This is a genomic window from Microbacterium sp. KSW4-4, assembly GCF_023091185.1.
GTDB lineage: Bacteria > Actinomycetota > Actinomycetes > Actinomycetales > Microbacteriaceae > Microbacterium > Microbacterium paraoxydans.
This window is the reverse complement of the sequence record NZ_JAHWXJ010000002.1, coordinates 1-55,938: the sequence shown is the minus strand read 5'-3', so window position 1 is coordinate 55,938 and position 55,938 is coordinate 1. Positions and strand designations below refer to the sequence as shown.

Genomic DNA, 55,938 nt, shown 5'->3' with positions numbered 1-55,938 from the left:
GCGACGGCGGCCTGGTCGGCGACGCGCTGGTCGAGCAGTTCGTGCGCACGGCACCGGCCCACCTCACCCCGCGCGGCATCGCCCAGCTTCTCGGCAACTGGGAGTCCCGCACGGGGATCACCGGCCTCGCCCGGCTGGACGCGTGGGTGCCTGCCGACCTCGACCTGTGGGTGGTGGAGCGGGAGGAGCTGTCCCCCCTCGCGTACGCGGAGCTGTGGATCAGGGACGGCGGCATCACGCCGCGCGACGCCGCGTTCACCCCGCTGCTGACCGCGTGGCTCGACGACTTCGCGGCGCGGGGCGTGACCGCGATCGGCTTCGGCTACGTGCTGCTCCGCCGGGGGCAGGGGGAGCCGCTGCGGCGGTCGGAGCGGGTCTCGCAGCCCGTGGCGAACGTGGGGGCGGCGCTCGGTCTCGGCCTCGCGGCCCACGATGCGCTCGCCGGGGGACTGCCGGACACCCTCGTCGTGGCCGCCGACGTCACGGAGGCGCGCCACCTGCTTCCCGGCAACGACGACCCGAGCGTGATCGAGCTGCGTCAGGGCGGCGGATTCGCGCGGACGGTCGCAGTGGATCCTGCGCTCGCCGGATTCGTCGGCGCCTGCGACGGCGAGCTCCAGGTGCTGCAGATCGCCCCCGCCCTCGCCGACCTCTTCGAGGTGCCCTTCCCGCAACTGTGGGCGGAGCTCGAGCCGCGGATCCGGGGACTCGTGCTCGACGGCTTCCTCCTCCCGGGGGAATAGTCCCGGCTTCCATGCGTTCGAATACACCATGAAGGCTTTCGGATTCCTCTCGTTCGGTCACTATGCCGACGTGCCCGGCTCGGCGACCCGCACCGCGGGCGACATGCTGAAGCAGACCATCGAGATCGCGGAGGGCGCGGACGAGCTCGGCGTCAACGGCGCCTACGTCCGCGTGCACCACTGGGCCCGCCAGGCGGCGTCCCCGATGCCGCTGCTGACGGCCATGGCCGCGCGCACCGAGCGGATCGAGGTCGGCACCGGCGTGATCGACATGCGCTACGAGAACCCGTTCCAGTTCGCGGAGGAGGCCGCCGCGCTCGACCTCATCGCCGACGGCCGGATCGCGCTCGGCGTGAGCCGTGGGTCACCCGAGACGGCGCTGCGCGGCTACGAGACCTTCGGCTTCCGCGACGAGGAGGACCCGGAGCGCGGCAGCGTGCTCGCGCGGGAGAAGTTCGAGATCTTCCTGCGGGCCATCGACGGCGAGCGCCTCGCCCCCGGCGACCCCCGGATGGTGGGCGCGGGACAGTACCTCGCGATCGAGCCCCAGTCGCCCACGCTGCGCGACCACATCTGGTGGGGCTCGGGTTCGCGTGCCACGGCCGAGGAGACCGGACGCCAGGGGCTCAACATGATGAGCTCGACGCTCGTGACCGAGGCCACGGGGCAGCCGTTCCACGAGCTGCAGCGCGAGCAGATCGAGCTGTTCCGCTCCGCCTACCGCGAGGCCGGTCACACCGGGTCGCCGCGGGTCTCGGTCAGCCGCAGCGTGTTCCCGCTCGTGTCGGACATGGACCGCGCCTACTTCGGGCTGCGCAGCGAGGAGAACGCCGACCAGATCGGCATCATCGACGGGTTCCGCTCCACTTTCGGCAAGACCTACGCCGCGGAGCCCGATGTGCTCATCGAGCAGCTCCGACAGGACGAGGCGGTCATGGCCGCGGACACCCTCATGCTGACGATCCCGAACCAGCTCGGGCCGGAGTACAACCTCCATGTGCTCGAGGCGTTCGCGGAGCACGTGGCGCCGGCCCTCGGGTGGAAGCCCAACACGGAGGGGCCCGTCCAGGGCGACCCCGTGGCCTGATCCGGCACGGCGGTCCGGCGGATAGTGTCGGATCCATGTCCGCAGGAAGTGCCCCGCTCATCATTCGGCCGTGTCGAGGGGAAGAGGAGTACGCGGCACTCGTCGAGATCTGGCGCAGTGCCGTTCGTGCCACGCATGACTTCCTCGACGAGGCCGACTTCGCCCGGATCGAATCGCATCTCGCGTCCGACTACTTCCCCGCGGTGACCCTCACCATCGCCGAGCAGGACGGGATTCCGGTCGGGTTCGCCGGTGTCCACGGCGATGGGCTGGAGATGCTCTTCGTCTCCGATGCCGTCCGCGGCGGCGGCGTGGGCTCCGCGCTGCTCGCCGAGGTGGTCGCCCACCAGGGCGTGGTCAGGGTCGATGTGAACGAGGACAACCCGGGCGCGCGTGGTTTCTACCGCAGCCGCGGCTTCGTGGAGGTGGGTCGGAGTGCGCTCGACGGCGACGGGCGACCCTATCCGACCATCCACATGGCGCTTCCGGGAGACCCCGGCGGCTCTTGACAGCGGCCGCGTGACGCCCGACGCTGGGGACGGCGCGCCCCCCGGCGCCCGTCCCCACCGCTTCGGAGGCACCATGACCCGCGTGCGCGTCGACCTCAACATCACCCTCGACGGCTTTGCCACGACGACCGATCAGACGCCGGAGAACCCCTTCGGCGAGGACTGGGGACGCCTCACCGCGGCCTACACCGCGACCCGCACCTTCCAAGAGCGCGTCTTCCACGACACGAGCGGTGCGGGCACCACCGGGGTCGACGAGAAGTACGCGGCGCAGTACTTCCAGGGCATCGGCGCCGAGATCATGGGTGCCGGGATGTTCGGGCTCCACGCGAACCCGGACGACCCGGAGTGGCGCGGCTGGTGGGGCGAGGAGCCGCCGTTCGAGGTTCCGGTGTTCGTCCTCACGCACACGCCGCGCCCGCCGATCGAGTTCGCGAACGGCACGAGCTTCCGCTTCCTCTCCGCGACCCCGGAGGAGGCGCTGCGGGAAGCCGTGGCCGTGGCCGGAGGACGTGACGTGCGCGTCGGCGGCGGGGCGACCACGGTCCGGGAGTTCCTGCGCGCCGGGCTCGTCGACGACCTGCACGTCGGCATCACCCCCATCCTCACCGGCAGCGGCATCCGGCTGTGGGACGACCTGCGTGGCCTCGAGGCCGGCTATCGCGTGACGTCCGAGGTCGCGGAGTCCGGGGTCACCCACGTCACGTTCTCCCGCGAGGGCTGAGTCACCGGCGCGGGTCGCAGAATCGCACCGGGGTCGCGGGATTTCCCGGAGACTCTGCGACCTCGTGCGGAAGTGCGCTGTCAGAGCGGAGGGCCGAACAGCTCCTCGCCGTGCTCGTGGAGGAGCCGGTACGCGTCGGCGAAGGTCTCCGGTTCCTTCTCGCCCGCCGCGCCGTAGCGGGCGAGGAGGAGCCCGAGCAGCCCCCGGGCGGGAGGCGTGAGCGGCTTGAGGTGATCGGCCTCGTTCGGCTGCGGGGTGCCGTCTTCGGGGTTGGGCGGCGTGTACGCGGGTGTGGTGACGGGCCAGTCGGCCGGGTGCCGCGGCTTGTCGAGGTTCACGACGTTGAGCAGCGTGTTGGCCGACTGATCGCGGTCGTTCAGCGGCTCCAGGCCGTGCAGGCGTGACAGCGTGGCCGTGACCGACCCGTGGTGCATCTCGTCGTGGACGATCGTGCCCCGCCGCGTGTACGCCGACACCGCGATCGCCGGGACGCGACAACCGAGCCGGTCGAACGTGAAGCCCATCTCCCCGGCACCGGTGTCCTTCGTGGGTTTCGTGGCCGCGGGCGGAGGCACGTGGTCGTAACAGCCCCCGTGCTCGTCGAAGGTGATGAGCAACAGGGTGTTCACGGCGTTCGAGCCGCCGGGCGTCGCGCTCGTGCGCACGGCCTCGTAGACGTCGTGGATGAGCCGGTCGCCCGCCCGCACATCGGAGATGGCGCTGTCGAACACGGGTTCGCCGTCGACCACGCTCTCCCGCGGCTTCCCGAACGGCGGATGGAAGTCGTTGTGGTCGTAGACCATCCGGGGCTCGATGAACGCGTAGGCCGGGAGGGTGCCGTTCTTCGCGTCGGCGTAGAAGTCCTCCATCGTGCCGAAATGATCCGTGCGCCAGTACTTCTCGAGCACCGCCGCATGCAGCATCCCCGTGAAGGAGACCAGCTGGAGCTCGTCGATGTAGATCCGCCAGCTCACCTTGCGGTCTTCCAGGCGGTTGAACACCGTCGGTGCGGCCGGGGCGTCGAGCCACTTCCGGTAGCCGCCGCCACCCTGATTCGTCACGAAGCCGTGCGAGGTCGAGGCGTGGAAGAAGGAGCGGTTGCAGAAGGTCTGGGAGGGCACTCCGGCGTACCAGTGGTCGAACACGGCGAACTCGGCGGCGAGGGTGGAGAGCACCGGGAGCATCTCCGGCGAGAACGAGCCCATGATGTGCCGCGCTTCGTCCAGGCTCGGCTCCTTCCCGTCGCGCAGTCGGCGGAAGTTGATGATGTAGTCCTCGAGGAAACCGGACATCGTCGCCTTCTCGCCGTGGGTGGGGGCGTTGAAGGGCGTGGTCATCTCGTCGACGAACAGGTCCGCGTTGGTCTTCGGATCGACGGTGCCGAAGATCTGCGTGTTGACGTGCGGGTACTCCTCACCCGGGTCCGGATCGGGGAGGCTCATGATGCGGTCCGTGTCGCCCCGGTAGACGTGCGCCTCCACCACCGTGCCGTCCGGGGCGGTGTTGCTGTGGGTGCCGAATGCGAGACCTTCGAAGGTCTCGCCCGCCGGCAGCGTCTCGGCCGTGTAGAGGTAGCCGAGGAGGTTGTCGAAGGAGCGGTTCTCGCCCATCACCACGACCATGTGATCGAAGCCGGGCTCCGAGCGGGGCGTGAGTGCGGCGAACGGATCCGGGTCATCGGCGAAGCCGTCCCGGCCGCCGGCCCCGGCGACGGAGGCTCCGATCGCCGCCCCTCCCGCGCCCCCGATAACCGCTCCCGCCAGGGCGGCACCGCCCACGGCGAAGAATCCGCGCCGTGAGGGGTCGCGGGGAGAGGCGTCGGAGGGGGTGTCGTCGTCGACCATGCCGCGATCCTACGGCCGGGCGAGCCCACTCAGCATTCCGGTATCCCAGGAATGTCGCGGAACGGGTCTGGAAGGATCGGGGAGTGCATTCCGCGGTCGTCCCCTCCGAAACCGTCCCGTTCGTGGCTCGCCGCCCCGTGGTGCTCGCCGCCTTCCTCCTCCCGCTGGCACTCGCGATCGTGCTGTTCACGATCGAAACCGGCCCCGTCTTCCTCCTGTGTCTCGCCGCCGTTCTGCCCGCGGCGGCCGTGACGATGTTCGCCGCCCGCTGGACCGCTCCGCGGCGTGCGCGGTCATGGGCGTCGTCCCTGCTCGCCGTGGCCTGGGGCGCCGGTGCCGCCGTGCTCCTCGCGGCCGCGATCGGCGCGTGGTCGTCCGAGCAGGCGATCTATGTCGACGACCAGGGCATCGTGCGTGAGGCGGTCCCCACGATGTGGGTGCTGACGCCCATCGTGGAGGAGATCGGAAAGGGTCTCGGCGTGCTGCTCGTCCTTCTGCTCGCACGACGCCTCGGCCTGCGCGGCGTGCTCTTCGGCGCGATGGTCGGCGCACTGGTCGGCGTGGGCTTCGCAGCCGTGGAGGACGCCTCCGCGATCGCGGCGGAGATCGCGGCGAACGATCCCGGCTCCGGCATCGCGACCTGGATCGTCCGCACCCTGACGTTCCCCACCCATGCCGCGCTCACCATCTGGACCGGGGCGGCGCTCGGTCTCGCTCTCGACGCCCGGCGCGCCTGGTCGCGCCCGCTCCTCGCGCTCGCCGGACTCCTGGTGGCGATCGCGGCCCACGGCGCGATCAACTACGGGAACGTGGCCGGCGCCACCGATCAGGCCTCGTTCTTCATGGCCCTGGGCACGGCCTTCGGCTGGATCGTGGTGTCGACGGTCCTCGCCGTGACCCTCCGCCTCGTGCTGACCCGTCGCCGGGTCTGAGCCGCCCGGACGGGGCACAGCTTCGGAGATCGCGGCCGACACGCGGTCGTGCGAGGCTGTCGCACGGCGTGTCGGGGCTGGTCTCCGAAGCTGTGCGCGGGGTGGTTCAGGCGGCGGGGATCCAGAGGACGGCGCCGTCGCGCCAGCCGAGACCGGCCGCGCCCTCGGGGAGCGGGTCCTCGTGCCGCGGACGGACCACGCGGAGGCGGCGCCCGGCGAGCTCGACGATGTAGACGACGTCGGCGCCGCGGTAGACGTGCGCGATCACCTCGACCGGGACGGGGGCACCCGGACCCACCGCGGGCGACAGATGCAGATCCTCCTGCCGGAGCACGACCTCGCCCGAGCCGTCCGGCCCGGCGCCCGTGAGCGGGACCTGCACGGCGGTGCCGTCGAGGGTCGCGATCGCGCCGGAGCGCGTGGCGGGAAGGAGGTTCGCGGCACCGATGAAGTCGGCGGCGAAGGTGGTGAGCGGGGCGCTGTACAGCTCCGCCGGCGCGCCCTCCTGTTCGATGATCCCGCCGTTCATGAGCACGATGCGGTCGGAGAGGCTCATCGCCTCCTCCTGGTCGTGCGTGACGAACACCGTCGTGAGACCGAGCGTTCGGTGCAGTTCCTTGAGCTCGACCTGCATGTCCTCGCGCAGACGCGCATCGAGGTTCGACAGCGGCTCGTCGAGCAGGAGCACGCGCGGCTCGAACGCGATGGCGCGGGCCAGGGCGACGCGCTGCTGCTGTCCGCCGGAGAGCTGCGCGGGCATGCGATCGGCGAGGTGGCCCATCTGCACACGCTCCAACGCCCGGACGGCGAGCTCCTTCTGCTCGGCCTTCGACTTCTCGCCCGACATCCGCAGCCCGAAGCGCACGTTCTCGGCGACGCTCATGTGCGGGAAGAGCGCGTAGCTCTGGAACATCATGCCGAGGTGACGCTTCTCGGGCGGCAGCTTCGTGACGTCCTGCCCCGCGATCTCGATCGTGCCGCTCGTGGGCGACTCGAGCCCGGCGATGCAGCGGAGGAGCGTCGTCTTCCCGCAGCCCGACGGGCCCAGGAGCGAGACGAACTCGCCGGACCGCATCGAGAGGTCGATGCCCTTGAGCACCTTCGTCCCCTTGAAGTCCTTGGTGAGTGCAGTGATGGTGAGCGTTGTCATCAGACGAACAACCTTCCCAGGCCGATGATGCGTTCGAGGACGATCATGAGGACGACGGTGAGCAGGACCATCAGGGTCGAGACGGCGGCCACGGTGGGCGACGTGCTGAACTCCAGCTGGCCGTAGATGGCGATGGGCAGGGTCTCCAGCTGCGGGGTGCGCAGGAAGAGGGCGATGACCGCATCGTCGAACGAGATGTTGAAGGCGAAGAACGCTCCGGCCGCGATGCCGGGGCGGGCGATGGGCAGCACCACGAGGCGGTAGCGGTTCCAGGTGCCGGCGCCGAGGGTGCGCGCGGCCTCCTCGGTGAAGTGGTCGGCACGGGTCATCACGCCGGTCACGGTGCGCATGACGTAGGGGATCGCGATGACGACATGGATCGCGATGAGCACGCCCACATTCGGGGAGCCGATCGTGAGCGAGGCGATGGAGAGGGCGCCGATCGCGAGGATGATCGTGGGGATCGTCAGCGGGGACATCAGCAGCGCCTGGATCGCCGCGCCTCCCGGAACGCGGAACCGCGTCAGCGCGAGGGCGGCCGCGGTACCGATGGAGGCGGCGAGGATCGCGACCGACACACCCACCACGAGGCTCAGGCGGAACGGCTCCAGGTAGGTGTCGGAGGTGAGGGCCTCCACGTACCAGTCGAGCGTGAAGCCCTGTCCGGGGAACGTGAGGAAGCGGTTCTCTCCCACCGAGGCACCGGCGACGACGAGCAACGGGACGAGCATGTAGAGCGTCACGATGATGCCGAGGAGGATGGCGAGGATACGGCCGAGGATCGGGACGGAACGGACCATGGTCACACCTTCTGCTTCCCGAGCCGGGACGTGGCCGCGAGCACGAGCATCACGCCCGCGAACAGCAGCACGGCCTGCGCCGCCGCGAACGCCCAGTCGAGGTTGGTGGTCGCGTCGACGTAGATCGTCTGCGCGAACACGGGGATCTGCGAGCCGCCGATGAAGCGGGGGGTGATGAAGGAGCTCACCGAGAGCACGAACACCAGGGAGGCGCCGGCGACGATGCCGGGCACCGACAGCGGCAGCACGACGTGCCGTAGCGTGCGCCAGAATCCGGCGCCGAGGGTGCGGGAGGCCTCCTCCAGCTGCGGACGGATGCCGGAGATGACGCCGAGGATGCTGAGCACGGCGAACGGCAGCAGCACCTGCACCATCGCGATCACGACGCCGGTCTCGGTACCGAGGAATCCCTGCGTGCCGCCGACGAGGAACTCTGCGCCGGGGATCTGCATCATCAGGCCGGACGGCCCCATGAGCACCACCCAGCCGAAGGTGCGGACGACGACGCTCGTCATCAGCGGCAGGATCACCACGATGAGGAGGAAGGAGCGCACCTTCGAGCCGGCGCGCGCCATGATGTACGACAGCGGGACGGCGATGACGAGGGTGATCACCGTCTGGATCACCCCCAGGCGGAGCGATCGCAGCGCCGCCTGGAGGTGATACTCGCTCGCGAACAAGCGAGTGAAGTTGTCGAGGGTGAACCCGCCTGCCGGCGATTGCACGCTCATGAGCAGCATGCCGGCCACCGGGGTGACGAAGGCGAGCGCGAGCAGCACGATCGCCGGCAGGAGCAGGAGCCAGGGCTCCTTACGGGTTCGGACGCTCATTTGGTGATCAGCGCATTCCACTCATCGGTCCACGCCTGACGCGACGCGGCGATGTCTCCCGGGGCGTAGACCACGACGTCGTCGAGCTCGTCGCCGGTGAGCACGGCCTCGGCCGCCTCGTCCGACAGCTCGGCCTTCGTGTTGACGGGGGAGTAGCGCATGTTCTCCGCGAAGACGGCCTGCGCTTCGGGGCGCAGCTCGTAGTCGATGAAGAGCGTCGCCAGCTCGGGGTTGTCCCGGCCCTCGACGACGTTCGCCGTGATGAGCGACGCGGTGGCGCCCTCCTCCGGGACGATGAACTCGACGGGGAGACCCGCGTCCTGCAGGGTGCCTGCGTAGTCCATCGCGTACGGGGCCAGCCAGGTGCCGCGCTGGGCGAAGGCGGTCTGCAGGTCCGGCGAGGTGGGGACGACGATCGCGTCGCCCGAGGACGCCAGCGCTCCGAGGTCGGCGATGGCCGCGGACGGGTCCTCGATGCCACCCCCGAGCGCGTCGGCCACCCGGAGCATCGACAGCACCCCGTAGGTGTTCGAGAAGTCCGTCAGGGCGACGTGACCGGCGTAGGCGTCGTCGAAGAGGTCTTCCCAGGACGTCGGCGCCGGGGCGTCGGCCTCGGTGTTGTAGACGAGCCCGATGGGCGCGAGCTGGATGACCGGACCCTCGCCGCGCTCGAGGCCGGCGGTCGCGATGTCGATGAGGTCTCCCGACGCAGACAGGTCGTCGGCGGCGATCGGGGCGATGAGGCCCTGCTCCGCGGCGGTGAACTCCTGTCCGCCGGAGAAGTGCACGACATCGATCTGCGGGCTCGCCTTCTGGGCGGTGACCTGGGCGAGGGCATCGGCGCTGTACAGGGTGATCAGCTCGACCTTCGCTCCGGTCTCCTCCTCGAACGGGTCGACGACGGCCTCGATGAAGGCCTTCTCCCAGTCTCCGCCGAACGACGTGACGACCAGGGTCTCGCCGGCGAACTCCTTGTCACCACCGGACGAGGACTCGCCGTCGCCGGACGCGCAGCCGGCGAGGACGAGGGCACCGGTGGCGACGAGCGCGCCGGCGGTGAGGATTCTGCGGGTGTTCATGCACTGCTCCTTCGGGATGGGTCCAGCACGGGGGGTGGACGCCTAGACCAGGCGTCCGATGGTGAGCTGCTTCGCTCCGTCGATGCGGATCGCGGCGCTCTCCTGAGCGAACTCCGCGAGTCCTTCGGTGATGCCGGCCCAGATGTTGACGGGTGTCCATCCGAGGGGGCCGAGAATACGGGCACCACGATCGTAGAAGACTCCGATCTCGTACCACTCGAACGGCAGTCCGCCCATCTGCATGGGGCGCTGCCAGTACCACTGCAGGTCACCCGGTGCGGGCACGACCTGCTGGTTCTCCGCGGGCACGGCTTCGGGGTCGAAGTTCTGGGCCTCCTCGGGAAGGCCGACCATGACCTCGGGTCCGGCGTACATCGCGTGCATCGCCTGCATGGTGACCGGCTTCTCCAGCGCGCCCCACATCGCCTCGCACGTGCGAGGGGCGAGGTCCTCGAACAGGGTGGCGACGGCGCGGACGCCGTTCTCGTACTCGAGGAAGACCTGCTTGGTCATCGTGTTCCTTTCTGGCCAGCGGACGGTTCCGCTGCGCGTTCACGGGCGGCCGCGACGAACGCCGCGAACAGCGGGCGCTCCTCGGCGGCCTCTTCGGGGGCTGTCATCTTCTCGGGGTGCCACTGCACCGCCCAGAAGGCCCAGTCGTCGCCCGCCTCGACGGCTTCGACGATGCCGTCGGGAGCCCAGGCGACGGGGCGAAGCCCGGGGGCCGGGGTGTCGACGGACTGGTGATGGATGGTGTTGACGGTCCTCGTCGTCGTCCCGTAGAGCGCGGCGAGCCTGCTGTCCTCCGCGAACGCGACGGCGTGCCGGGCGGAGAGCTGCTCGTCTGCTCCTCGCACCGGGTGATGGTCGGCCGTGGCGGGGATGTCGACGATGAGGGAGCCGCCGAACGCGACGGTGCAGACCTGGAGCCCGCGGCAGATCGCCAGCACCGGCAGGCCTCGTTCCCGGGCGCCGAGGGCGAGCGCGATCTCGTAGCCGTCGCGGGCCGAGTCGTACGACTTCCCGTCCTGGGGCTCGGCGCCGTAGTGCGAGGGGTGCAGATCCTCCCCGCCGGAGAGCACCAGTCCGTCGAGCCGATCGAGGACCTCGTCGACACCGGCGGTCGGCGGCAGCAGCACGACGGCGCCGCCGGCGGCCTCGATCGGCGTGGCGTATTCGGTGCCGAGGCTGTGCGCGGGGCGGCCCGTGCCGAGGTCGGTGTCGATGGCGCGGCGCCAGGTGGTGATGCCGATGAGCGGGCGGGTCACGACAGCTCGATCCACGTGGTCTTCAGGTCGGTGAACTTCTCCATCGCGTGCAGACTCTTGTCGCGTCCGAAGCCGGAGCCCTTGACCCCGCCGAAGGGGATGGTCATGTCGCCCTCCTCGAAGCAGTTGACCCAGACGACACCCGCGCGCAGCCGCCGGGAGAGGGTGTGCACGGCGTTGAGGTCGGTGCTCCACAGCGCGGCGGCGAGGCCGTACTCGGTGCCGTTGGCGATGGCGAGGGCGTCGTCGACGTCGTCGTACGCGATGACCGACAGCACGGGGCCGAAGACCTCGCGCTGCGCCACCTCGTGCGCGGGGGTCACGCCGAGCACGACCGGGGCGAAGTAGCTGCCGCCGTCGACGGCGGAGAACCGCTCGGCGCTCCCGGCCGCGAGCTCGGCGCCCTCGGCCGCCGCGCGCTCGACGAACCCGGCGATCCCGGCGAGCTGCTTCTCGCTGACGATCGCCCCCATCGACGTGGACACGTCGAACGGGTCTGCGGGAAGGCTCGTGCGGGCGACCTCGGCGGCGATCTCCAGGGCCCTGTCGTACTGCGCGCGGGGGACGAGCAGCCGGGACGAGGCCGTGCACATCTGCCCCTGGTTGTAGAAGCAGCCGTCGGCCGTGGCCCGGACCGCCCGCTCCAGATCGGCGTCCGGCAGCACGAGGCTCGCCGTCTTGCCGCCGAGCTCCGGCCACACGCGCTTGCCGTTCGACGCGGCGGCGTAGCCGAGGAACCGGCGGCCGACCTCGGGCGAGCCGGTGAACGTGACGACGTCGACGTCAGGGTGCTCGCCGAGTGCGCGGCCGGCGACCTGGCCGGCGCCGGGGGTGACGTTCAGCACGCCGGCCGGGATGCCGGCCTCGTGGGCGAGCTCGGCCAGGCGCAGGGCCGAGAAGGTGGTGTGCTCGGCGGGTTTGAGGACGACGCTGTTGCCGACGGCGAGAGCGGGGGCGAGCTTCCAGGCCGTCATCGTGAGCGGGAAGTTCCACGGCACGACCGCGGCGACGACGCCGGCCGGTTCGCGGGTGACGAGCGCGAGGCTGTTCGGGGCGGTGACGGGGAGCTCGTCGAGCACCTTGTCTGCGGCCTCGCCGTACCACCGGAAGCAGTTCACGACCGCGCGGAGTTCGGTCTGCAGCGCCTCGCGCACGGGCTTGCCCATCTCGAGGGAGATGGTGAGGGCGAGTTCTTCGGCGTTGTCGTGGATCTTCTGCGCGAAGGCGATCAGCAGCTGGCCGCGTTCGCGGGGGGCGATGCGCGACCAGACGCCCGCGTCGAACGCGGCACGGGCGGAGCGGACCGCGCGGTCGATGTCGGCGGCGGAGGCAGCCGCGATCGGGGGCAGAGCCCGGCCGTCCCGGGGGCTGATCGGTGCGAGGGGCTCGGCGGTCCCGTCCTCCCAGGAGCCGTCGATGAACATTCGGGTGTGCAGCGACAGTGCCGCCGCGCGGTCCGCCCAGTCGTCTCCAGTTGCCGTGAACACGATCGTCCTCTCCAGGGGTGAAGGCCCTGGAAGGGATACTCGCTCTATTTCGCCATCACGTCAAGGCAATGCGAACGATCTCGCCATTTCTTTACACGTCCGTAACAGAATCGGCCTACAAGCGGATGGCTCCCGTCGGCATGTCCTGCGCCAGCGCCGCCGGCGCCTCGTCCACGATCAGCGACCCGCGCAGCACCGGAGTGATGACGACGAGCGACTCCACGACCTCCAGCCCGTCGTGGCCAGCGACCGCGGGACCGGTGAGGAACTCGTAGAACTCGTCCGCGTCGCGCACGAGTACGTTCATGAGGAGCTGCGACGTGCCCGTCGTCGCGACGATGAACTTCACCTCGGGGGCGGCGGCGAGGGCGGATCCCACCTTCTCCAGCCGATCCATCGGCACCCGCAGCCACACGAGTGCCTCCAGCCCGAGGCCGAAGAGGCTCGGGACGATCTCCGTGCGAGGGTGCATGAGCCCGCGGCGGTTGAGGGATTCCATCCGTCGACGCGTCGTGGTGACGTTCAGTCCGAGCGCGCGGGCGAGCTGCGCCACGGGCATCCGTCCGTCCTTCAGCAGGAGCCGGATCAGCGCTTCCTCGTCCTCGCTCAAGGCGTCCGCCGGGTCGACCTCGGATCCCGAGGACTCGTCCAGCATGCGCACCTGTTCGTCGGACAGCACCCCCACCCGCCAGTCGTGCCCGGAGCGGAAGAACTTCAGCACCGTGGTGACGTTGATCGACGCGATGCCCTCCACCTCGGGGAAGTCGGTGAAGAGCAGCTCGCGGATCGATGCGTCGTCGTGCGGGAGGAGCATGCCGGCGATGTCGCTGCTGCCCTCGAGGACCGACACGGACGACGCATCGGCACGACGGGCGAGGGTGCGGGCGACGTGCCAGAGCGCATGCGGTTCGGTCGTTATCCGGAACAGGACGGCGCGCGCATGGAGCACGCGCGCGGGGTCGACGTAGGTCGAGACGCGCACGAGCCCGCGGTCCAGGAGACGCTGTCCGCGGCGGGCGACCGTCCGCTCCGGGAGGTCGACCACGCGGGCGATCTCGCCCCAGGACGCGCGGCCGTTCACCTGCAGGGCCGCCGCGACGATCCGATCGGTCTCATCGGCCAGGGCATCGTTCGCGGGCACGGGTTCTCCTTCGCGGGTCGGGCACGTGAAGGTTATCCCAGACCCGGAAGGGACCGGTGCATGGTCCGAGGCGAGAGCCGGGGGAGACGGCACGGGCGCCGCCGGAGGACCGGTGGCGCCCGTGGAGGGACAGACGACCGGGTTACCCGGCCGTCGTCTCGACCACCGCTGTCGCACGGCGGCGACGCAGGGCGAACAGGCCGAGGCCGGCGGCGAGCAGCACGATGGCCCCGATGACGAACGGCATGCTGTCGGCACCGGTCGTCGCGAGGTCGCCGTCGGTCGCGCCACCCGAGTCGCTCTCACCGGGGACGACCGCTCCGCCCCCGGCCGCCGCGGTGACGGTGAGGGAGGCCGTCACCTCCGTGCCGTCGGGGAGGATCACGGCGAGGGTGTGCGTGCCGGCCGGGGTGCCGGCGGGGATGGTGACGGTGCGCGAGAACGTGCCGTCGGTCGCGACTGTGACCGTACCGAGCGAGACCGGATCGGATCGCAGCTCGAGCGCGAGTTCGGCGCCGGCCGCGAAGCCGCTTCCCGACACCGCGAGCGTGCCGCCGGCCGCAACCGAGGACGCGCCCAGTCCGACCGTCGCGGGCTTCTCCGGCTCCGGCTCCTCCGTGACCGGCGGGGCGACACCGGCCTCGGTGACCCACTTCTCACCGGCGTCGGACTTCGTCACGGTGAACGTGTCGTAGACGGCGCCGACGGGGAGGTCGGTCGTGGCGTCCGGCTGCTTCTCGGCGAGGTACGACCGGTAGACGAGCTGGTTCTTCGAGACGTCGATCACCTGGTACGTCGTCACGCCCTGACCGCGCAGCACTTGGGTGGCGCCGTTGTTGGTCCAGACGTTCTTCTCCGGGGTCTCCAGGTCGTAATGCTTCGCGCCGGAGTTCGACACGACGTAGACCGGGCCCGTCGTGAGACCGGGGGTCTCGGTCGCATCCGTGTTCACGTAGCCGCGGGCGTACGTGTGGTCGTGGCCCATGAGCACGAGGTCGATGTCGTTGCGCTGGAAGACGGGCAGCCACTCGGCGCGGAGCACCGGCTCGTCACGACCGGCCGAGGCCGAGAAGACCGGCTGGTGGAACGTGACGACGTTCCACTTCGACGGGCTGTTCTGCAGCAGCAGGTCGAGCCAGGCGGCCTGGAAGCGCGTCCACAGGGTGCCGATCTGCGACGACGGGCACTCCGCGCCCGTGCAGGACGGGAGCCCCGCCGGGGTGAGGAAGGTCGTGTCGCGGGTTGCGTTCAGGGTGATGAAACGGACGCCCTGGTAGTCGGTGTAGTACGCGGTCTCGGCTGCGAACGAGCTCCAGTGGTCGAAGAACGCGCGGTACTGCTGCGCGACCTCGGAGTCGCCCTTCGCGAGGTTCGCGAGTTCGCCGATGGAGCTCGTCGACGGGTTGTTGTGCGGGTACTCGAACGCGGCCTTCCAGGCCGTGAGCAGCTTGTCGCCGGAGTACTCGTGGTTGCCGGGGGCGGCCATGACGTTGGTGCGGACCGCCGAGTCCTTCATGCCCTTGAACCAGTTGACCCACTCGTTCTCGTTGCTGGAGGTGTTGATCAGGTCGCCCGCGTGGACGGAGCCGATCGAGCGAGGAGCCTGCGCCTCGGCCTGCTTCACGACGCTCGGCCAGGTGGTGTCGAGACCGATCTGGGCGTCGCCGTAGTAGATGAACTGGAAGTCGCTCGCGTTCGGGTCCGCCGTGCGGAACTCGTACCAGTCGCTCCAGCTCCCGGGGAGACCCACCCGGTAGCGGTAGGCGGTGGCGGGGGCGAGGTCGGTGACCGTGACCGAGAAGTGCTTGTTCGGGTTGCCGTTCACCACACCGGCGTCGTATGCGTCGACCGTGCGGGTGGCACCACCGGTCGCGAGGCCGATCTCGACCTGGCCGACCGTGTGCGAGGCGTCACCGGCGAGCCAGGAGAACGACTGCGACACCTCCGGCTTCTCGGTCGGGGTGAGGATGACGCGGGTCGGCGGGGCGACCACGGGCGTGCCGGGGTCGGAGGCCTTCACGAGGGTGAGCGACGACATGTCGAAGTAGATGTCGGAGCTCGACGCGCGGTCCTGGAACAGCGACACGGCGATCGTGTTCGTGCCGTCGCGGAGCAGGTCGCCCTCGGCGCTGAACGTGCTGGTGAGCGGGTCGCCGTTGGAGTCGCCGGCGTACTCGACGTTTGTCGTGTCGGTGATCCGGCCGTCGACGTAGCGGGCCACCTCTTCGCCGTTGATCCACACGATGAGCGCGTCGTCGAAGGTGACGGTGCTCTGCAGGGCGGCGACCTGGTCGGCGACCCCGGCCTCCAACTCGAATGTCGTGCGGAAGAAGTACGTCGGCACCGTCGGCGCCGCCGAGCCGTCGAGGTAGTGGTTGAGGAGCGTCTTCGGGGTGTGCGGCCCGACGGGGGCGAGCGCCCCGCTCTTGGCGCCGAACGAGCCGGGTGCGGTCTTCCACGCGCTGTCATCGTAGGCGGGCAGGGTCCAGTCGCGCAGCGCGGCCGGGGCGGGGGACGGGTCGGAGCCGTCGTCGAGGTAGTGCCAGGGCGTGTCGCCGGTGACGAGCGATCCGGTCGGCACCTCGGGGTCGGGCGCGGCGAGGGCCGCGGGGGCGACGACGGCGCCGCCGAGCACGGCGAGCAGCGCGACGGACGTCAGTCCGCGACGCCGCCACCGCACCGCAGGGGTGGGGGAGGTCATGTCTGTCCTTCGTGGGTGGGTGTCCGTGCTCAGCCGCACGGGGCGTCCCCAGCCCAGCGGAGCCGGATGACGGAGGTCTGACATCGAGGCGACGGGGAGGTGAACGGGGCGCAGGCGGGCACAGCTTCGGAGATCGCCCGTGACACGCCGGGGGTACCGGCTCGGAGCCGGCGCGTCGGCCGGAAGCTCCGAAGTCGTGCCCGGGCCGGGAGGGGTGGAAAGCGGGCCGGTACGCTGGAACCCATGCTCAACATGGCCGACGGCCTCGCCCGTCTCGGCGCGCTCGCCGAGAATCCCGTCGTCCGCACCCTCGCGGAGGCCTTCGACGAAGCCGGTTTCGAGCTGGCCGTCGTCGGCGGTCCGGTGCGCGATGCGCTGCTCGGCCGCGAGACGCACGACCTGGACTTCACGACGAGCGCCTCGCCGGACGAGATCCTCGCGATCGTGAAGCCGGTCGCCTCCGCGCACTGGGACATCGGCCGGGCCTTCGGGACCATCGGCGCCCGGGTGCGGGGCGAGCAGGTCGAGATTACGACCTATCGCGCCGACAGCTACGACGGCGTAACGCGCAAGCCCACGGTGGAGTTCGGCGACTCGATCGACGGCGACCTCGTCCGCCGCGACTTCACGGTCAACGCGATGGCCCTCCAGGTGCCCGCGGTGAAGCTCGTCGACCCGACCGGCGGGGTCGAGGACCTCGTGGCGGGCGTGCTGCGGACACCGACGGACCCCCGGGTGTCGTTCGGCGACGACCCGCTCCGGATGCTGCGTGCCGCCCGGTTCAGCGCGCAGCTCGGCTTCACGGTCGAGGAGGACACGGAGCGGGCGATCACCGAGCTCCGCGAGACCCTGAAGATCGTGAGCCCGGAGCGCGTGCAGTCCGAGCTCGTGCGCCTCATGCAGACCGACGACCCCGTCCGCGGCATCCGGGTGCTGGTCGAGACCGGACTCATCGAGGAGTTCCTCCCCGAGGTCAGCGCCCTCAAGCTCGAGGTCGACGAGCACCACCACCACAAGGACGTCTACGAGCACTCCCTCACGGTGCTCAGTCAGGCCATCGCGCTCGAGCACGCCAGGAACCCCGGGGCCGCGCCGGACGTGCCGCTGCGGATCGCGGCTCTGCTCCACGACATCGGCAAGCCCCGCACGCGCAAGCTCGAGCCTGGTGGCGCGGTCACGTTCCACCACCACGACGTCGTCGGCGCCCGGATGGCCCGCAAGCGGCTGCAGGCCCTGCGCTTCGACTCGGCGACCACGGATGCCGTCGCGACCCTGATCGAGCTGCATCTGCGGTTCTTCGGCTATGCGGAGGGGGCGTGGACGGATGCCGCCGTGCGCCGCTACGTCCGCGATGCCGGGGACCTGCTGGAGCGGCTGCACATCCTCACGCGCGCCGACGTCACCACGCGGAACAAGCGCAAGGCCGCCCGGCTCGCCGCTGCCTACGACGACATCGAGTCCCGGATCGCGGCGCTCCGCGAGCAGGAGGAGCTCGACGCGATCCGTCCGGAGCTCGACGGCAACCGCATCCAGGAGGTCCTCGGCATCTCTCCGGGCCGGGAGGTCGGCGAGGCGTACCGCTTCCTCCTCGATCTGCGCCTCGATGAGGGCGTGCTGGGCGAGGACGTCGCGGAGCAGCGTCTCCGGGAGTGGTGGGCTTCGCGCGGCTGACTCCTGCCGACCCACCCCCTTCCGCGCACCCCGGCCCCTTACGCACGCACGCAGAGGGCCGGGAGGACCGCAGAGGGGTGGGTCGACCTCAGTTGATGATGGCGGCGGCGTCCGGGGGGAGAGTCAGGGACGTGAGGGTGCGCGACGGGGAGGCGAGCGGGAGGGTTGTGAGGAGGATCTCGGCCGTCGAGGGTACCGCGAACGAGGCGGGGGTGGGGGAGAGGTTCACGAGCACCGACACTCCACCGCGATCGATGCGGTAGACGCGGTGCTCGGGGCGGCCGTCCGTCTCCCGGACCTCGACCCTCCTGTGCGCGGAGTCCGGGTCGGTGAGCTCCGGTCGGGCTCGCCGCAGTCGTGCGAGGTCGCGGTACAGCGCCAGGAGCCGGGCGTGCACCGGGGCCTCGGCCTCCGCCCAGTCGAGGTGCGAGCGGCGGAAGGTGTCGGGATCCTGGGGGTCGGGGACCGCATCCGGATCCCAGCCCATGCGGGCGAACTCCGCCGTGCGGCCCTCGGCGACCGCGCGGCCGAGCTCCGGCTCCGGGTGGGAGGTGAAGAACTGCCAGGGTGTCGTCGCGCCCCACTCCTCGCCCATGAAGAGCATCGGGGTGCCCGGGGCCGTCAGCGTGAGGACGGCGGCCACCGCGAGCCGATCGGGGGACAGGGTGGCGGAGAGCCGGTCCCCGGCCGCGCGGTTCCCGATCTGGTCGTGGTCCTGCGCGAAGGTCACCAGCCGCCAGCTCGGCACCTCGGCGGGGATCGGGGACCCGTGCGGACGGTCGCGGAAGGACGAGAAGGTGCCGTCGTGGAAGAACCCGCCCTCCGTCACCTTGGCCACCGCCTCGGCCGCGGCGAAGTCGGCGTAGTACCCGGCGGTCTCCCCGGTGAGCGCGACGTGCACGGCGTGGTGCCAGTCGTCCGACCACTGCCCCGTGAGTCCGTAGCCCCCGGCTTCCCGCGGCAGGATGAGCGTCGGGTCGTTGAGGTCGGACTCGGCGATGAGGGTCAGCGGCCGGTTCTGTTGCGCGGAGAGGGCGTCCACCCGTTCGGAAAGCTCTCGCAGCAGGTGCACGGGCCGCCGGTCGTGCAGGGCGTGCACGGCGTCGAGCCGGAGTCCGTCGACGTGGAAGTCGCGCAGCCACATCAGGGCGTTGTCGAGGATGTACTCCCGCACCGCGGGCTCGTCGAGGTTCACCGAGTCGCCCCAGGTGTTGGTCTCGCCCTCGCGCAGGTACGGACCGAAGAGGGGGAGGTAGTTGCCGCTCGGGCCGAGGTGGTTGTAGACGACGTCCTGCACGACGGCGAGCCCGTGCGCGTGGGCGGCATCGACGAAGCGCTGGTAGGCCGCGGGGCCGCCGTACTCTTCCTGCACCGCGTACCAGAGCACGCCGTCGTATCCCCAGTTCCAGGAGCCGTTGAAGGCGTTGACGGGCAGCAGCTCGACATGGGTGACGCCGAGCTCGACGAGATGCGCCAGGCGGCCGATCGCCGCGTCGAGCGTGCCCTCCGGCGTGAAGGTGCCGAGGTGCAGCTCGTAGATCAGCCCGCCTGCGAGCTGGCGTCCGGTCCAGGAGGCATCGGTCCAGGCGAAGGCCGCGGGGTCGAACGCCGCCGAGGCGCCGTGCACGCCGTCCGGCTGCCGCCGCGAGCGAGGGTCCGGGCGCAGGTCGTCGCCGTCGTCGAGCAGGAAGCCGTAGCGCTCACCGTCCGCGAGGGCGAGGTCGGCGGTCCAGTGCCCCTCCGTCGCGGCCGTGAGTTCGCGCTCCTCCACGGTCGTGCCCGCGTCGTCGAGGCGTCGCACCCGCACACGACTCGCCCGCGGCGCCCACACCGAGATCATCGGGCCAGCTCGATCAGGGCGACCGGATACGTGTCGAGCAGTTCCGCCAGCCGCACCGGTCCCGGCGGGATCCGCCGACCGGTGAGGAGGTCGGTCCCCGGCAGCTCCGGGCGCATCAGGACCGTGTCACCCCAGCCGCCGCGGCGCGCCAGCGTCACCGGCAGTCGCGTGGCCACGGCGGTCGCGCCCCCGCGGTGCACGGCGACGGCGTGGTCCGCGGCCGCACCCTCGACCACGGCCGGCCGGTAGAAGCGGAAGAGCTCCGGGTTGTCCCGCCGCAGTCGCAGGGCCCGCGAGGTCACCAGCAGCTTGGCGGCACCGGAGTCGTCGATCGGGGGGACCACACCGCGAGCGTGGTCCGCGTCGAGCTCCCGCAGCATCCGAGCGCGCAGAGCGAAGTCGACGGGTCGACGGTTGTCGGGGTCGACGAGCGAGAGGTCCCAGAGCTCGGTGCCCTGGTAGACGTCCGGCACGCCGGGACCGGTGAGCTGCAGCAGCTTGGCGGAGAGGGAGTTCGAACGGCCGGCATCGACGATCTCCGCCACGAACCGGTCGAGGATCGGCGCGGCGTCACCTTCCACGGATCGTGCGATCGCGGCCAGACCCTCCTCGAAGGCCGCGTCCGGATGCTGCCAGGTGGTCCGCTCGGCGGCCTCGCGCGCGGCCTTCGTGGCGTAGGCGAGGAGCCGGTCGGAGGGCAGCGGCCACGCGCCGACGGCAGCCTGCCAGATGAGCGCGTCGAGGGGGCCGTGTCCGGTGGTCGCGACGGCGCGCAGCTCCGCCAGCACCTCGCCCCACCGCTCCGGGATCTCCGAGAGCACGGACAGGCGCGCCCGCACGTCCTCCGAGCGCTTTGTGTCGTGCGTGGAGAGCGTCGTCATCGAGTACGGCCAGGCCGCCAGTCGTGCCCGCTGTGCGTCGTGGAACTCCTCGACCGACAGGGCGGGGATCGACGGGTCGGCGCCGACCTCGGTCAGCGTTCCGAGGCGGGTGAACCGGTAGAACGCGGTGTCCTCCACGCCCTTCGCCATCACGGCGCCGCTCACCTGGGGGAACCGCTGCGCGACCTCGAGGGTGGGCTCGACCAGGAGCGGTTCGAGCGCGGCGAAGGCGGCGGAGAGGTCGGGGCGTCGGCGACGGGCCTCCGCGAAGGCGGCGCGCAGGTGCTCGCGGCCCTCCGGGAGATAGGAGCGGTACACGGGGAAGCAGGCGAGGAGTTCCGCCAGTGCGTCGTCCGCGTGCACGATCCCGTGGGGAAGCGTGCGGACCAGCCGGCGCACCTCGGCGGCCAGGAGCGTGTCGGCGATCATCCGCTTCGTGTCGTGGATGAGGTCGTGCCAGGGGAGCGCGTCCGGGAGGCCGGTCTCCGCGCGGAGCCGGGCGTCCAGGCGGTCCAGTGCGGCCACCCCCTCCGCGTCGACGAACAGACGATCGAGCTCGGCCAGCGCGTCGTATCCGGTCGTGCCGTCGGTCCGCCACCAGGCGGGCAGGGCCTCGCCGGGCTCCAGGATCTTCTCCACGAGCGTGTACGCGCGCCCTGTCGCGTCGGCGAGCTGCTCCAGATACGCGCCGGGGTCGACGAGGCCGTCCGGATGATCCACCCGCAGCCCGTCCGCGAGTCCGGTCCGGAGCCAGCGGAGGATCTCCCGATGCGACTCCGCGAAGACGTCGGGGCGCTCCACCCGGATGCCGGCGAGTTCGGAGACCGCGAAGAATCGGCGGTACGTGAGATCGGTGTTCTGGTCCTCCCAGAATCGCAGCTCGTAGTTCTGGGCCGCCAGGAGTGCCGGGAGGTCGTCGGCCAGCGCCGCCGTGCCGGGGGCGAGCGGCAGTTCATGCTCGAAGTAGCGCAGCACCCCGTCCGGCGCATCGGCGGCCGGGGTGGTGTCGACGTCGAGCTCGCCGTTGGCGACGACCTCCTCCGGGCTCGCGCCCAGCAGCGGGAGCAGGAGGCGTCCGTCGCCCGCCGCCCAGTCGATGTCGAAGGCGGCGGCATGACGGGTCTTCCGGCCGAGTCGCAGCACCTCCCACCACCATCGATTCTGCCGCGGCACCGCGACGCCCACATGGTTGGGGACGATGTCGGCGAGGATGCCGAGGCCGGCCGTGCGCGCCGCCGAGGCGAACCGGACGAGACCGTCCTCGCCCCCTCGGTCCGGATCGATGCGCGCGTGGTCGACCACGTCGTAGCCGTGGTTCGAACCCGGCGTCGCCGCCAGCAGCGGCGACAGATACACCCAGGACGCGCCGAGCTCGGCGAGGTAGCCGACCACATCGGCCGCCGCTTCGAGGGGGAAGCTGCCGCTGATCTGGAGGCGATAGGTCGACAGCGGCCGGTCGGTCATGAGGCGGCCTGCTCGCTCTGCGCACGGAGCGAGGCGTCGACGGAGTCGTCGGTGTCGACGGGCTCGCCGTCGATCTCCTGCAGCACGAGCATGGCCTTGCCCTCGAGCGGCACGGTGTCGCGGGCCCGGAGGTTCCGATCGCCCAGCTCGCCGGCGGTGTCCACCGCGACGAGCCATTCCGCGCCGTGGCGGTCGTCGGGAAGAGCCAGGTCGACGGGCTCGTCCCCGCTGTTGAAGTAGACGAGGAAGTTCACGTCTTCCACGGGTCGCCCTCGCCGGTCGTTCTCGCGGATCCCGCGACCGTTCAGGAACATGCCGACCGAGCGGCCGAAGCCCGAGTCCCAGTCCTCCGGGGTCATGCGGGCGCCGTCCGGTCGCAGCCACACGACGTCGGGGATGCGCTCGCCGTCCTCGTCCGCGACCGGTCGTCCGTCGAAGAAGCGGCTGCGGCGGAAGGTCGGATGGTCGTGCCGGAGTCGTGCGACCGCCGCTGTGAACTCCACGAGCGGCAGGTCGGCCGCCTCCCAGTCGATCCAGGTGAGCTCGTTGTCCTGCGCATAGCCGTTGTTGTTGCCGTGCTGCGTGCGGCCGAGTTCGTCGCCGTGGGAGATCATCGGCACGCCCTGCGAGAGCAGCAGCGTCGCCAGGAAGTTCCGCTGCTGACGCGCGCGGCGGCGATTGATGTCGATGTCGTCGGTCGGCCCCTCCGCGCCCATGTTGTCGGAGCGGTTGTGGGATTCGCCGTCGTTGTTGTCCTCGCCGTTGTCCTCGTTGTGCTTCTCGTTGTAGGAGACGAGGTCGCGCAGCGTGAAGCCGTCGTGCGCGGTCACGAAGTTGATGGAGGCGACCGGGCGCCGGCCGGAGTGCTCGTACAGGTCGGCGGAGCCGGTGAGGCGGGAGGCGAACTCGCCGAGTGCCTGCGGCTCACCGCGCCAGAAGTCGCGCACGGTGTCGCGGTACTTGCCGTTCCACTCCGTCCATTGCGGCGGGAAGTTGCCCACCTGATAGCCGCCGGGTCCGATGTCCCACGGCTCGGCGATGAGCTTCACCTGGGAGACGATCGGATCCTGCTGCACGAGTTCGAAGAAGGCTGCCAGGCGGTCGACGTCGTAGAACTCGCGGGCGAGGGTCGCCGCGAGGTCGAAGCGGAAGCCGTCGACGTGCATCTCGGTCACCCAGTACCGCAGCGAGTCCATGAGCAGCTGCAGGGCGTGCGGGTTGCCCGCGTTCAGGCTGTTGCCCGTGCCGGTGTAGTCCGTGTAGTAGCGCTTGTCCTCTTCGAGGCGGTAGTACGCCTCGTTGTCGATCCCGCGCATCGAGAGCGTCGGGCCGAGGTGGTTGCCCTCCGCGGTGTGGTTGTAGACCACGTCGAGGATGACCTCGATCCCGGCCTCGTGGAGCGCGCGCACCATGGCGCGGAACTCCTGCACCTGCTGGCCGTCCTGACCACCGGCGGCATAGGCGTTATGCGGGGCGAAGAAGCCGAGGGTGTTGTAGCCCCAGTAGTTCGACAGGCCCTTGTCCTGCAGCACCGAGTCGTTGACGAACTGGTGCACGGGCATCAGCTCCAAGGCGGTGACGCCGAGACGCTGGAGGTGCTCGACGACCGCCGGATGCGCGATGCCGGCGTAGGTCCCGCGCAGCTCCTCCGGCACCTCGGGATGCCCCTGGGTGAGCCCCTTCACATGAGCCTCGTAGATGACGGTCTCGGCGTACGGCGTCTTCAGCGGTCGGTCGCCGCCCCACTCGAAGAAGGGGCTGACGACGACGCCCTTCGCCATCGCGGCCGCGGAGTCGTCGTCGTTCCGGGAATCGGGGTCGCCGAAGTCGTAGCCGAACAGGGACTGACCCCAGTCGATGTCGCCGGCGACGGCCTTCGCGTACGGGTCGAGGAGCAGCTTGTTCGGGTTGAACCGCTGTCCCTGGGCAGGGTCGTAGGGGCCGTGCACCCGGTAGCCGTAGCGCTGTCCCGGCTGCACCGTGGGCAGGTAGCCGTGCCAGACGAACGCGTCGACCTCCGTGAGCGGCACCCGTGTCTCCGTGCCGTCCGCGTCGAAGAGGCAGAGTTCCACGCGCTCCGCGCCCTCGCTGAAGAGGGCGAAGTTGGTGCCCTGACCATCGAAGGTGGCCCCCAGCGGGTACGCGGACCCGGGCCAGACCTCCCGGCTCATCCGGCGAGGGCGTGGTCGCGCGAACCCGCGGCCATGGCACTGACGATGCTGACGGCATGGTCGTAGTCGTACACCTGAGCGATCTCCACAGCCCGAGGATACGGGTGTCCGAGGTAGCAGACATAGAGCGGCGGCACGACCTCGATGTATCCGACGGGAGCGTCGTGCGCGACGACGTACCGGTCGAAGTCGATCCGCTCGCAGGCCGGCTCGGTCGCGGCGGGGTGGGCCGCGTCGGCGCGCTGCGAGGAGCCAGTGCTGGTGGGGGTGTGGACGTTCATGGCGCCTCCTGACTCGTGATGGGACCACGATAGGAACCGGGAACGGATTCGAGAACGGTATTGCCATCCGGGCCTCGACCGGCTACGCACCCGCTGACGGCAGGATCACTCCCCGCGCCGTCGCACGTACTCCGTCACCACGACGCCCGATTCATAGGGGGTCGTCTCCACGGCATCGAACCGTTCCGGACGATAGGGGCGGTCGCCGAAGAGCGGGATGCCGGATCCGAAGAGCAGCGGCTGCCGTTTCAGGATGAGCCGGTCGATCTCGTCGGCCAGCGTCGCCGCGAGAGAGCCGCCGCCGCACAGCCAGATCGCGCCGCCTTCCTCGCGCTTGAGGCGCCGCACGACGTCCACCGGGTCCTCCGCCGTCACCTCGAGATTCTCGGCCGCGGCGGTGCGGGTGCGGCTGAAGACGATCTGCCGCAGGTGCCGGTACGGGCTCGCGAGCCCGCCCACCTCGTAGGTGTTCCTGCCCATCAACACGGTGTCGAACACGTCGTTGCGCTGCGGGATACCGAGGGCTCCGGCGGCCACGGTCGGCAGGGTGTCGGCGAAGCGGGCATTGATGCCGTCCATGTGGTCGCCCTCGACGAGGAAGGCGTCGAACTCCCCGTCCGGCCCGGCGATGAACCCGTCCAGGGTCACCGCTGCGTAGTACACGAGCTCTCGCATCGTTCTCCAATCACTACATCTGTTGCGGTTGAGAGTACAACAGCCGTAGTGATTGCGCTAGGGTGGCGGCATGGCGAGGAATGAGCCGCGACGACGGCAGATCGCGGATGCGGGGCTGGCGGTGCTCGCCCGCGAGGGATCCCGGGGGCTCACACACCGCGCGGTCGACGCCGAGGCGGACGTCCCCGCGGGGACGACGTCGAACTACTTCCGCAGCAGGGAGGCGCTGATCGAGGGTCTCGTCGACCGCATCGGGGAACGCCTGGCTCCGACGCCCGAGGACCTGGAGCGGAGGGCCGAGATCACGCCGAGCCGGGAGCTCTTCGCCGACTACATCCGGGACATCGTGCGCCGCCTCACGGCTGATCGCGACGTGACCCTCGCCCTGTTCGCCTTGCGGCTCGAGAGCGCTCGTCGTCCCGAACTCGCCGCCGCGCTCGGGGCCTGGCAGCGTGCCGGCTTCGATGCGGACGTCGCCTTCAACGTCGCGGCGGGTCTCCCCGGGGGCCGGCGGGAGATCGCCCTGTTCCACTACGCGATCGATGGTCTGCTGCTCGACCGGCTCACCACCCCGATCGACCCGGAGACCTCGACCGACGACGTGATCGACGATCTCGTGGCCGGGCTGCTGCCCTGACCGCCGCCGCTGCGGTTCCGCCCGGTCGATCCTGCTCGTACACTGAGGGCACGCTCCCGGCTCCAGGAACGGAGAACGCGTGTCTGCGACGTGGCACGATCCGCGGGAGGCGTCGCCGACGGCGTCTCGCCTCCTCGTCGAGCGTGCGCACGAGGAGCTCATCGCCGGGAATCTCGACGATCACCGTCTCCGCGAGGTGCGTCCGCTCGTGCGTGAGTCGTGGGAGCGGTCCTGGCGTCGCCGCGTCGGCCCGGAGGGGCTGCCGCCGCTCGATCTGCACGAGGACGAGCTTGACGCCTATCGCCTGGACCATCCACTCGCCTCCGCGATGGAGATGATCCGCGCGCTGCTGCTTCCCGGCGACTCCGAGGACTCGGGGGTCGTGATCGCCGTCGGGGACCAGGCCGGGCGCCTGCTGTGGATCGAGGGCGACGCGCAGCTGCGGTCCCTCACCGAGGGCATGGGGTTCGTCGCCGGCGCGAACTGGGCGGAGGACGCCGTGGGCACGAGCGCCCCCGGCACCGCTCTCGCCCTGGAACGGTCGGTGCAGATCCGCGGGGCCGAGCACTACAACCGACTGGTGCACCCGTGGTCGTGCACCGCGGCGCCCGTGCGCGACCCGGAGACGCAGCGGGTCCTGGGCGTGATCGACATCACCGGGGGACCGGAGGTGGTGACCCCGCAGGCCCGGCTGCTCGTCGACGCGACGGCGCGAGCGGTCGAGTCCGAGCTCCTCGTGGCCCGGCTGCAGAGACGGGCGGAGCCTCCGGCTCGACGACTGCCCGGCAGGACGCCGCCGGAACCCCTCGCCCGCGCGCGACTGCACGTGCTCGGACGCGACCGCGCCCGGCTGGAGACCGTGTCGGCGCACGAGGAGGCGGTCACCGAGCTCAGCGCCCGGCACGCCGCCATCCTCCTGATGCTGGCCGTGCACCGCCAGGGACTCTCCGCCGACCGACTCGCCGAGCTCGTCTACGGCCCCGGGGTCTCGCCGGACACCTTGCGGCCGGAGATGGTGCGTCTGCGGAAGGTCCTGGAGCGGGCGGCCCCCGATCTCGTGCCGGAGTCCCGCCCCTATCGTCTTCCGGTGCCGCTGGAGACCGACGCCCACGACGTGCTCTCCCTCCTGGATCGCGGGGCGCACCGGGTCGCTCTGACGGCGTATCGGGGTCCGGTGCTGCCGGAGTCGGCCTCACCCGGCGTCGAGGAGTTCCGTGACTCGGTCCGGGCGGCGCTGCGGGAGGTCATGCTGTCGGGGGCGAGTCTGGACGTGCTGCTCGCCTACGCCGACACCCCCGAGGGGAGCGAGGATGCGGAGGTGCTGCGGCTCGCGTTGGAGATGCTGCCGGCGCGCTCGCCGCGTCGTGCCGGCCTCGTGACGCGGATCGAGCGCCTCACCTGATTCGAATCGCCCGATTGGCCCCATTTCGGCCGCGGATGCAGCACAGTGCGCGATTCGAACGGGGTGCAACCGGCTGCAACGTTGCGCACCGGGAGTGCAACGGGGAGCGGCCTAGCGTCGAGGGAACACCGCGGCATCGACGCCGCGGCGCCCCCGTCGAAGGAGACCCCCATGACCATCGTCGAAGAAGACGTGTCCCTCGCCTACGCGGCCCCCGGGCAGCCCGGAGCGGTCGCGAACTATCGGCCCCGCTACGGCCACTACATCGGCGGCGAGTTCGTCGAGCCCGCGAAGGGCCAGTACTTCGAGAACATCAGTCCCGTCAACGGCAAGCCCTTCACCGAGGTCGGCCGCGGCACCGTGGAGGACATCGACCGCGCCGTCGACGTCGCCTGGAAGGCCTTCACCGCCTGGGGCAAGACCAGCCCCGCGGAGCGCTCCGTGACCCTGAACCGCATCGCCGACCGGATGGAGCAGCACCTGGAGGAGATCGCGGTCGCCGAGACCTGGGAGAACGGCAAGCCCGTGCGGGAGACCCTCGCCGCCGACATCCCGCTCGCGATCGATCACTTCCGCTATTTCGCCGGGGTGCTCCGCGCGCAGGAGGGCGGCATCAGCCAGCTGGACGAGAACACCGTCGCGTACCACTTCCACGAACCGCTCGGCGTCGTCGGGCAGATCATCCCCTGGAACTTCCCGATCCTCATGGCCGTGTGGAAGCTGGCGCCGGCGCTCGCCGCGGGCAACTGCATCGTCATCAAGCCCGCGGAGCAGACGCCCGCGTCGATCCTGTTCCTGTTCGACATCATCGGCGACCTGCTGCCGGCCGGAGTCGTCAACATCGTGAACGGTTTCGGCATCGAGGCCGGCGCCCCCCTCGCCCAGCACAAGCGCATCCGCAAGGTTGCCTTCACCGGGGAGACCACGACCGGCCGCCTCATCATGCAGTACGCCTCGCAGAACCTCATCCCCGTCACCCTGGAACTCGGCGGCAAGAGCCCGAACGTCTTCTTCGAGGACGTCGCCCGCTCCACGAGCGACCCGTTCTACGACAAGGCGCTCGAGGGCTTCACGATGTTCGCGCTCAACCAGGGCGAGGTCTGCACCTGCCCGTCACGCGCCCTCATCCAGCGCTCGATCTACGACGGATTCCTCGCCGACGGCCTCGAGCGGGTGAAGAAGGTCGTGCAGGGCAATCCGCTCGACCCCGCGACCATGATCGGCGCGCAGGCCTCGAACGATCAGCTGGAGAAGATCCTCAGCTACATCGACATCGGGAAGCAGGGCGGGGCCCGGCTGCTCACGGGAGGCGAGCGCGCCGACCTCGGCGGCGACCTCAGCGAGGGCTTCTACGTGCAGCCGACCGTGTTCGAGGGGACGAACGACATGCGGATCTTCCAGGAGGAGATCTTCGGTCCCGTGCTGTCCGTGACGTCGTTCGATGACTTCGATGACGCGATCTCGATCGCGAACGACACTCTGTACGGCCTGGGTGCCGGGGTGTGGAGTCGTAGCGGCGACACCGCGTACCGCGCAGGCCGGGCGATCGAGGCGGGTCGCGTGTGGACGAACACGTACCACCAGTACCCGGCCCATGCCGCGTTCGGCGGGTACAAGCAGTCGGGGGTGGGGCGCGAGAACCACAAGATGATGCTCGACCACTACCAGCAGACGAAGAACCTCCTCGTCTCGTACGCGGAAGGCCCGATGGGCTTCTTTTGATCGTCGACGCTGGGGTGCGGGACGGCGGGCCGCAGCTGCCGTCCCGCACCCTGGCATTACGCAAGGAGTCTCATGGCCAGTCCGACCACGCCCGCCCGCGTCGCGGTGACCGACCCCGCCGCCGCGCTCGTCCGGCAGCTCACCGCGCAGCACGGGCCGCTCATGTTCCACCAGTCCGGCGGCTGCTGCGACGGCTCCGCGCCCATGTGCTACCCGGTGGGGATGTTCCTCACCGGCCCCGGCGACGTGCTCCTCGGTGCCCTTGACGTGGGACTCGATGGTCCGGTCGAGGTCTTCATGTCGGCCTCGCAGTTCGAGTACTGGAAGTTCACGCACCTGACGATCGATGTCGTGCCGGGACGCGGCGCCGGGTTCAGCGTCGAAGGTCCGACGGGGATGCGGTTCCTCATCCGCTCGCGGATGTTCGACCCCGCCGAGCTGGCGGGCCTCGGCCTGGCCTGACACGTCCCTGCCGGCCGGTTCGCCGGGGAGCGATGGGCGCGCGGTGTTGATCGGCGCCGATCCCGTTCCGTAGGCTCGGGGAGCCGTGCCGCGGAAGGCCGGCCACGACGCCGAGTCCGATCCGAGGTGCACATGAGCTCGTCCCGATCTCCCCGGAGACGACTGCCGAGCGTCCTGGCCCCGGCCGTGGTTCTGGCCCTGGTGTTGGTCGGTTGCATGCCTGCCGCCCCGCCGTCTCCGACGCCGTCGTCGACCGATGTCGAGCTCTTCTCGGCAGAGGACGGCGTACGCTCCTCCGTCGATTTCGTCTTCGCGCTCCTCGCCGCCGGGGACGAGGAGAGCGCAGCCGAGAACCTCTACCCGGCGGTGGCTTTCGAGCAGCCGCTCGCTCTACTGCTCACCAGGAGCGGCGTCTACACGCAGATCGAGGACCGGCCGAAGATCCTCTCCGTCGACGACGTGACGGCGACGGAGGACGGGAAGAGCGGCACTGCGACCGTCACCTACGAGATGGCGGGCGCCGAGCACACCGACACGGTCGAGCTCCGACGGACGAGCGCGAACGAACGGGGTGCGGACGACTACGCCATCGTGACCTCCGAGGAGGACTTCGGGCTGGACGCGAGCGGCGTCGAGCTCCTCCCCGCTGACACGGTATACCGCATCCACGATGTGGACGTCAGCGCCGCGTTCCTCGCGGCCCGGGCTCTCGCGGATGGCGATGAGGTGCCGCGGATCCCCGCGTTCGGCGGTACGTATCCGCTGGAGATCACGGTGCCCGGCCCCGACGGCTTCACCGACACGGTGACCCTGCAGGCCTCGACCTTCCTCGGCGGCGACGGCACCGACGGCGTGCTGCGCGACTTCGCCGTCGAGCACGGGTACTGACTTCGAATCGCCCGATTGGTCCCATTTCGGCCGGAGATGCAGCCAATCAGGCGATTCGAACGGGATACGCTGGCCCCGTGAACGCACCGCACCGACCCTCCGTCCTCTTCGTCTGCGTCCACAACGCGGGGCGCTCGCAGATGGCCGCCGGCTTCCTCCGGCACCTCGCCGGCGACCGCATCGAGGTGCGCTCCGCCGGGTCGATGCCCGCTGCGGAGATCAACCCCGTCGCGGTGGCGGCGATGGCGGAGGTCGGCATCGACATCACGGCCGAGCAGCCGAAGGTGCTCACGACCGAGGCCGTGCAGGCGTCGGACGTCGTGATCACGATGGGCTGCGGTGACGCCTGCCCGTTCTACCCCGGCACGCGCTACGAGGACTGGGTGCTCGACGACCCCGCCGGCCAGGGGATCGATGCCGTCCGGCCGATCCGCGACGACATCCGCGGTCGCATCGAAACCCTCGTGTCCGAGCTGCTCTGACCGGCGCTCAGCCGGCCCCGTCGAGCATCGCCTTCGCGGCACGCGTGCGGGCACGCAGGGCCTCGGCGAGCGCCGCGACCGCGGGGAGCCGCAGCGGCTCGGGCCGCGCGACCATGTAGTACGGGAGCTTCTCGGCGAAGACCTCGGGCAGTAGGCGCACAAGATCCGGGTGCCGGTCCGCGGCGAAGCAGGGGAGCAGGCCGATCCCGGCTCCCGCGCGGGTGGCCTCGACGTGCACGAAGACGTTGGTCGAGGTGAGGCCGTCCTGCATGCCGGGGACGAGGCGGCGCGGAAGGTCGAGCGCATCCACCTGAAGCATCGAGTCGACAAAGTACACGAGTCGGTGCTGCTCCACCTCGGCGCGCGATGCCGGGGTGCCGGTCCGGTCGAGGTAGTCCCGCGACGCGTACATACCGAGGGTGTACGTGCCGAGCTTCACGGCCTGCGCGCGGCGGGTCTGGGGCGCGCCCACGACCACCTCCAGGTCGAGCCCGGCGCGGTGCTCGGCGGCCCTCCGCGTGGCGGCGACGATCTCGACCGTCAGCCGTGGGTGTGCTCGGCGCAGCTCTGCGATCGCGGGGGCGGCGATGTAGGCGCTGAAGCCGTCGGTGGCGGACATGCGCACGACGCCGGCGATCGGGTCAGGAGTCTCGCCGGGGGCGGAGTCGAGCTGGGACAGCGCGGCCTCGATGCGTCCACCGGTCTCGGCGGCGGTGCGCCCGAGGTCGGTGAGTTCCCACCCGGCCGCGGATTGCGCGACGACCCGTCCGCCGAGCGCGTCCTCGAGGGCGGCGATGCGGCGCGCCACCGTCGTGTGATCGAGACCGAGGTGTGCGGCGGCGCTCGTGTACCGGCCGGTGCGGGCGACGGCGAGCAGCACGAGCAGATCGTCGGCACGAGGCCTCTTCGCCGCATCCATGCTGCAATTATGCACAGCCGCTGCGCGCCACTGGGCATTGCTGCAAGTCGAGCCGGTGCCGACACTGGAACGGATGTGTCACCGTCGACACCGAAGGAGAGAAATGACCGCCCCCACCCGCGCCTCCGGTCACCCCGCCGCCGCCCCGTCCTCCTCGAAGCTCAAGCGCGTCGTCGCCGCCTCCATGGCCGGCACCGTCGTCGAGTGGTACGAGTTCTTCCTCTATGCGACCGCCGCCAGCCTCGTCTTCGGCACCTACTTCTTCCCGGCCACCGGATCGCCGCTCGACGGCATCATCGCCGCTTTCGTGACGTATGCGGTCGGCTTCATCGCGCGGCCGCTCGGCGGCATCGTCTTCGGTCAGATCGGCGACCGTTTCGGCCGCAAGCCCACGCTGCAGGCCACGATCATCATCGTCGGCGCCGCGACCTTCCTCATGGGGTGCCTCCCCGGCTTCCAGAGCATCGGCTACTGGGCGCCCGCGATGCTCGTCGCGCTGCGCTTCATCCAGGGCTTCGCTGTCGGCGGCGAGTGGGGCGGGGCCGTCCTCCTGGTCGCGGAGCAGAGCCCCGACCGGTCGCGCGCGTTCTGGTCGAGCTGGCCCCAGGCCGCGGTTCCCGTCGGCAATCTGCTCGCCACGCTCGTGCTCCTCGTGAGCTCGTGGGCGATGAGCTCGGCGGCGTTCCTCGAGTGGGGCTGGCGCATCGCCTTCTGGCTCTCCGCGGTGATCGTGCTCGTCGGCTACTACATCCGCCGCAACGTCGAGGAGGCTCCGATCTTCCTGGAGGCGAAGGCGCAGGTCGAGGCGGAGAAGGCCACCTCCTACGGCGTCGTCGAGGTGCTGCGCCGGTATCCGATCGGGATCGTTCAGGCGATGGGCCTCCGTTTCGCCGAGAACATCGTCTACTACATCGTCGTCAGCTTCACGATCGTCTACCTGAAGACCGTCCACGAGTACGACACCAGTCAGCTGCTGCTCGCTCTGCTCATCGCGCATGTCGTGCACTTCGCGATCATCCCGCAGGCGGGGCGGCTCGCCGACCGCTGGGGCCGCAAGCCCGTGTACCTGACCGGCGCGATCCTCAGCGCGACCTGGGCCTTCTTCGCCTTCCCGATGTTCGACACCCTGAACCCCGGGCTCATCGTGCTCGCGGTCACCATCGGCCTCTGCTTCCACGCGTTCATGTACGCGCCGCAGCCGGCGGTCATGGCCGAACTGTTCCCGACGCGGATGCGGTACTCCGGCGTCTCGCTGGGGTCGCAGGTCACGGCGATCCTCGCCGGGTCGCTGGCGCCGATCCTGGCGATCCAGTGGCTCCGGGACTTCGGCTCCTGGCTGCCGATCGCGCTCTACATCGTGTTCGCCTGCATCGTCACGGCGATCGCGGTGCTCTCGCTGCGGGAGACGAAGGGCGTGTCCCTGCAGGCCATCGACGACGCGGATGCCGCCCGCACGAACGCACGCACCACGGCTGCGAGTGCCGCATGACGGATCTGCACGGACGTCGTGCTCTCGTCACCGGGGGATCGAGCGGGATCGGTGCCGCCTGCGCGAGAGCCTTCGCGCAGGCGGGCGCCCGCGTGACGATCGCCGACATCGACGGTGACGCGGCCGAAGCCCTCGCCGACGAGATCGGCGGGCAGGCGTGGCAGGTCGACCTCACCGACCGCGATGCACTGGCCGCACTCCGCCTCGACACCGACATCCTCGTCAACAACGCGGGCGTGCAGCACGTCAGCCCGATCGAGGACTTCGACCCCGCCCGTTTCTCGCTTCTCCTGCAGCTGATGCTCGAGGCGCCGTTCCTGCTGACCCGGGCCGTACTCCCGGGGATGTACGAGCGGGGCTTCGGGCGGATCATCAACATGTCGAGCGTCCACGGCCTTCGCGCCTCGCCGTTCAAGGCGGCCTACGTGGCGGCCAAGCACGGCCTGGAAGGGCTGTCGAAGGTGACGGCGCTGGAGGGTGCCGCGCACGGCGTCACGAGCAACTGCATCAATCCCGGATACGTGCGCACGCCTCTCGTCGAGCGCCAGATCGCCGACCAGGCGCGGGTGCACGGCATTCCGGAGAGCGAGGTCCTGGAGAAGGTGCTCCTCACCGAAGCTGCGATCAAACGCCTCGTGGAGCCGGAGGAGGTTGCGGGCCTTGCCGTCTGGCTCGCCGCCGACGCCGCCGGGATGGTGACCGGCGCGAGCTACACGATGGACGGCGGCTGGTCCGCGCGGTGAGCCGTCACGCCGACGGAGAGGCCGCGGCGAGCACAGCGCTCCGCAGCCAGGAGCGATAGCGCTCCGGCGACCAGCCGGACTGCACGACGAGCTGCTGGTGGCTCTCCGGTGAGAGCAGGAACGACAGCACGTCGGCGAGGGCGTCGCCGTCGTGGTCCGAGTCGACGATGCCCCGGCGCTGCAGTTCCGCCGCGAACCCCCGGTAGTCCGCAGCCCGGTTCTCGAGGATGCGCTGGAGGGCGGCATCGACGACCGGATCGGAGAGCGCCGCGCCCAGGAGGACCGTCCAGAGGGCATGCCCGCGCTCGTTCGCGGCGGCGATCTGCGTGATGACGGCGTCGAGGAAGACGTCGTCGGGAAGGGTGGTCAGCCCGGAGCCGGCCTCGGTGTCGGCGAGGGTCTCGGCGGCCTCCGAGCCGGAGAAGGTGACCTCGAAGGCGGCGATGAGCAGCTCCGCCTTCGCCGCCGTGGTCTTCACCGTCTCCGCGGAGACCCCGGCTTCCTTGGCGATCGCCGAGATCGTCGTCGCCTGGTATCCCTGCGCGGCGAACAGGCGGGCGGCTGCCGCGACGATGCGAGCACGGGTCTCCTCGGCCTGTCGGGTCCGCAGGGCGGAGCGGTAGGGGCGTGCACTCGACGTCATTGACTTTCCTCACGGGGTGATGAATACTTCAACGGTACAACCAACCCTATCGAGAGAGCCGCCATGTCCCGTTACCTCCTCACCTGCACCCCCGCCCACGGGCATGTGCTCCCGCTGCTGCAGGTCGCCAGGCACCTCGTCGCGGGCGGGCACGAGGTCCTCTTCCTCACGAGCACCCGTTACGAGGAGCAGGTGACCGCGGCGGGAGCGCGGTTCCGCCCGCTGCCGACGGGGGCCGACGTCGACCTCGACGACGCGAACGGCGCGTTCCCCGAGCGCGAAGGCCTCACCGGGGTGGCCGCCCTCCGCTTCGACATGAGCACTCTCTTCATCCGCCCGGGTCGGGCTCAGCTCGAGGCCGTGCGCGCCGAGCTGGCGCGGAACCGCATCGACGCCGTCCTCACCGAACCGCTGTTCGTCGGTGCGGCGCTGCTGCAACGGCTGCCGAAGGCCGAACGGCCCCCGGTCGTGGTCGTCGGGATCTTCCCGCTCGGCGCCCGCAGCGTCGACACGGCCCCGTTCGGGCTCGGAGTCACGCCGATGCGGGGGCCGTTCGGACGGGTGCGCAACGCCTTCCTGCGTCTGGTGGCGGAGCGCGTGATCTTCGGGGGCGTGCAGAAGGAGGCCGACGCCATGGCGCGCGAGGCGGTCGGCCGCGATCTCGGCGGATTCGTGCTCGACTGGGCGGGCCGCGCCGACGCGTACGTGCAGTTCTCGGTGCCGGCGTTCGAGTACCCGCGCTCCGACCTCCCGGCGTCCGTGCACTTCGCCGGACCCCTGCCCGCGGCGTCGTCGAGCGTGCCACTGCCCGAGTGGTGGTCCGACCTGGACGGACGGCGGCCCGTGATCCACGTCAGTCAGGGCACCATCGCCAACGCCGACTTCGGTCAGCTCGTGCTGCCGACCATCGCCGGGCTCGCCGCGACGGACGCGCTCGTGGTCGTCTCCACCGGTGGGCGCCCTGTCGACGCGCTCCCGGCGGAGCTGCCGGCCAACGTCCGCGTCGCCGAGTACCTGCCCTACGACCGGCTGCTGCCGGAGGTCGACGTGTTCGTCACCAACGGAGGCTTCGGCGGGGTGCAGCAGGCCCTGGCCCACGACGTCCCGCTGGTGGTCGCGGGGCAGACGGAGGACAAGGTCGAGGTCTCCGCCCGAGTCGGGTGGACCGGGGTGGGCATCAACCTGCGGACGAACGCGCCGAAGCCCGGGCAGGTGGCCGAAGCCGTGCGCCGGGTGCTGGCCGAGCCGACGTTCCGGGATCGCGCGCGGCAGGTCGGAGAGGCGATGCGCGCTGCGGACGCCTGGCAGACGCTCGACGCGGTCCTGGCCGCGGAGACCGCGAGCGGGGCCGCGGCCGACAGCTCGATGCACCGCTGAGCGCCGCGCGGGAAAGTGCATTCCCGCGCATGAACGCAACCGGGTGCAACGTCCGCCGGTATACCATCCGGGTATCGCCACGCAGCGTCAGTCCCCAGCTGACCACGGGCGGGACGGTCGAACCGTCAATGCGGAGGGAACGTCGAATTCCTTTCGATCCCGAGGGGGGATGGGGTGGGCGTCGGTTCCCCAGAACGGCACCCACCCCCACATCGGGGTCGTCGTCAGTTCCAGCGGCTGAGCATCCAGAAGACCGCGAATCCGATCACCACGAGGATCGGCACCCAGGTGCCCGTGCGCTTGAGGCGCCGACCCTGCGGCGCGACTCCCGGCGGTGGAGTGATCATCCCGGCCGGCGGAGCGAAGGGGAGAGCGTGGCCACCGGGCGTCGCGGTGGCGAGACGGTCGTCGCGCCACCGCGCCCACTGGTCGAGCTTGGTCAAGAGCGCCCCCACCGTCCCGAACAGCCACGCCCAGGTCGCCCGGTCGAGCGTCGAGGCGCGGCGGGGCGTGTAGAGGAACAGCCAGTCGTCGACGATCTCGACGTCGAGCTGGGCGGCGTTGTCGATGAAGCGCGCCATGATGTCGGGCGTGAAGAGGTAGAGCGCGTCCTGCTCGTAGCCGTCAGGGCAGTACAGGGTGAAGTGCTGGTCGAAGTCGCCCTCGAGCGACAGACGCTGCGCCCGCTGGAACGAGGCCGGCAGGTTGGAGCCGAAGCCGTTGTTGCCCTTCGCGTCGAGCACGATGTTCGGCAGGGGCACGTCGAGCTTCACGGCCACGTAGCCCCAGCGATACGTCGTCGAGTTCTTCCCGGACTGCACCGTGTACTGGTAGTTGCCGAACTCCACGAAGCGCGGGTTCGTCCCGCGGACCAGGTCGGTGGCCAGCCGCGAACGGCCGAGGTGGAAGATCATGCCGGGCAGCGGTGGATCGTCGACGCGCGGCTCGTAGGTCATGCCGTTGGCCTGGGCGAACCGGTGCAGGCGGTACCGGGCGGTGCGCGCGTTGCGGACGCCCATCCAGATGAGGACCCCCACTCCCGCGGCCACCAGCAAGAGGAGCACGAGCGGGATCGCCGCTGCGGCGGGAGAGCCGCTGCTCGCTGCCAGCGCCACCACCACGGAGGCGAGGATCGGGAGCAGCACGACCCCGGCGATCGCCACGGCCACGATGGCGATGATCGACGACACCGCCATGCCGGTCGTCCGCCGGGACCGGAGCTCCGCCGTGAAGGCGCGGACGGCGGCCGGGTCGACCGGGTCGGTGAGGGGCCGCGCATCGAACGACGCCGACGCCTGCGGAGACGTCATCGGTTGACCTCGTCGGCGTCCCACGTGAGGTCGGCGCCCTCGCGAAGTGCCTTCGCCTCCAGCCGCTCGTCCGTGCAGATCCCGCGGATGAGGTCGGGCGAGCCCGCCACGATGGTGGAGTCGTAGTCGATCTCCGAGACCATCACCCAGGCGCGATCGGCGGGCCACAGGATGTTCGGGCTCTGAGCGGCGGGCGGGAAGCCGTGCTCCTCGCCGACCCGGTCGCGCCACGGCACGCCGAGCACCCAGTCCGGATCCGCGAAGGCCTGGGCGCCCCCGGAGAACAGCACGTAGTCGCGCCCGGGGAGCTCCAATCGGGGCCCTTCGGAGATCTCGCGCGAGAGGATGCCGTCCTGCCAGGTGGGCTTCCGGAAGACGTTGTTGAAGGGGTCGTGCGTGCTGCGGTCGAGCATCGCCTGATGGTGCGGGTCTTCGCTGAACGTGAGGAAGACACGGGACGGCCCGTCTCCGAAGAAGCCGACCAGACCGCCGAACCCCTCCCAGAGTGCGACGACCCCGTCGTCCGGTGTCGCGGTGTGGGCGGCGAGGTGCCCGGCCAGGACCGTCACGAGGTCGCTGTCGAGCGCGCCCTCCATCGGCGCCGTGAACTCGCGGCCGTCCGGAGCGATGCGGGTCCGCCAGTCGGCGTCGACGGGAGTGCGCACGATCCGGTGCCACTGCGCCTCTGCGTGCATCGTCGTGCCGAAGGCGGCGGCGGTGTCCGCCCAGCTGACGCGCACGTCGGGATCCGCCGCCGTGGGACTCTCCCGCACCGTGGCGGGATGGAAGATCCGGGCGTACGCGGGGAAGCCGCGGGGGACGACCGCGTGCATGCTGCCCAGACCGTCGTCGAGGGTCTCCCGCAGCCACGCGCCGACGCCGGGGTCTGCGATCCACTCCATGCGACCACGGTACCGGCCGCGTCCGACGACGCGAGCCGCGGCCGTCGATCCCCCATAATCGAGGGGTGACTGCCACCGCCACTCTCCCCTCCCTCGACGGCCGACGCTTCCGCATGGTCTCGTCCACGACATCGGCCGTCGATCCCGATGCCCCCAGCGTCTTCGAGTACTTCGAACGCGACGGCGCGATCTGGGGCGGCTACGAGGGCGACACGGTCACCTTCGGGAAGTTCGTGGGTACGCGTACCGGCGACACGATCTGGGTCTCGTTCGTCCATGTGCTCAGGGCCGACGGCACCGTGGTCACCGGTGACGGCGAGAGCGAGCTGGAGCTGACCGAGGACGGCCGCATCCGCCTGGTGGAGCACTACGAGATGCACGGCCTCCCGCAGCTCAGCGTCGTCGAGGAGATCCCGGCCGCCTGACTCAGCGCGGCGGGAGCGCGTCCCGCCCCGGCGAGGCGGGCGTCCATCGCGTCATCCCGAGCGGAACCTCCGTCTGCCGCTCCGGCAGGTCGCCGGGAAGCAGGTAGGGCCGCCGGATGACCTCGTCGAGCACGACGACGCTGACCACCGTCCGCACCTCGGGAAGCTGCGCGATGACCCCCGTCGAGAACTCGTGCACACCGCTCACGTCGACCGCGCGGATGAGCAGCATCGCGTCGTGCTCCCCGGTCGTGATCGCGCACCACTCCACGTCCGGCATCTCGATGATCCGCTCCCGGAACGACGCCCAGGCCTGCGGCATGACCGTCACGAAGACGAGGGCCCCGATCGACAGCCCCGCCTTGGCCTGATCCACGCGTGCGCTGAATCCGGTGATGACGCCGTCGTGCACGAGCGACTCGACCCGCGTGTACGCGCTGGCCCGCGAGATGCCCACCTTCTCGGCCAGCGCGGCGATCGAGACGCGACCGTTATCGCGCAGCACATCGAGGATTCTGTACGCCGTCTCGTCCAAGGGGGCGGCACTTCGTCCAGATTGCTTCGACGGATCCGCGTCCTTGCTGGACATATTGCTCCTCACATCCGAGGTTCTCGACAATGCGTGCCTGTGTGACGCGCACTTGCTGGACACATCGTCGCATATGATGCGAATCTGATCCCCGGTCGTCCACATCGGTGGCGGCCGCACCCGAATGTACTCCTCGCCCTTGGAGGCCCTGATGTCGTCACGCCGTATCACGCCGGTCATCGCACTCGGAGCCGTCGCGCTCCTGGCGCTCGCAGGTTGCTCGGGGGGGAACTCCGCGAACAACTCCGAGTCGTCCCAGGGGTCCGACTCCCTCGTCATCGACACCGCGTTCTCCATCGAGACCACCGACCCGGGTCACACGTACGACCCGACCGGCAACATGATCGCGAAGGCGCTGTACGAGACCCTCGTCGACTTCGAGGGCTCCGACGTGTCCACTCCGGTCCCCGGCCTGGCGTCGTGGGAGCAGAACGACGAGGCGACCGAGTTCACCTTCACGCTCGAAGGCGACCGCGTGTTCTCCGACGGCTCGCCCATCGAGGCGAAGGACGTTGTGTTCTCGCTGCAGCGCATCCAGGGGATGGAAGACGCCAAGCCCAACTTCCTGCTCGGCGGCCTGAGGATCGAAGAGGTCGACGACAAGACCATCCGGTTCACCTCGGAGACGCCGCTGCTGCAGCTCCCCGCGATCCTCGCGAACCCGGCGCTCGGCATCGTCAATGCCGACGTCGTCATGGAGAACGGCGGGAGCACCGACGGCTCCGACAGCGCCCAGGGCTTCCTCGACGGCGAGTCCGCCGGATCCGGCCCGTTCGTGCTGGACACCCTCGACCTCAGCTCGCAGGTCGTGCTCACCCGCAACGACGAGTACAACGGCGACGAGGAGTCGGCCTACAGCCGCGTCGTCGTGCGCAACGTCTCGGAGAGCGCGACCCAGCTCGCCAACCTCAAGGGCGGCGACTCGATGGTCGCGATGGACCTCAACGGCGACCAGGTCGCCGGTCTCGGCGACGACATCAGCGTCGACTCGGTGCCTTCCGGCCAGACCATCTTCCTGCTGCTCAACCAGGGCGAGGCCGGCGGCGACCTCGCGAACGTGAAGATCGCGGAGGCCATCCGCTACGCGCTCGACTACGACGCGCTGCTCGAGCTCGCCGGTGCCGGTGCGGTCCAGGCGACCGGCGTCATCCCGCCCGGCTTCGAGGGTGCCCTCGACAGCGGCGTGGAGCAGGACCTCGACAAGGCGAAGGCCGCGCTGGAGGAGGCCGGATACACCGGTCAGACCCTCAAGCTCCAGTTCCCGAACGACTACCCGGTCGGCGGCGTGGAGTTCACCCCGCTCGCCGAGCGCATCCAGGCGCAGCTCGAGGACGCCGGCATCGCGGTCGACCTCGCTCCGGCACCGTTCGCGACCGAGCTCGACGCGTACGTCAACGGCACCGAGGGCTTCGGCCTGTGGTTCTGGGGTCCGGACTACGCCGACTCCGCGAACTTCCTGCCCTTCGCCCCGGGTCTGAAGGTCGGCCTCCGCGCCGGCTGGGCGGCCGAGGCCAACCCGGAGATCGCGGGCATCGCCGCCGGTGCGGCCGCCGCGACCGACGCCGAGCAGCGCACCGAGGCCTTCACCGAGTTCGCCGAGGCCATGCAGGCCGAGGGCCCGTTCGTGCCGCTGATCGTCCCCGGTCGCAACATCTCCTCCGCCTCCAGCGTGTCCGGCGCCGTCTACAACTCCGTGTGGGAGATGGACATCGCCGAGATCCAGCCGGCCGGCTGAACGGATCGTCATGACGACAGTGGCCGTGCAGAGGCAGGCGCAGCGGCGCCGCTCGCCTCTCGTCGGATACCTGCTGCGGCGGGCCGGGACCTCTCTGCTCCTGTTGGTGGGCGTGACCATCGTCACGTTCGCGCTCACCAACCTGGTGCCGGGAGACCCGGTCTCGGCCGCGCTCGGTGAGGGCGCGTCGCAGAACCCCGCGACCCGCGAGGCGTTCATCAAGGCGAACGGACTCGACCAGCCACTGTTCGTGCAGTACTTCATCTATATGGGGAACCTGCTCCGCGGGGACCTCGGCACGTCGCTGGTGACCGGACGCCCGGTCACCAGCGACCTCGCCACCGCCGTGCCCGCGACGATCGAGATCGCGATCGGCGCGATCATCGTCAGCCTCGCGGTCAGCATCGTGCTCGGCACCCTCGCCGCGTACCGCCGCGGACTCGTCACCGACCAGGTCATCCGCGTCGTCACGCTCGTCGGGCTCAGCGTCCCGACCTTCTGGCTCGCGCTGGTCAGCTTCTACGTGTTCTTCCTGGAGCTGCGCATCGCTCCGGGCTCCGGCCGCATCTCGCCGTCGATCACCCCGCCTCCCCGCGTGACCGGGCTCTACACCGTCGACTACCTCCTCAACGGCGACGCGGTGGGCTTCTTCGACGCCCTCGCGCACCTCGCGCTGCCGGTCATGGTGCTCTCGCTCGTGACCATCGGACTGCTCACCCGCTTCATCCGCACGTCGGTGCTCGAGGTCCTCGGCAGCGACTACGTGCGCGCGGCCCGGGCGAAGGGCCTGCCGGCGATGCGCGTCATCCTCGACTACGTGCTCCGCGGTGCCTCGCTGCCGATCCTCACGGTGGTGGGTGTCGCGTTCGGGGCCCTGCTCTCCGGAACGGTGCTCGTCGAGTCGGTGTTCGCCTGGCCGGGGCTGGGCACCTACGCCTACAACTCCGCCGCGAACCTCGACCTGCCCGGCATCATGGGGGTCGGTCTCGTGGTCGGTGTCATCTACCTCCTCATCAACTTCATCGTGGACCTGCTCTACGGCGTGCTCGACCCGAGAGTGAGGATCGCATGAGCCGCATCGCCGCAGCGACCCCCGCCGGACGCTTCCGCTTCCGCTGGCCGCGCGCCTGGCGCACCCCGCTCGGCATCATCGGCACCGTCATCGCCGGTGCGTGGATCATCGTCGCCTTCACCGCGCAGTGGTGGGTGCCCTACCCGCCGAACGCGCAGGTGCTGCCCCGTCTGCAGCCGCCGGGAATCGACACGATCCTCGGCACCGACGGCAACGGCCGCGACATCTTCTCCCGGTTGATGACCGGCGCGACGGTGAGTCTGCCGCTCGCGCTCATGCTCGTGATCGCCGCCCTCATCATCGGCACCCTCGTCGGCGCGGTCGCCGGGTACTTCGGGCGCGCCGTCGACGAGACGCTCATGCGCATCACCGACCTCTTCATGGCGTTCCCGACCGTGATCCTTGCCATGGTGGTCGCGGCCTCGCTCGGCCCCTCGCTGTTCAACGCCGTCATCGCCGCGATCGTGGTCTCGTGGCCGCAGTACGCCCGCGTCACCCGCAGCATCGTGCTCGGTCTCCGCGGGCAGAACTATGTGATCGCGGGCCGCCTGCTCGGCCACTCGCCGCTGCGCACGCTCTTCGTCGACATCCTGCCGAACATCGCCGGCCCGGTCCTCGTGCTCGCGACACTCGACATCGGCGCGGCGATCCTGCTCCTCTCGGGACTCTCCTTCCTCGGTCTCGGCGCGCAGCCGCCGACGGCGGAGTGGGGGTCGATGATCTCCGGGGCGATGCAGAACTTCGACGCCTGGTGGCTCGGAGTCTTCCCCGGCCTCGCGATCCTCACCGTGGTGCTCGCGTTCAACTTCCTGGGCGACGCGATGCGCGACGTGCTCGACCCGACCGCCGAGATCACACACGAGAAGCAGGCGGAGCACACCGCCTCCGCGACGGGGGTGCCCGCATGACCGCGCAGAGCACGGCGACGCTGAGCATCCGCGACCTCACGATCGACATCGGCCGTCCGCTCGTGAAGGGCGTGTCCCTGGAGCTCGAACCAGGGCGCATCCACGGCCTCGCTGGGGAGTCCGGCTCCGGCAAGACGCTCACCTCCCTGGCGGTGCTCGGCCTCCTGCCGCGACAGGCGAAGACCGGCGGCTCGATCCTGCTCGCGGGGGAGGAGCTCGTCGGTCGTAACCGACGCGGTCTCAACCGCGTCCGCGGGAAGCGCATCGCGATGGTCTTCCAGGACCCGTCGGCCTCGCTGCACCCGCAACTGCCGGTCGGTCGGCAGCTCACCGATCACATGCGCGTGCACCTCGGCCTCAAGGGCGCCGCTGCGCGCGAACGGGCGGTAGAGCTGCTCCAGACCGTGCAGGTGCCGAACCCGGTCGAGGCGCTGAAGCGGTATCCGCACCAGTTCTCCGGCGGACAGCGGCAGCGCATCGCGATCGCCTGCGCCCTCGCGTGCGACCCGGAGGTGCTGCTCGCGGACGAGCCGACGACCGCCCTCGACGTGACGGTGCAGGCCGGCATCCTGAAGCTCCTGCGCGACCTCGCGATCGAGCGGAATCTCGCCGTCCTGCTCGTGACCCACGACCTGGGTGTGATGAGTGCGATCGCGGACACGGTCGCCGTCATGAAGGACGGCCGCATCGTCGAGCTCGCCGATCGGGAGACGCTCTTCCGCGCCCCGCAGCACGAGTACACCCGCATGCTGCTCGCGGCCCTCCCAGGGTCGCGCATCGACGAGAGCCCCGAGGAGGCCGCGGATGAGTGAGGTCAGCGTCCTCGACGCGCGTGACGTGGTGGTGCGGTACCCGGGCACCCCGCCCGTGATCGCGGTGAACGGCGTCTCGCTGAGTGTCGCGGCGGGAGAGACGGTCGCCCTCGTGGGCGAGTCCGGCAGCGGCAAGTCGAGCCTGGCCCGCGCCGTCGTCGGCATCGAGAAGGCCGCCGCCGGGACGGTGTCGTTCCGCGGCGCCCCCGTCGCGCCGCTGGGGATCCGTCGTCGTGACACGGCGCTCACGGGCATCCAGATGGTCTTCCAGGACCCGGCGACCTCGCTGAACCCGCGCCGGCGGATCGGCGACCAGATCTCCGACGGCATCGCGACCGCCCGTGCGCGCGGTGCCGCCGGTTCCACAGTGGAGGAGTGGCTGGAGCGGGTCGGACTGCCCGCCGAGGTGCGCACCCGCTTCCCGCATCAGTTCTCCGGCGGCCAGAAGCAGCGCATCGCGATCGCCCGAGCGCTCGCGGCGCGGCCGTCGCTGCTCGTCGCCGACGAGCCCATCTCCGCCCTCGACGCCTCCACCCAGACGAGTGTCGCGGGACTCATGCGGGATCTCGTGGCCGAGTCCGGCGCGGGGATGCTCTTCATCTCCCACGACCTCGCCGTCGTGCGCCGCATCGCCGACCGCACGTTCGTGATGTTCGGCGGGAGGGTGCTCGAATCGGGGCCGACCGACGAGCTCTGGGCGGCGCCGCGGCACCCCTACACGCAGGCGCTGCTCGCTGCGATCCCGGAGCCGGACGGCACGGGCCGCATCCCCGATGCCCCCTCCGCCGGCGACCGCGCGGTCTGGGCCGAGGTGCCTCCCGTCGCCTACTAGACGGGCACGACGAAGCCGATCCGGTGCTCCGTCAGTCGGAGTGCGTGCGTGACCGCGACCGCCGGTGGCGTCGGATCGACATCGCGATCCCGACGGCGATGGCGATCGCCAGCAGCGCCGCCATCAGTATCGAACTGGCGGTGTCGCTGATGAGACCCTGCATACGCAGGATGAGCACAGCGATGGCCACGATCAGCAGGGTCGCGGAGGCGATCCATCGTCCTGAGTGGAGCGTCATGATCCGGTCCTCTCGTTCATTGGGAGTAGCATCCGGTGATGATGCCGGCCCACTGGCGGAGCCGGACGCCCTTCCCGCTACGCGAGCAGCCGATCAACTGAGACTGGCTCCTCCCACGAGTACCCGCCGCATTCGTGCGCTGTAATGTTACATTGCGGTCGAGGGCGCGGCGATCTACACCGTGGTGCGTCGGGCCCGATCGAGGTCTTCGGCCCGGAGGAGCTTCGACGCCTGGAGGATCTCGACGCCGAGAAGATGCCCGTCGGCGTCGAAATCGAGGATGATCTCCCCTGCTCCGTGCGGGTTGCGTATCTCCGGTACCTGCGCGACGGATTCACCCGCGTGGAGCTCGCGCCCGACCGGGAGGTAGGCGGCGTCCGCTTCTGGGTCATATCTGAGGTGCATCGACGGCCTCCGTTCGTTCCTCCGCTACCGTCGTGGTGACGGCGAAGGGCCGGAGCGTGCGCTCCGGCCCTTCGCGTGTCCCGTGCGATCAGAGCGGCGCGACGATGTCCTGCTTCACGTCCCACTCGGTGATCTCGAGGGCGACGTCGACCGACTGTCCCTGCACGGTCGCGGAGCTGGTCGAGGCGAGGTTGACGTAGTCGTCGGTGACCTCGAACACGACCTCGACCGGCGTGCCCGCCTGCTCGACGGTGCCGCTGACGAGGTAGACCTTCTGGCCGAGGCGCTCGCCGGTGCCGGTCACGGTGAACTCGCCCGTGATGGCCTTCGCCGTCTCGGCGGGGTCCATCGCGGTGACGTCCTTCGCGGTGGTGCTGAGGCCGGCGATGATGGGGTCGCTCGACGACGGGTCGGCGGTCTGCCAGTCGCTCGACGGCGACTTCACCCAGACGTCGTCGCCGATCGCGACGATCGAGCCCATCGGCGAGAGCGACTCCAGCGCCTTCTCGGACGGGTTGAAGCGCGTGGTGGACTCCATGCCCATCACGACGGTCTTGGCGGCATAGCCGGCGGTGTCGGTCATGGCCTCGGCGATGCAGGCGCCGAGGGCCGAGCCGTCGACGGTGGCGCCGTCGGCCAGTTCGGGGCAGTCGGAGGACGGCGCTTCGGCCTCCTGCGATGCGGCCCCGCTCGGCTTCGACTCGGCCGGCTTGTCCGACGCTCCCGCCGAGCATCCGGTGAGCATGACGGCGGCGGCGAGCACGACGCCGACCCCCCACTTGTTGACGCGCATGGCGCCCCCCTCCAGGTTAGTGCCGATGACCGTCATCAGGCACGCCCTCCAGCATGCCAAGGACGGAGCGGACGTGCGGGAGGCGGTTCCGAGGAAACTCCGCTAGACTGTCGAGGTTGTCTGCCTTGCGGCGTCCATTCGGGATTCCACGGGCGGGCACGTGCACACACCCTCCTGCTCCCGGGAAATCCCCGAGAGCCGTTCTAGTCCGAAGGAGGTGGGTAAGTGACGCACCAGTACGAACTCATGGTCATTCTGACCCCCGAGATCGACGAGCGCCAGGTCGCCCCGACGCTCGACAAGTTCCTGAAGGTCATCACCAACGATGGTGGCTCTATCGAGAACGTCGACATCTGGGGCAAGCGCCGTCTCGCCTACGAGATCCAGAAGAAGACCGAGGGCATCTACGCCGTCGTCAACTTCACCGCGACCAGCGCCGCCACGCAGGAGCTCGACCGTCAGCTCAAGCTGAACGAGCAGATCATGCGCACCAAGGTGCTCCGCGCCGAAGAGGCTCAGGCGATGATCGCTTCCGAGGCCAAGCGCTCCGAAGAGAAGGCTGCCCGCAAGGCCGCCAAGGCTGCGAAGGCCTAAGTCTCATGGCCGGCGAAACCGTCATCACCGTGGTGGGCAACCTCACCGCCGACCCCGAGCTGCGCTACACGCAGAACGGGCTGCCGGTGGCGAACTTCACCATCGCATCGACGCCTCGCAACTTCGACCGTGCCGCGAACGAGTGGAAGGACGGCGAAGCGCTGTTCCTCCGCGCCTCGGTGTGGCGTGAGTTCGCCGAGCACGTGGCGGGCTCGCTCACCAAGGGCATGCGCGTGATCGCGCAGGGTCGTCTGCGCCAGCGTTCCTACCAGGACCGCGAGGGCAACCAGCGCACCGCGATCGAGCTGGAGGTCGACGAGATCGGCCCCTCGCTCCGGTACGCGACCGCGCAGGTCACCCGTGCGGCCTCGGGCGGTGGCGGCGGGGGACAGTCCCGTCCCGCGCAGCAGCAGCAGGTGTCGGAGGAGCCGTGGTCCACTCCCGGCTCGTCGACCAGCGCCGACGCCTGGAGCACTCCGGGCAGCTTCGGCGACGACACCCCCTTCTGAAAACACTTCTTCACGGGTGGGTCCCTGAGCTTGTCGAAGGGCCGCACCCCGCTCATCACTAAGGAAAAGCAATGGCTGGAAAGTCGAGCGGCGACCGCCGCAAGCCGCGGAAGGGCGCGAAGAACGCCGCTCCCGCGAAGTCCATCCGGGTCGGCGTCATCGATTACAAGGATGTCGCCACCCTCCGCAAGTTCGTCTCGGAGCGCGGCAAGATCCGCGCCCGTCGCATCACCGGTGTGTCGGTGCAGGAGCAGCGTCTGATCGCCACCGCGATCAAGAACGCGCGCGAGATGGCGCTCCTGCCCTACGCTGGCGCCGGCCGGTAAGGGGTACTGAGATGGCAAAGCTGATTCTCACGAACGAGGTCGCCGGGCTGGGTAGCGCCGGTGACGTGGTCGAGGTCAAGAACGGGTACGCCCGCAACTACCTCATCCCCCAGGGCTTCGCTACGGCGTGGACCCGTGGTGGCGAAAAGCAGGTCGCTTCGATCCAGGCCGCGCGTCAGGCACGCGCGATCCACGACCGCGACGAGGCTGTGGCCCTGAAGAACACCCTCGAGGGCACCAAGGTGCGTCTCGCGGTGAAGGCCGGCAAGGAAGGCCGTCTGTTCGGCTCGGTGAAGACCGCCGACGTCGCAGAGGCCGTCACGGCTGCGGGCCTCGGCTCGATCGACAAGCGCAAGGTGCACATCACCTCGCCCATCAAGGCGACCGGTGAGCACGAGGCGACCGTGCGTCTGCACGAGGACGTCACTGCCGTCATCACGCTGCAGGTCGTCGCCGCCAAGTAAGGCACCCGACGGGCGTACGCCTGTCGAACGGAACGCCCCCTGTCCCGGAGGACAGGGGGCGTTCGTGCATCCGGACGCGGTGAGGATCAGGCGACATTTCTCATACGCCGACGCAACATGCTGTGCTGTTGGCTCGATTCCATGGCGACACCACCCCCCTTCCCGACATCCAGAGCGCCCTGGGGCGATGCCGCGAAGGGGCTGCTGATCGTCCTCGTGGTGTTCTGGCACGTCGTGCTGAAGACCTACCTGCAGGTCGACTGGCGGCTCGGCATCCCCCTTCCCGGGGCCTGGGGCCTCGCGAGCGACCTCATCTGGCCGTTCCTCATGCCGCTGTTCCTGTTCCTGTCGGGGTACTTCGCCTCGGCAGCCTTGGCCCGGCCCTGGGCCGTCGTGTTCCGTCCCCGCGTGGTCCGCTTCCTGTATCTGTATCTGCTGTGGAGCCTCATCCACGCCGCCGCGATGTGGGCATTCCCGGACTTCCCGACGTTCGTGCCGAGGAGCGTCTCCGCGTTCGTGGAGGGGGTGACGATCAGCCCGCCGAACACCTGGTACCTCTACGCGCTCGCGCTGTACTTCGTCGTCGCGAAGGGCCTGCACCGACTGCCGCGCGGCGTCCTGTTGGTGGGCTCCGGCATGCTCTCGGTGGCGGTGGCCGCCGGACTGGTCGACGTGGTGAGCAACCGCGGATCGCTCCTCTACAACCTCTTCTTCTTCCTCGGAGGTGCGTATCTCGCGCCGCGCATCCGTCGCTTCACCGCGAAACCACGACCGGCCCCCGCCGGGGCGCTGACCCTCGGGTACCTCGCCGCCTACGCCGTCATGCGCGTGACGGGCACGGAGACCGTTCCGGGGGTGTGGCCGGCGGTGTCCGTCCTCGGGGTGGCGATGGGAATCGCGGTCGCTCCGATCCTCGCGGGCCTCCCTCTGGTCGGGCGGGGCCTGCAGGCGCTCGGCGTCCGGACACTGCCCATCTACCTCCTGCACATGCCGCTGCTGGCCCTTGCCGACGCCGCGCTCGTGGGGGTGCTGTCCGACGCGGGGCAGGCCGTGCAGCTGCTCGCGGCTGTCCTGCTCCCGGTCGTGCTCACGGCGGGTCTTGTCGCCGCGTGCATCGGCCTCGATCGCCTCACCGCTCGCGACGGACTCACCTGGCTGTGGGATCTGCCTCGTCGGCGGACCGCGGTCGGCGGTGCTCCTCGCAGAGTCCCCTGGCGGACACCGGTCGCGGTGCTGACCCTGGTGGGGGTCGGCCTCGCCGTCAGCGCGGCGGCGGCGATCCCCGCCCGCCCCGCCGCGATCGCCGACCGCGCCGGCACCCTCGCGGGAGAGGTCAGCATCGGCGCCGTGGGCGACATCCTGCTGTACGACGCGTCTCGCGGGAGCCCGGCGGATCGCGGACGATCGACCTTCGACGAGGTGCGCCCCTGGTTCACCGAGGACATCGTCACCGGCAACCTGGAGCAGGTGATCGCGGCGGACACCGGTGTCGACAAGTGCGCCGGGAGCGACCACTGCCTCGCGTTCCGCAGCGAGCTGGATGCCGCTACGGCGCTGCGCGGCTTCGACGTGCTCAATCAGGCGAACAACCACAGTCACGACTTCGGCCGGGAGGGCGTCGACGAGACGAGGGCCGTTCTGCGCGCGGAGGGCATGGACGCCGTCGGGGACCGGAACGAGGTCGTCGTGACGAGGGTGGGGGAGACCACCGTGGCCCTGGTCGGCTTCGCGCCGTATGGGGGATTCAACCGGGTCACCGACCTCCGTCACGTCGGTCAGGTGGTGCGCGCCGCCGCGGAGCACGCCGATCTCGTCGTCGTGCACGCCCATATGGGGGCCGAGGGACCGGAGGCCGACGCGGTCACCGGCGGGGCCGAGCACAGCTTCGGGGAGAACCGGGGCGATCCGCGGGCGTTCGCGCACGCGGCCGTAGACGCCGGGGCCGATCTGGTGGTCGGGCACGGTCCGCACGTCCTCCGGGGCGCGGAGTTCTACCGCGGCCGCCTCATCGCGTACAGCCTGGGCAACTTCGCGGGAGGGGGCATCTTCGGGGCGGAGGAGGAGACCCGTTTCGGCGCCTACCTGTCGGTCCGTCTCGGTGCGGACGGCACCTTCCTCGGCGGACAGATCCGGTCCGTCCGTCTTGACGCAGAAGTCGGTGCCCCGGCGCCCGATCCGACCGGTCGCGCAGGCGCACTGATGGACGAGCGCGGGCGGCGGGACTTCCCGGGCAGTGCCGCCGTCATCGACGCCGACGGATCGATCGCCCCGGGCGGAGGATAGGCTGCTGGCCATGACGGACGACGTTCGCAATGTGCACGAGGCCCTGTCCACCATCCACGAGCATTGGCAGCCGCACCGGCTGACGAGCGTCAACGACTACGACGTCAAGGTCGTGAAGCTGCAGGGCGAGTTCGTCTGGCACACGCATCCCGAGACCGACGAGCTGTTCTTCGTGGTGAGCGGACGCCTGACGATCCAGCTCCGCGACCGCGACGTCATCCTGAACCCGAACGACGTGTTCGTTGTGCCCCGGGGCGTCGAGCACTGCCCGAAAGCCGAGGAAGAGGTGCACGCGATCCTCTTCGAGCCGAAGGGCACGGTCAACACCGGAGACGCAGGCGGCGACATGACGGCAGATCTCCAGGAGCTCGGCTAAGCCCCCGCATCGCGTCCCGTGCGTCCGCAGAACGGGCGCACGGATGCCCCGCGGTGGGGGGACCACGGGGCATCCGCCGTTTGCGCGGCGGTCACGCTCGGCAGAGGAAGCGCAGCGAGGGCTGCACCGCACGTGCGGACGCTGCCGCGCACCGGCGGGGGCGAGGATCGTCCATTGAGTCAGTCCTCGACCACCAGGCGGCGATCCCGAGTATCGGTAGGGTCCCGGTTGGTGCCCCGGCGGCTCTGACTTGCAGCAACAGATCGCCTTGGACGTTGCGATTGATGGCATCCAGGGTTGCGCGGCCAGGCGGACCGACCCCCGCCGCGCGCCCGTGAGCAGTATCGCGAGCTCAAGGCTTATAGGTGACGTGTACGTCGATCTCGCGGCCGAGTTCGAGTTCGATGCGTTTGGCGAGGCTGCGGCCTTCTCTCTCCCATGCGTCGCGGTGTTTCTCCAACTCGTCTTCTGGCATGCTCGAGTACAGAAACTCTTCCCAACGGGTGTTCCATGCGAGGAGCTCCTGTACCAGACCATCCGAGAGCCCTGAATCTTCGGGATCGAGGTCACCTGCCTCGAGACCTGGTGTCTCCTCCCAAACGGGGAGGATGTTTCCGTAGTCCGGCGATAGGCGCAGAAGGCGTCGAGACATCTTGGTGTCCTTTCGTTGGCGGGCTACTAGCGGACCAAGTTGATTCCTGAGCACTGTCGACCAGGGTTCGCGGTGATGATTCTCTGACCTGTTTTTCCGAGGAACAGCCGGACATTAGTCTGATAGACCTTCTGCCCAGTCTTCTTGTTGTAGACGAAAACTGTCCGGGAGTAACAGAAGTTGGGACCGCTGGCGACGACTCGGTCGGGGTCGTAGAGCATCCAGGCGATGGACCAGTCGGCCATGTCGCGCCACTGCACCCCCACCCGTCCGCCAACGTTGGTCCACTCCCCTTGATGGCGCGCCTGAACATGCCGAAAGCCATAGTCCCTGGCCGTTCCGCACCGGAGGGTCGCGACGGAACCAGAGAAACTGTTCCTCAGTCGCTTGCGATCGTAGCTTTTGACGTATTGCTCGTTCTTGTCGAAGAGGCCGCAGCCGCGCCAGTTAGTGGGTGCGGGCGATTTCGGGGGGATGAAACCGAACGTTGTAATGCCCCCGCCGCCTTCTGTCACCTCTTGTGCATCGGCGGGGGTGAGTTCTTCCGTGGTGACGAGGAACTCTCCCGTCTCGTTCTCGATGACGAGGGTTTCCGGGGGTGCTTCCGGCTCGGTTCCGTCGGGATCTCCTTCCAGGAGTTCGTCTTGGCTGTCGTCGATGGGCTCGATGTGCTCGGATTCCTCAGTCTCATCAGCGGGGAGTATGCGTGAGGGCACCGTGGCGTATCCGAGCATGTAGAGCTTGAGTTCCATGGGAGAGGCGGAAAGGTTCCGGACCTGTATGGTGCCGTCGCTGCCGACCATTATGGGTGTGAACATGGAGTTCCAGTGGGTTGACGCGCTCTCGAGCATGGTCGCGTCGGGTTCGTCCAGATCGCTCGGCCACGCGCGGATCGAAGCGCCTTGTGTGGTGGTGCTACGGATGCTCACGTTGGCGACCACGGCATCGAGCCCGTCCGCAAACGACGGCATCCCGTACAGCCCTTCAACCGGAACCGTGACGGCTTCCCCGGCGGAGATCACGGTCGCGGGCACTGGGTAGAGGTCGCCAGCCTGCTCATGAAGTTCTCGCCCCTCGTCCATGGCCGGCATGGGTGTGGTGGTGAAGCTCCACGCACCGGTGGAGCGGAGAGTGGATTGTCCGAGGTGGCCATCCCAACCCGCGTCGCGCACGTAGGCGCGCCAGTAGTACTTCGTACCGGGCTTCAGCGTCCCATCGGGAACCCGATGAACAGCCGAGGTCGTTTCCGGTGATGTGTAGAAGGGTGTTCCGTTAGGGTCGGTGAAAATCCGGTAGGAGTATCGCAAGCTGGAACCGGTGACGGCAGTTGCTGTGGATCTGAAGGTGGGGGTCAACGTCACACCGGTGGCGCCGTTTGTGGGCGACCCGCCTGTGCCGGTCACGAATGTGGGGTTGACGTGGGCGTGATACTTGACCCAGAGGTCGGTGGTGACGCGTTTGTGACTATAGACGGTGCCCTCGGCGCCGCTGATCATGAAGGCCACGTTGGTGGCTGACGCCTTGCCGAAGCGGCTGGCGATGTAGGTGGGAAACGTAGTTCCGTTGGTCTGTGTCGTCCCGGCGCCCAGGGAATAGGAATCGAGCACGGTGCTGTACCCGCCATACTCCCACGCTGTGCCAACGCGCACATTGCCGGAGTGGGTGGCGGTAGACCCAACTCCGGCGTAGGTGATGCCGAGGTCTGATGCTTCGATGAACTTTCCGACGGAGGCGCCGCCTGCGAAGTTGACGACGGCACGCCAGTAGCGGTCGCCCTCAGGCTGTTTTGTGTTTCCGATGTGCTGCTGGCCGAGATACTGACCGCCGTCGGACTTGTACGAGTTCTGGTTCGCGATCGTGCCCACCACTTCGGGATCGATGTAGACGGGGAACACCCGGTCGGCATCCTGTATCCAGGACTCCTCGATGGAGACGCGGTAGAACCAGTTCTCGTTCGAGCTGCGCAGCAGCGCGGCATCCAAGACGACTTCCTCGCGAGGGGTTGCAGTGCCGTCGGAGGCGGAGTCCCAGGCGATGGGCGTCGGGCTGGACATCACGACCGCCCCATCAGCGTCCACGAACTCGAGAACATCCTCTTCGGTCAGTGCGGGCGTCAAGTTTCCTGGGTCGATGCGCCAGGTCCACGAGTGCTTACCTGCAGCGGGCGCGGCGTGGAGCACCAGTGCTTCTTTCACGGACCCGGGAGTGATTGTGTACTCAAGGTCAGCATAGGGAAGCACATCACGATAAGCGAGGGAGCTGAAGTCGTCCGACGGCCACACCGGCGCCTCGGGGGAACCCTCGTCTGCTCCGACGAGAGACATGGCGACCTCGTGGCCGTCACGTGTCACGGTGACCGTGTTCTGGCCGTCGGCTGTGGGAGCGAACTCGGGGGCAAGCGGGTGCTGTTCGACAGTCCACCCATCGTTATCCCTAGACAAGCTCGGGTCGACATCAACCCACTTTCCGTCGACGCGCACGTTGAGAGGGTCGACGGAGAACTGAGCCACCTCACTCCCAGCGCTATCGACATAGCGGGTCTCGAACTCCGAACGTGACACCACATCAAGGTCATTGCGGTCAACATTCTCGACCGCAGGTACCGGCGGATCCTCGGGTGCGGGAGTGCTCGTGCTGTCCGCGGGCACCTGAGCAGCCGCCGACTCGAACGGAACGATCGCACTCACCAGGAGAACGCTCGAGAGAACTAGGGAGGACACGATTACACGCGTAGAACTCACCAGAGCTCCTTCGACAGACAGGAGTCTGCGAAACGGTTCGCGGACTCATCAGACGATGAGACCGGCGACACCCGCCGGGCTGCCGAATGCTATCGAGGCGCCAACGAGCAACGCAATAGACGGCGTCGAACGTTCAACGGCCGTCAGCCTGTTGACGGCGTCGACAGTCGCTGCGGGGTATACAAGGTTCTCAGTAATGGATGGGACTCCGAGGACCCGCGCGTCATCGGGGCTCTCCTAGGAAGAGCTTGAAGAACCCCACCTCGATTTTGAAGAAGCCTCGGATGGGGAGTGGAGTGTCGAGCCGAGCGGGATCGTCGCTCCGTTCCGCTCTGGCGCCATCCGTTTCCATGACCCGGATGACGTCCTGGGTATCGAGTATCGACTCGTGGAGGAGAAGCCGGACTAGACGGACGTAGGTGCCGGGCGGATAGCGGCTGCTATCTCGTTTCCCACAAGGACGACGTGACGAAGCTGCGCCTCGTCGAACGGGCGCACGGATGCCCCGCGGTGGGGGGACCACGGGGCATCCGCCGTTTGCGCGGCGGTCACGCTCGGCAGAGGAAGCGCAGCGAGGGCTGCACCGCACGTGCGGACGCTGCCGCGCACCGGCGGGGGCGAGTCTCCTCCCCCGAGGACATCGCCGCCGCCGGGGCTCAGCACCTACGCCGTGCGACGGCGCAGCAGGCCCGCACCTCCCAGCAGCAGGAGAGCGGCGAGGGCCCACAGCCACGGGGCCGAAGCGCCACCGGTCATCGCGAGGCCGGTGGCCTCACCCGTCGCGGCGGCACCCGCAGCCCAGGGCATGCTGGTCATGCCGGCTCCGGTGCTCGGCGTCATTCCCGGGTTCACTCCGGGGTCGGTGCCGGGGTCCGTGCCGGGGTCGGTGCCGGGGTTGGTGCCGGGGTCCGTGCCGGGGTCCGTTCCGGGATCAGTGCCCGGGTCCGTTCCGGGGTTCGTGCCGGGATCGGTCACCGTGCTTTCGCCGACGACGGAGATCGCGTTCCCGCCGATCGTGATGGGAAGCGTCACGGGGAGCTCCAGCTGAGTCCCGCCGAGGATGCTGTCGTCGCCGCCGGTGGTGCTGCCGCCGGCCGCGGGTGCGGTCGGGGACGTGCCGCCGGTGGTGCCGGTGACGGTGGCGTCGTCGGTGACGGAGATGGCGTTGCCGGTGACGCCGATGGGGGCGGTCACGGGTGCGACCACCTGGGTGCCGCCGAGGGTGCTGTCGTCGCCGCCGGTGGTGCTGCCTCCGGTCGCGGGTGCGGTCGGGGACGCGGTGCCGTCGGTGGTGCCGGTGACGGTGGCGTCGTCGGTGACGGAGATGGCGTTGCCGGTGACGCCGATGGGGGCGGTCACGGGTGCGACCACCTGGGTGCCGCCGAGGGTGCTGTCCTCGCCGCCGGTGGTGCTGCCTCCGGCCGCGGGTGCGGTCGGGGTCGCGGTGCCGCCGGTGGTGCCGGAGGCCTCGCTGTCGCCGAGGAGCGAGATGGCGTTGCCGCCGACGCTGACCGGGGCCGTCACCGGGGCGACGACCTGGGTGCCGCTCGCGGTGCCGTCCTCGCCCGAGGTGCTTGACCCGGTCGCGGGTGCGGTCGGGGTCGCAGTGCCGCCGGTGGTGCCGGAGGCCTCGCTGTCGCCGAGGAGCGAGATGGCGTTGCCGCCGACGGTGACAGGCGCCGTCACGGGTGCCACGGCCTGCGTGCCCCCGAGGATGCTGTCGTCACCGCCGGTGGTGCTCCCGCCGGCCGCGGGTGCGGTCGGGGTCGCGGTGCCGCCGGTGGTGCCGGAGGCCTCGCTGTCGCCAAGGAGCGAGATGGCGTTGCCGCCGACGCTGACCGGGGCCGTCACCGGGGCGACGACCTGGGTGCCGCTCGCGGTGCCGTCCTCGCCCGAGGTGCTCGACCCGGTCGCCGGGGCAGGCGCCGGT

At 69.9% G+C, this 55,938-nt stretch carries 53 protein-coding genes (1 of these 53 only partly in view); 27 read left to right on the top strand and 26 right to left on the bottom strand.

Annotated elements, in window-relative coordinates:
- From KZC57_RS09920 to KZC57_RS09905, 4 genes are all read left to right on the top strand, one after another.
- Positions 1 to 743 carry the 3' end of a methyltransferase gene (locus KZC57_RS09920; RefSeq protein ID WP_247641640.1) on the top strand. 766 nt of this gene lie to the left of the window's left edge, so only the last 743 of its 1,509 coding nucleotides appear in the window; the start codon falls outside the window, past its left edge; its stop codon occupies positions 741 to 743.
- Positions 744 to 771: 28 nt separating this feature from the next.
- The gene (locus tag KZC57_RS09915; protein ID WP_060921339.1) at positions 772 to 1,830 is read left to right on the top strand and encodes an LLM class flavin-dependent oxidoreductase; all 1,059 of its coding nucleotides are present in this window, start codon (positions 772 to 774) and stop codon (positions 1,828 to 1,830) included.
- Positions 1,831 to 1,865: 35 nt separating this feature from the next.
- Complete coding sequence (locus KZC57_RS09910; RefSeq protein ID WP_247641639.1) at positions 1,866 to 2,339, top strand: GNAT family N-acetyltransferase; 474 nt, start codon at positions 1,866 to 1,868, stop codon at positions 2,337 to 2,339.
- Between the two features lie 73 nt (positions 2,340 to 2,412).
- A complete protein-coding gene (locus KZC57_RS09905) occupies positions 2,413 to 3,063 on the top strand; it encodes a dihydrofolate reductase family protein (RefSeq protein WP_060921341.1) in 651 nt (216 codons plus the stop codon).
- 80 nt (positions 3,064 to 3,143) lie between these two features.
- Here KZC57_RS09905 and KZC57_RS09900 read toward each other — a convergent pair whose 3' ends face one another.
- Positions 3,144 to 4,907, bottom strand: coding sequence for an alkaline phosphatase family protein (locus KZC57_RS09900; protein ID WP_217583460.1), 1,764 nt, complete (start codon positions 4,905 to 4,907; stop codon positions 3,144 to 3,146).
- Positions 4,908 to 5,029: 122 nt separating this feature from the next.
- Here KZC57_RS09900 and KZC57_RS09895 point away from each other — a divergent pair, with 122 nt between their 5' ends.
- A complete protein-coding gene (locus tag KZC57_RS09895) occupies positions 5,030 to 5,839 on the top strand; it encodes a PrsW family glutamic-type intramembrane protease (RefSeq protein ID WP_247641638.1) in 810 nt (269 codons plus the stop codon).
- A 106-nt stretch (positions 5,840 to 5,945) separates the two neighbouring features.
- On the opposite strand, the gene KZC57_RS09890 is transcribed toward KZC57_RS09895, so the two are convergent.
- From KZC57_RS09890 to KZC57_RS09850, 9 genes are all read right to left on the bottom strand, one after another.
- Positions 5,946 to 6,989, bottom strand: coding sequence for an ABC transporter ATP-binding protein (locus KZC57_RS09890; RefSeq protein ID WP_060921344.1), 1,044 nt, complete (start codon positions 6,987 to 6,989; stop codon positions 5,946 to 5,948).
- On the bottom strand, positions 6,989 to 7,789 hold the full coding sequence (locus KZC57_RS09885; RefSeq protein ID WP_234024182.1) for an ABC transporter permease: 801 nt from the start codon (positions 7,787 to 7,789) through the stop codon (positions 6,989 to 6,991). Before KZC57_RS09885 ends, KZC57_RS09890 begins: the two co-directional genes overlap by 1 nt.
- Before the next feature lie 2 nt (positions 7,790 to 7,791).
- Entirely contained in the window at positions 7,792 to 8,619 is an 828-nt protein-coding gene (locus KZC57_RS09880; protein WP_060921346.1) for an ABC transporter permease, read from the bottom strand.
- Positions 8,616 to 9,698: an ABC transporter substrate-binding protein gene (locus KZC57_RS09875; RefSeq protein WP_105950701.1), complete on the bottom strand. Its 1,083-nt coding sequence runs from the start codon at positions 9,696 to 9,698 to the stop codon at positions 8,616 to 8,618. The genes KZC57_RS09880 and KZC57_RS09875 overlap by 4 nt, the downstream gene beginning before the upstream one ends.
- A 42-nt stretch (positions 9,699 to 9,740) precedes the next feature.
- On the bottom strand, positions 9,741 to 10,211 hold the full coding sequence (locus KZC57_RS09870; protein WP_025102846.1) for a DUF3830 family protein: 471 nt from the start codon (positions 10,209 to 10,211) through the stop codon (positions 9,741 to 9,743).
- A complete protein-coding gene (locus KZC57_RS09865; RefSeq protein ID WP_060921348.1) occupies positions 10,208 to 10,966 on the bottom strand; it encodes a gamma-glutamyl-gamma-aminobutyrate hydrolase family protein in 759 nt (252 codons plus the stop codon). The genes KZC57_RS09870 and KZC57_RS09865 overlap by 4 nt, the downstream gene beginning before the upstream one ends.
- The gene (locus tag KZC57_RS09860) at positions 10,963 to 12,453 is read right to left on the bottom strand and encodes an aldehyde dehydrogenase family protein (RefSeq protein WP_247641637.1); all 1,491 of its coding nucleotides are present in this window, start codon (positions 12,451 to 12,453) and stop codon (positions 10,963 to 10,965) included. Before KZC57_RS09860 ends, KZC57_RS09865 begins: the two co-directional genes overlap by 4 nt.
- Before the next feature lie 115 nt (positions 12,454 to 12,568).
- Positions 12,569 to 13,594: an Lrp/AsnC family transcriptional regulator gene (locus KZC57_RS09855; protein ID WP_158698582.1), complete on the bottom strand. Its 1,026-nt coding sequence runs from the start codon at positions 13,592 to 13,594 to the stop codon at positions 12,569 to 12,571.
- A 142-nt stretch (positions 13,595 to 13,736) separates the two neighbouring features.
- On the bottom strand, positions 13,737 to 16,295 hold the full coding sequence (locus KZC57_RS09850) for a metallophosphoesterase family protein (protein WP_247641636.1): 2,559 nt from the start codon (positions 16,293 to 16,295) through the stop codon (positions 13,737 to 13,739).
- Between the two features lie 243 nt (positions 16,296 to 16,538).
- Between KZC57_RS09850 and KZC57_RS09845 the strand changes: the two genes are divergently transcribed.
- The gene (locus KZC57_RS09845; RefSeq protein WP_060921352.1) at positions 16,539 to 17,966 is read left to right on the top strand and encodes a CCA tRNA nucleotidyltransferase; all 1,428 of its coding nucleotides are present in this window, start codon (positions 16,539 to 16,541) and stop codon (positions 17,964 to 17,966) included.
- Between the two features lie 88 nt (positions 17,967 to 18,054).
- Here KZC57_RS09845 and treZ read toward each other — a convergent pair whose 3' ends face one another.
- From treZ to KZC57_RS09820, 5 genes are all read right to left on the bottom strand, one after another.
- The gene (treZ, locus tag KZC57_RS09840; RefSeq protein ID WP_247641635.1) at positions 18,055 to 19,806 is read right to left on the bottom strand and encodes a malto-oligosyltrehalose trehalohydrolase; all 1,752 of its coding nucleotides are present in this window, start codon (positions 19,804 to 19,806) and stop codon (positions 18,055 to 18,057) included.
- Positions 19,803 to 22,151, bottom strand: a complete 2,349-nt coding sequence (gene treY / locus KZC57_RS09835; RefSeq protein ID WP_247641634.1) for a malto-oligosyltrehalose synthase — start codon at positions 22,149 to 22,151, stop codon at positions 19,803 to 19,805. Before treY ends, treZ begins: the two co-directional genes overlap by 4 nt.
- Positions 22,148 to 24,322: a glycogen debranching protein GlgX gene (glgX, locus tag KZC57_RS09830; protein ID WP_247641633.1), complete on the bottom strand. Its 2,175-nt coding sequence runs from the start codon at positions 24,320 to 24,322 to the stop codon at positions 22,148 to 22,150. Before glgX ends, treY begins: the two co-directional genes overlap by 4 nt.
- Positions 24,319 to 24,603, bottom strand: coding sequence for a hypothetical protein (locus KZC57_RS09825; protein WP_060922071.1), 285 nt, complete (start codon positions 24,601 to 24,603; stop codon positions 24,319 to 24,321). Before KZC57_RS09825 ends, glgX begins: the two co-directional genes overlap by 4 nt.
- Before the next feature lie 105 nt (positions 24,604 to 24,708).
- Complete coding sequence (locus KZC57_RS09820) at positions 24,709 to 25,278, bottom strand: dihydrofolate reductase family protein (protein WP_217583494.1); 570 nt, start codon at positions 25,276 to 25,278, stop codon at positions 24,709 to 24,711.
- A 70-nt stretch (positions 25,279 to 25,348) separates the two neighbouring features.
- Between KZC57_RS09820 and KZC57_RS09815 the strand changes: the two genes are divergently transcribed.
- The 6 genes from KZC57_RS09815 (at position 25,349) to KZC57_RS09790 (ending at position 30,871) form a co-directional block, all read left to right on the top strand.
- Positions 25,349 to 25,915: a TetR/AcrR family transcriptional regulator gene (locus KZC57_RS09815; RefSeq protein ID WP_247641632.1), complete on the top strand. Its 567-nt coding sequence runs from the start codon at positions 25,349 to 25,351 to the stop codon at positions 25,913 to 25,915.
- Positions 25,916 to 25,994: 79 nt separating this feature from the next.
- On the top strand, positions 25,995 to 27,317 hold the full coding sequence (locus tag KZC57_RS09810; RefSeq protein WP_060922068.1) for a GAF domain-containing protein: 1,323 nt from the start codon (positions 25,995 to 25,997) through the stop codon (positions 27,315 to 27,317).
- Positions 27,318 to 27,488: 171 nt separating this feature from the next.
- Positions 27,489 to 29,039 (top strand): aldehyde dehydrogenase family protein, encoded by a 1,551-nt coding sequence (locus tag KZC57_RS09805; RefSeq protein ID WP_247641631.1) that lies wholly within the window; start codon positions 27,489 to 27,491, stop codon positions 29,037 to 29,039.
- 72 nt (positions 29,040 to 29,111) lie between these two features.
- On the top strand, positions 29,112 to 29,501 hold the full coding sequence (locus tag KZC57_RS09800) for a DUF779 domain-containing protein (protein ID WP_247641630.1): 390 nt from the start codon (positions 29,112 to 29,114) through the stop codon (positions 29,499 to 29,501).
- A 216-nt stretch (positions 29,502 to 29,717) separates the two neighbouring features.
- Positions 29,718 to 30,389 carry a hypothetical protein gene (locus KZC57_RS09795; protein WP_217583506.1) on the top strand — a complete coding sequence of 224 codons (672 nt, stop codon included), beginning with the start codon at positions 29,718 to 29,720 and terminating at the stop codon, positions 30,387 to 30,389.
- Between the two features lie 77 nt (positions 30,390 to 30,466).
- A complete protein-coding gene (locus tag KZC57_RS09790) occupies positions 30,467 to 30,871 on the top strand; it encodes an arsenate reductase ArsC (RefSeq protein WP_308194417.1) in 405 nt (134 codons plus the stop codon).
- Positions 30,872 to 30,878: 7 nt separating this feature from the next.
- Here the strand turns inward: KZC57_RS09790 and KZC57_RS09785 are convergent, their stop codons facing one another.
- A complete protein-coding gene (locus KZC57_RS09785; protein ID WP_247641629.1) occupies positions 30,879 to 31,790 on the bottom strand; it encodes a LysR family transcriptional regulator in 912 nt (303 codons plus the stop codon).
- 103 nt (positions 31,791 to 31,893) lie between these two features.
- On the opposite strand from KZC57_RS09785, the gene KZC57_RS09780 reads away from it, so the two are divergent.
- Positions 31,894 to 33,279 (top strand): MFS transporter, encoded by a 1,386-nt coding sequence (locus KZC57_RS09780; protein WP_217583517.1) that lies wholly within the window; start codon positions 31,894 to 31,896, stop codon positions 33,277 to 33,279.
- Positions 33,276 to 34,022 carry a 3-hydroxybutyrate dehydrogenase gene (locus KZC57_RS09775; protein ID WP_247641628.1) on the top strand — a complete coding sequence of 249 codons (747 nt, stop codon included), beginning with the start codon at positions 33,276 to 33,278 and terminating at the stop codon, positions 34,020 to 34,022. Before KZC57_RS09780 ends, KZC57_RS09775 begins: the two co-directional genes overlap by 4 nt.
- Before the next feature lie 4 nt (positions 34,023 to 34,026).
- Here KZC57_RS09775 and KZC57_RS09770 read toward each other — a convergent pair whose 3' ends face one another.
- Positions 34,027 to 34,665, bottom strand: a complete 639-nt coding sequence (locus tag KZC57_RS09770) for a TetR/AcrR family transcriptional regulator (protein ID WP_247641627.1) — start codon at positions 34,663 to 34,665, stop codon at positions 34,027 to 34,029.
- A 63-nt stretch (positions 34,666 to 34,728) separates the two neighbouring features.
- Here KZC57_RS09770 and KZC57_RS09765 point away from each other — a divergent pair, with 63 nt between their 5' ends.
- Entirely contained in the window at positions 34,729 to 36,042 is a 1,314-nt protein-coding gene (locus KZC57_RS09765) for a glycosyltransferase (protein WP_247641626.1), read from the top strand.
- 224 nt (positions 36,043 to 36,266) lie between these two features.
- Here KZC57_RS09765 and KZC57_RS09760 read toward each other — a convergent pair whose 3' ends face one another.
- A complete protein-coding gene (locus tag KZC57_RS09760; RefSeq protein ID WP_247641625.1) occupies positions 36,267 to 37,352 on the bottom strand; it encodes a DUF3137 domain-containing protein in 1,086 nt (361 codons plus the stop codon).
- Positions 37,349 to 38,254 (bottom strand): hypothetical protein, encoded by a 906-nt coding sequence (locus KZC57_RS09755; RefSeq protein WP_217583524.1) that lies wholly within the window; start codon positions 38,252 to 38,254, stop codon positions 37,349 to 37,351. The genes KZC57_RS09760 and KZC57_RS09755 overlap by 4 nt, the downstream gene beginning before the upstream one ends.
- A 65-nt stretch (positions 38,255 to 38,319) precedes the next feature.
- Between KZC57_RS09755 and KZC57_RS09750 the strand changes: the two genes are divergently transcribed.
- The gene (locus KZC57_RS09750) at positions 38,320 to 38,679 is read left to right on the top strand and encodes a hypothetical protein (RefSeq protein ID WP_231919542.1); all 360 of its coding nucleotides are present in this window, start codon (positions 38,320 to 38,322) and stop codon (positions 38,677 to 38,679) included.
- Between the two features lies 1 nt (position 38,680).
- Here the strand turns inward: KZC57_RS09750 and KZC57_RS09745 are convergent, their stop codons facing one another.
- Positions 38,681 to 39,268 carry an Lrp/AsnC family transcriptional regulator gene (locus KZC57_RS09745; protein ID WP_234024180.1) on the bottom strand — a complete coding sequence of 196 codons (588 nt, stop codon included), beginning with the start codon at positions 39,266 to 39,268 and terminating at the stop codon, positions 38,681 to 38,683.
- Between the two features lie 151 nt (positions 39,269 to 39,419).
- Here KZC57_RS09745 and KZC57_RS09740 point away from each other — a divergent pair, with 151 nt between their 5' ends.
- Genes KZC57_RS09740 through KZC57_RS09720 form a run of 5 tightly spaced genes read left to right on the top strand, consistent with a single transcriptional unit; the run spans position 39,420 to position 44,627 of the window.
- Positions 39,420 to 41,003 carry an ABC transporter substrate-binding protein gene (locus KZC57_RS09740; RefSeq protein ID WP_105950685.1) on the top strand — a complete coding sequence of 528 codons (1,584 nt, stop codon included), beginning with the start codon at positions 39,420 to 39,422 and terminating at the stop codon, positions 41,001 to 41,003.
- Between the two features lie 10 nt (positions 41,004 to 41,013).
- Complete coding sequence (locus KZC57_RS09735; protein ID WP_058631931.1) at positions 41,014 to 42,075, top strand: ABC transporter permease; 1,062 nt, start codon at positions 41,014 to 41,016, stop codon at positions 42,073 to 42,075.
- Positions 42,072 to 42,983 carry an ABC transporter permease gene (locus tag KZC57_RS09730; RefSeq protein ID WP_025102819.1) on the top strand — a complete coding sequence of 304 codons (912 nt, stop codon included), beginning with the start codon at positions 42,072 to 42,074 and terminating at the stop codon, positions 42,981 to 42,983. Before KZC57_RS09735 ends, KZC57_RS09730 begins: the two co-directional genes overlap by 4 nt.
- Complete coding sequence (locus KZC57_RS09725; protein WP_060922055.1) at positions 42,980 to 43,795, top strand: ABC transporter ATP-binding protein; 816 nt, start codon at positions 42,980 to 42,982, stop codon at positions 43,793 to 43,795. The genes KZC57_RS09730 and KZC57_RS09725 overlap by 4 nt, the downstream gene beginning before the upstream one ends.
- Positions 43,788 to 44,627 carry an ABC transporter ATP-binding protein gene (locus KZC57_RS09720; protein ID WP_247641624.1) on the top strand — a complete coding sequence of 280 codons (840 nt, stop codon included), beginning with the start codon at positions 43,788 to 43,790 and terminating at the stop codon, positions 44,625 to 44,627. The genes KZC57_RS09725 and KZC57_RS09720 overlap by 8 nt, the downstream gene beginning before the upstream one ends.
- Positions 44,628 to 44,658: 31 nt before the next feature.
- Here the strand turns inward: KZC57_RS09720 and KZC57_RS09715 are convergent, their stop codons facing one another.
- From KZC57_RS09715 to KZC57_RS09705, 3 genes are all read right to left on the bottom strand, one after another.
- Positions 44,659 to 44,865 (bottom strand): hypothetical protein, encoded by a 207-nt coding sequence (locus tag KZC57_RS09715; protein ID WP_105950682.1) that lies wholly within the window; start codon positions 44,863 to 44,865, stop codon positions 44,659 to 44,661.
- Positions 44,866 to 45,039: 174 nt separating this feature from the next.
- Positions 45,040 to 45,270: a DUF2283 domain-containing protein gene (locus KZC57_RS09710; protein WP_060922052.1), complete on the bottom strand. Its 231-nt coding sequence runs from the start codon at positions 45,268 to 45,270 to the stop codon at positions 45,040 to 45,042.
- An 88-nt stretch (positions 45,271 to 45,358) separates the two neighbouring features.
- Positions 45,359 to 46,063: a hypothetical protein gene (locus tag KZC57_RS09705; protein WP_231919541.1), complete on the bottom strand. Its 705-nt coding sequence runs from the start codon at positions 46,061 to 46,063 to the stop codon at positions 45,359 to 45,361.
- Positions 46,064 to 46,288: 225 nt separating this feature from the next.
- Here KZC57_RS09705 and rpsF point away from each other — a divergent pair, with 225 nt between their 5' ends.
- The 6 genes from rpsF (at position 46,289) to KZC57_RS09675 (ending at position 50,615) form a co-directional block, all read left to right on the top strand.
- A complete protein-coding gene (gene rpsF / locus KZC57_RS09700) occupies positions 46,289 to 46,657 on the top strand; it encodes a 30S ribosomal protein S6 (protein WP_021201450.1) in 369 nt (122 codons plus the stop codon).
- Between the two features lie 5 nt (positions 46,658 to 46,662).
- On the top strand, positions 46,663 to 47,166 hold the full coding sequence (locus KZC57_RS09695) for a single-stranded DNA-binding protein (protein WP_025102815.1): 504 nt from the start codon (positions 46,663 to 46,665) through the stop codon (positions 47,164 to 47,166).
- Positions 47,167 to 47,237: 71 nt separating this feature from the next.
- Positions 47,238 to 47,492, top strand: coding sequence for a 30S ribosomal protein S18 (gene rpsR, locus KZC57_RS09690; protein ID WP_017203799.1), 255 nt, complete (start codon positions 47,238 to 47,240; stop codon positions 47,490 to 47,492).
- Between the two features lie 11 nt (positions 47,493 to 47,503).
- Positions 47,504 to 47,956: a 50S ribosomal protein L9 gene (gene rplI, locus KZC57_RS09685; protein WP_105950679.1), complete on the top strand. Its 453-nt coding sequence runs from the start codon at positions 47,504 to 47,506 to the stop codon at positions 47,954 to 47,956.
- A 141-nt stretch (positions 47,957 to 48,097) separates the two neighbouring features.
- The gene (locus KZC57_RS09680; protein ID WP_247641623.1) at positions 48,098 to 50,239 is read left to right on the top strand and encodes a CapA family protein; all 2,142 of its coding nucleotides are present in this window, start codon (positions 48,098 to 48,100) and stop codon (positions 50,237 to 50,239) included.
- 10 nt (positions 50,240 to 50,249) lie between these two features.
- Positions 50,250 to 50,615 carry a cupin domain-containing protein gene (locus KZC57_RS09675; RefSeq protein ID WP_217583550.1) on the top strand — a complete coding sequence of 122 codons (366 nt, stop codon included), beginning with the start codon at positions 50,250 to 50,252 and terminating at the stop codon, positions 50,613 to 50,615.
- Between the two features lie 352 nt (positions 50,616 to 50,967).
- Here KZC57_RS09675 and KZC57_RS09670 read toward each other — a convergent pair whose 3' ends face one another.
- From KZC57_RS09670 to KZC57_RS09660, 3 genes are all read right to left on the bottom strand, one after another.
- On the bottom strand, positions 50,968 to 51,267 hold the full coding sequence (locus tag KZC57_RS09670; RefSeq protein ID WP_144881674.1) for a hypothetical protein: 300 nt from the start codon (positions 51,265 to 51,267) through the stop codon (positions 50,968 to 50,970).
- A gap of 26 nt (positions 51,268 to 51,293) precedes the next feature.
- A complete protein-coding gene (locus tag KZC57_RS09665) occupies positions 51,294 to 53,954 on the bottom strand; it encodes a hypothetical protein (protein ID WP_247641622.1) in 2,661 nt (886 codons plus the stop codon).
- Between the two features lie 717 nt (positions 53,955 to 54,671).
- On the bottom strand, positions 54,672 to 55,938 hold a 1,267-nt coding region (locus KZC57_RS09660), incomplete at its 5' end, for a hypothetical protein (RefSeq protein ID WP_247641621.1).

Excerpts from the sequence above, each read along its gene's own strand:
- KZC57_RS09725 (WP_060922055.1), top strand. The coding sequence starts at position 42,980 with ATGACCGCGCAGAGCACGGCGACGCTGAGCATCCGCGACCTCACGATC.
- KZC57_RS09890 (WP_060921344.1), bottom strand. The coding sequence starts at position 6,989 with ATGACAACGCTCACCATCACTGCACTCACCAAGGACTTCAAGGGGACG.
- KZC57_RS09670 (WP_144881674.1), bottom strand. The coding sequence starts at position 51,267 with ATGTCTCGACGCCTTCTGCGCCTATCGCCGGACTACGGAAACATCCTC.
- KZC57_RS09745 (WP_234024180.1), bottom strand. The coding sequence starts at position 39,268 with ATGTCCAGCAAGGACGCGGATCCGTCGAAGCAATCTGGACGAAGTGCC.
- KZC57_RS09775 (WP_247641628.1), top strand. The coding sequence starts at position 33,276 with ATGACGGATCTGCACGGACGTCGTGCTCTCGTCACCGGGGGATCGAGC.
- KZC57_RS09680 (WP_247641623.1), top strand. The coding sequence starts at position 48,098 with ATGGCGACACCACCCCCCTTCCCGACATCCAGAGCGCCCTGGGGCGAT.
- KZC57_RS09850 (WP_247641636.1), bottom strand. The coding sequence starts at position 16,295 with ATGACCTCCCCCACCCCTGCGGTGCGGTGGCGGCGTCGCGGACTGACG.
- KZC57_RS09880 (WP_060921346.1), bottom strand. The coding sequence starts at position 8,619 with ATGAGCGTCCGAACCCGTAAGGAGCCCTGGCTCCTGCTCCTGCCGGCG.
- KZC57_RS09780 (WP_217583517.1), top strand. The coding sequence starts at position 31,894 with ATGACCGCCCCCACCCGCGCCTCCGGTCACCCCGCCGCCGCCCCGTCC.
- KZC57_RS09755 (WP_217583524.1), bottom strand. The coding sequence starts at position 38,254 with ATGGAGTGGATCGCAGACCCCGGCGTCGGCGCGTGGCTGCGGGAGACC.
- KZC57_RS09905 (WP_060921341.1), top strand. The coding sequence starts at position 2,413 with ATGACCCGCGTGCGCGTCGACCTCAACATCACCCTCGACGGCTTTGCC.
- KZC57_RS09715 (WP_105950682.1), bottom strand. The coding sequence starts at position 44,865 with ATGACGCTCCACTCAGGACGATGGATCGCCTCCGCGACCCTGCTGATC.
- treY (WP_247641634.1), bottom strand. The coding sequence starts at position 22,151 with ATGACCGACCGGCCGCTGTCGACCTATCGCCTCCAGATCAGCGGCAGC.
- KZC57_RS09675 (WP_217583550.1), top strand. The coding sequence starts at position 50,250 with ATGACGGACGACGTTCGCAATGTGCACGAGGCCCTGTCCACCATCCAC.
- KZC57_RS09735 (WP_058631931.1), top strand. The coding sequence starts at position 41,014 with ATGACGACAGTGGCCGTGCAGAGGCAGGCGCAGCGGCGCCGCTCGCCT.
- KZC57_RS09760 (WP_247641625.1), bottom strand. The coding sequence starts at position 37,352 with ATGACGTCTCCGCAGGCGTCGGCGTCGTTCGATGCGCGGCCCCTCACC.
- KZC57_RS09825 (WP_060922071.1), bottom strand. The coding sequence starts at position 24,603 with ATGAACGTCCACACCCCCACCAGCACTGGCTCCTCGCAGCGCGCCGAC.
- KZC57_RS09800 (WP_247641630.1), top strand. The coding sequence starts at position 29,112 with ATGGCCAGTCCGACCACGCCCGCCCGCGTCGCGGTGACCGACCCCGCC.
- glgX (WP_247641633.1), bottom strand. The coding sequence starts at position 24,322 with ATGAGCCGGGAGGTCTGGCCCGGGTCCGCGTACCCGCTGGGGGCCACC.
- treZ (WP_247641635.1), bottom strand. The coding sequence starts at position 19,806 with ATGATCTCGGTGTGGGCGCCGCGGGCGAGTCGTGTGCGGGTGCGACGC.
- rplI (WP_105950679.1), top strand. The coding sequence starts at position 47,504 with ATGGCAAAGCTGATTCTCACGAACGAGGTCGCCGGGCTGGGTAGCGCC.
- KZC57_RS09785 (WP_247641629.1), bottom strand. The coding sequence starts at position 31,790 with ATGGATGCGGCGAAGAGGCCTCGTGCCGACGATCTGCTCGTGCTGCTC.
- KZC57_RS09915 (WP_060921339.1), top strand. The coding sequence starts at position 772 with ATGAAGGCTTTCGGATTCCTCTCGTTCGGTCACTATGCCGACGTGCCC.
- KZC57_RS09730 (WP_025102819.1), top strand. The coding sequence starts at position 42,072 with ATGAGCCGCATCGCCGCAGCGACCCCCGCCGGACGCTTCCGCTTCCGC.
- rpsR (WP_017203799.1), top strand. The coding sequence starts at position 47,238 with ATGGCTGGAAAGTCGAGCGGCGACCGCCGCAAGCCGCGGAAGGGCGCG.
- KZC57_RS09695 (WP_025102815.1), top strand. The coding sequence starts at position 46,663 with ATGGCCGGCGAAACCGTCATCACCGTGGTGGGCAACCTCACCGCCGAC.
- KZC57_RS09900 (WP_217583460.1), bottom strand. The coding sequence starts at position 4,907 with ATGGTCGACGACGACACCCCCTCCGACGCCTCTCCCCGCGACCCCTCA.
- KZC57_RS09710 (WP_060922052.1), bottom strand. The coding sequence starts at position 45,270 with ATGCACCTCAGATATGACCCAGAAGCGGACGCCGCCTACCTCCCGGTC.
- KZC57_RS09770 (WP_247641627.1), bottom strand. The coding sequence starts at position 34,665 with ATGACGTCGAGTGCACGCCCCTACCGCTCCGCCCTGCGGACCCGACAG.
- KZC57_RS09740 (WP_105950685.1), top strand. The coding sequence starts at position 39,420 with ATGTCGTCACGCCGTATCACGCCGGTCATCGCACTCGGAGCCGTCGCG.
- KZC57_RS09795 (WP_217583506.1), top strand. The coding sequence starts at position 29,718 with ATGCCTGCCGCCCCGCCGTCTCCGACGCCGTCGTCGACCGATGTCGAG.
- KZC57_RS09870 (WP_025102846.1), bottom strand. The coding sequence starts at position 10,211 with ATGACCAAGCAGGTCTTCCTCGAGTACGAGAACGGCGTCCGCGCCGTC.
- KZC57_RS09805 (WP_247641631.1), top strand. The coding sequence starts at position 27,489 with ATGACCATCGTCGAAGAAGACGTGTCCCTCGCCTACGCGGCCCCCGGG.
- KZC57_RS09885 (WP_234024182.1), bottom strand. The coding sequence starts at position 7,789 with ATGGTCCGTTCCGTCCCGATCCTCGGCCGTATCCTCGCCATCCTCCTC.
- KZC57_RS09815 (WP_247641632.1), top strand. The coding sequence starts at position 25,349 with ATGGCGAGGAATGAGCCGCGACGACGGCAGATCGCGGATGCGGGGCTG.
- KZC57_RS09720 (WP_247641624.1), top strand. The coding sequence starts at position 43,788 with ATGAGTGAGGTCAGCGTCCTCGACGCGCGTGACGTGGTGGTGCGGTAC.
- KZC57_RS09765 (WP_247641626.1), top strand. The coding sequence starts at position 34,729 with ATGTCCCGTTACCTCCTCACCTGCACCCCCGCCCACGGGCATGTGCTC.
- KZC57_RS09845 (WP_060921352.1), top strand. The coding sequence starts at position 16,539 with ATGCTCAACATGGCCGACGGCCTCGCCCGTCTCGGCGCGCTCGCCGAG.
- KZC57_RS09910 (WP_247641639.1), top strand. The coding sequence starts at position 1,866 with ATGTCCGCAGGAAGTGCCCCGCTCATCATTCGGCCGTGTCGAGGGGAA.
- KZC57_RS09705 (WP_231919541.1), bottom strand. The coding sequence starts at position 46,063 with ATGCGCGTCAACAAGTGGGGGGTCGGCGTCGTGCTCGCCGCCGCCGTC.
- KZC57_RS09875 (WP_105950701.1), bottom strand. The coding sequence starts at position 9,698 with ATGAACACCCGCAGAATCCTCACCGCCGGCGCGCTCGTCGCCACCGGT.
- KZC57_RS09820 (WP_217583494.1), bottom strand. The coding sequence starts at position 25,278 with ATGCGAGAGCTCGTGTACTACGCAGCGGTGACCCTGGACGGGTTCATC.